Below are 46,004 nucleotides of genomic sequence, written 5' to 3' on the forward strand. Positions count from 1 at the left end.
CTACTTGACAGGGAATGTATCAAAGTAAGCGCTTTTATCTTTTACAATTATTACTATCGTCTTATTTCAAACTAAAGTCAACAAAAGTTACTTATAAGATAATAATATTTATTTTTTACTCATTTTTTGTCCGCTATCTTAACATCTTAAAGTAAAACAAAAAAGCCTTGATGCCAATTGCATCAAGGCTTTAACCGACTTTAACTAAGCGCCATGATATTGAACTAAACTGTAAATATCAACATCAGGCAATTTCTCTCTACCCTTCAAATCAGGTAATTTAATGTAAAATGCTGCACCAACTAACTTACCGCCAAGGTTTTCAATTAATTCCTTAGAGGCTCTTAAGGTCCCAGCAGTAGCCATCAAGTCATCACAAACAACTACTCTTTGCCCTGGCTTAATAGCGTCTTTATGCATTTCCAGGCTGTTTGAACCGTATTCCAAATCATATGAAGCACGTTCAACTTCTCTAGGCAACTTATGAGGCTTTCTTGCTGGAACAAAACCAATGCCTAATTCAGTTGCAACAGGACAACCTACAATAAAGCCACGTGCTTCAGGACCAACAATAACGTCAGCATTCTTTTCCTTAGCATACTCTGCTAATTCATGTGTTGCTGCACGATATAAGTCGCCATCTTGCAAAATAGGTGTAATATCACGGAAGACAATTCCCTTGTTAGGAAAGTCCTTAACACTTGCGATATATTTACTAAAATCAATTGCCATAAGAAGAAAAACCTCCAAAAATCTTTGTGTTTGTATTCAAACACTTTTGACTTGTATATTTTACCAAATTTTTTAGCTAAAAGCATTGAAAACTTGATATTTATCTAATTATTCGCCACATTATTAACATACGTAATTAATTTTTGAGTAGGCATTGTTCTCAATTGATTTACAAACTTAATTTGAGAACTGGTAGCCATTAAATACTTGGAAGCTGTTAACGGCTGTTTTTTAGGATTATTTTCACCTACTAGTTTACCCTCATCTAATTTAACAAAACCCAATTCAAAGAAAACACGCAGAATAAACAAGACGCTATCATAATCTAAACCAATATATGGGGCAACCATTCGATAATCATCTGGACTAAGAGTCGGATGAGCATAAATATATTTCAGTACTTTGCTAAAATAGCTTTTAGCTGGAATTTGTTCAACTGGTAATTGATCAAGTAAAAAGCGTAAATATATCTGATGATAATTTTTCTCTAAGGCAGCGTTTAATTCAACCTGATTATGAGGTACATCAAGCAAAGCAACTGTTTCTCCTGATTGATCATAATCTTTTACTAAACTAATTTTATTATCACTAATTTGTAGACGATTACGTACAATTGGAATATTTTTCTTATCAAACAGCAAGTAACGATCGGCAAAGCCCATCACTAACTTTTCCTGTCTCAAATCTATTACCGGTGTTGGTACTGCTAATTTTGGTGAAGCAAATTCAATTCCTTCAATAATTCCTTGTAATGAAACTTGTTTACGAAAAGTATTTAAAGAGAGTTGTACAAAAACCTTTGATATAAACGGCAACAAATTGTTATTCAAGAAATCCTTATTAAAACCGATTACAGACAAGCTACCGCCATTTTTAGCAGCGGTGAATTTTACATGATTTTTATCTTTACCAATCTTATAAAATTGGGTAATTGTTGGATTAGAAATACTAAAAACAGGTTGTGCATCCCCTGTTCCAAAAGGCCCAACTTGATTAATCTTAGCCAAAGTCTGAGGCGAAAGATCTTTCATTGGTAATTCCATATCATATTTTCGACTTTCCAATCCGCCTTCAACATGGAAGCCTTGTTCAAGCTTTTCTCTTAACGGAGCTATTTTATCCTCCGTCATAGATAAACCACATGCAAAATCATGTCCGCCAAATTTGGTAAATAGATCATCTTTTAGCGGATTAAGCGCATCAAACAAGTTAAAACCATCAATAGATCGACCGGAACCTTTAATTTCGCCTTTCTTATTTTTAGTTAAAACAATTGTTGGCTTATGTGTTTTTTCTACAATTTTGTTAGCTACTAAACCGAGAACTCCTTCATGAAAATCTGGATTGTACAAAACAAGAGTATTTTGCTTCTGCCAGCTATTTTCTCGAATCAGCTGCATGCAGCGATCATAAACTTTAGTAGTTAACTCCTTTCGTTGGTTATTCAAGTCTTCAATTTGATCAGCAATTTTTTGTGCTTCAACATCGTCATCGCTAAGCAAAAGTTCAACTGCCAAATTTGCATTCGCTAGACGACCAACTGCATTTAAACGAGGAGCAATGTTAAAACCAACATCCGTTTCATTAATCGTCCCCATAGTTAAGCCAGCATTTTTAATTAAAGCTCTTAAACCAGGACGTTCAGTTTGATTCAGTACCTCTAAACCACGCTTAACAATTACATGGCCTTCGCCTGTAACTTTAACCATATCACCAATGGTCCCAATCATGGCTAAATCAAGAAGCTCTGGCATAGTATCTTGCATTAAACCACGGCAAATAGTATAAGCAACGCCAGCTCCACAGTAGTCATCAAAAGGATACTTTTGACCAGGATAATTACAGTGAACAATTGCACAAGCATCTGGCTTATTCTCTTGAAAAGTATGGTGATCCGTTACGATAGTGTCAACGCCATGGTCTTTGGCATATTTAACTTCATCAATCCCAGTAACACCATTATCTACAGTAATAATCAGCTTAGTGCCGTCAGCAACGATGTCCTTGTAACGATCAATATTAGGACCATAGCCGTCTTTAAAACGATCTGGTATAAAGTAATGCACATCAGCACCTAAAATGCTAAGAGTCTCTGTCATAATTGTTGTGGCAGTAATTCCATCCGCATCATAGTCACCATAGATAGTAATCTTTTCACCATTATCAATCGCCTGATTAATACGATCGATTGCTTTATCCATATCATGCATCAAAGACGGATCAGCTAAATTTTCTTCTGTTGCATTGAACCAAAAATCTAGCTTTTCATCTGTATTAATACCACGTAAAGCAAAAAGTTGAGCTGCAATTGGACTTAATTGATATTTTTCAACTAAATCTGATGACAATTCTTCAGCTTTATTCTGTTGCCATTTCATTACTGTAAAAACACCCTGCATTTCTTCATAAAAACTAAAAGGCACTCACAATGAGTGTCTTTATTGAAAAATCTATTTATAATTCTAACGCAAATTCATACCTGTTAAAAGATTGCTGATTATTTCAATTTGAAAACGCGCAGATTTTCATCGTTTGCTTTCGTAGTCTTAATTAGATTTCCACGAATCGCCCATCTATTAGCACCACCATCAGCACAAGTAATTAGGGTAACAATATTTTTCTTAGTATTGTTAACTAACCAAACTGCAGAAGGATCAACAATCTTCTTCATATAAATTCGATAGACATAGACCTTCTTCAAGTCAGTTAGATAGATTAATTCGCCTTTTTTAACGTCTTCAAGTGGAGAAAATAGAATTCCTTTAGCGGTCATATAGTGACCAGCGAGCGGATAATTGCCCTTGCCCATTACTTGGTTAGCACGCATTGTTCCACCACCAGTAGACATGGCATCATCAGACATCCCTAACATGACTGGCAGATACATGTTTACATCAGGAATAGCTAAAGCACCAATTGCACCTGAAGTTTTCTTAATTTGAGAACGAGTTGCCTGAGCAATGCCCATTGATTTGACCTTTGTAAAATCGTACATGCCCTTTTTCTTCTGATTTTGCTCAATTTGTTTTCGCGTCAAACCTGACAAAGCTGAAGTCTGATTATGACTAATCATTTGGTTGCCTATTTGTTTATTAAAAATAAGAGCAATTCCAACAATCAGAAGAATTATAGCTAGAACTCTGATTACAATTGTACTAACATTACTTCTCTGCTTTTTCTTAGCCATAATCTATTATCACTTACCTTTTATGTCATCATCATTCATCTTAAGCACTGCCATGAAAGCATCCTGTGGAACTTCTACTTTACCGACGGCCTTCATTCTCTTTTTACCGCGTTTCTGTTTTTCCAACAGCTTGGCACGACGATCAGGGTCCCCAGTATGGATCTTCCAAGTAACATCCTTACGATATGGCTTAATCGTAGCCCGTGAAATAATCTTGGCACCAATCGCACCTTGAATATCAACTTCAAAGTTCTGCCGTGGAATTAATTTTTTAAGCATCGAAGTCATCTGACGAGCACGCTCTTGAGCTTCACTTCTATGAGCAATAAAGCTCAATGCATCAATTGGTTCCTTATTAAGCAAAATATCAATCTTGACCAAATCAGTAGCACGATAGCCTGTTATTTCGTAATCGAGTGAAGCATACCCTTTAGTTGAGGACTTCAAATCATCAAAGAAGTCAAAAATAATTTCAGCTAATGGCATATTGTAAATTACATTTACACGGTATTTATCAAGATAATCCATCGTGACAAATTCGCCACGTTTACGTTGACAGAGTTCCATTACAGGACCAACGAAATCATTTGGCACCATAATTTCTGCTTTAACATAAGGTTCCTGAACTTCCTTGTACTCACCGGCATCTGGTAAATCAGATGGATTATCAATTACTTTCGTTGAACCATCATTCATAATTGCGTGATAGTCAACAGATGGAGCTGTCATAATTAAATCAAGATCAAATTCCTGCTCTAATCGTTCTTGAACAACATCCATGTGAAGCAAGCCTAAGAAACCGCAACGGAAACCAAAACCTAAAGCAGTTGAAGTTTCTGGTTCGAATTCCAAAGCAGCATCATTTAATTGCAACTTTTGCAGAGCTTCTTTTAAATCTTCATAATCACGGTTATCAACTGGATACATACCAGAGTAAACCATTGGTGGAATCTGACGGTAGCCTGGAAGTGGTTCTGCAGTTGGATTATCTGCTTGTGTAATCGTATCACCAACACGCGTTTCACGAACGGACTTAATATTGGCAGTAATATAACCAACATCTCCGGCAATCAGAATATCCTTCTTAATTGGATGAGGACTAGAAACACCGACTTCAGTAACTTCGTATTCCTTGCCAGTATTCATAATTTGAATTCGATCACCAGGCTTAACAGTTCCATCTTCAATTTTGACAGACATAACGACTCCACGATAGTCATCATATTTAGAGTCAAAAATCAGAGCCTTCAAAGGAGCAGTAATATCTCCGGCAGGAGCTGGAATATCTTTAACTACTTTCTCCAACATATCCTTAATGCCTTGACCAGTTTTTCCGGAAACTTCAGCAGCTTCTGAAGCATCCAAACCTAACATTTCTTCAATTTCTTCCTTGGTCTTAGGAATATCAGCAGATGGCAAGTCAATCTTGTTGATTACCGGTAAAATTGCCAAATCATCATCAATTGCTAAATAAGTATTGGCCAAAGTTTGTGCTTGAACACCTTGAGAAGCATCAACTACCATTAAAGCCCCTTCACAGGCTGCTAAAGAACGTGAAACTTCATAAGAAAAGTCTACGTGTCCTGGTGTATCGATTAAATGGAAAATATAATCCTCACCATCTTCAGCATGATATTTAACTTCAACGGAGTTCATCTTAATGGTAATCCCACGTTGACGTTCAAGTGGCATATCATCTAACATTTGATTTTTAAGCTGACGTTGACTAACTGTATCAGTCAACTCCAAAATTCTGTCAGCAATAGTTGATTTACCGTGGTCAATATGCGCCACGATAGCAAAATTTCGAATGTGTTTTTGATAGTCTTTTAATTTTTCTAAATCCATAAATAAATGCACCCTTTTATTTCTATCCTGTTAATTATAGCAAAGGAAGCGAATCTTATAAAATTATTGGACCAAAAAGTAAACAAGCACTTTTTATTTTGTAAATTGATGTAAGCGCTTGCTTATATTAACTAAAAACGTGTATACTGTTTTTTAGAAGATTAAAACTTCTGATGTCATAAGTAAAAAATTAGTTTGTAGAACTAGAGGCACAAAAATGAGTGAAGAAAATAGCTTACAAACAAGAGAATATTCTTTACCTTTCGGTAGAGAACACATGGCTGTTTTTGTATTAAAAGGCGACCGTGTAATTGACTGTGGTATTGGTAAAGTTACTGAATACCATTTTGAAAAGGAACTTAACTCCAACATCAAAGAAAAGATTGCTGAAGAATTACAAGAAAATTCCACTGACAACTTAATTGATGATTATCTGAGTATTTCTGAAAGTGGCTCAATGCAACAAGTTTACTGGCAATATTGGAAACGTGAATACTTAGACGAAAATGAAATGAACATTCACTTTGGTCACTCATGGTTACCAAACACTAATGATCAAACTGTTTTGATCATGAGCGTTGCTGAAAAAACTCGTCATTTGAACTTATACTTTATGGAGCAATTGCTTGAAACCCGTCGTGAAGAAGAAGAACTTCCTGACCAAACTGAAAAAGATTTGCACCATATGAAGCACATTTGCCAAGTTGCTCAAAGCTATGTAGATGGCGATGGTCGTCCATTGATCGACTATTTGAAGATGCGTGCCAGCGACAACCCTGACATTTTAAAGGAAGACAGGATTGTTAAGAGAGTTTTGAAGCACTTCTGGGGCTTCCAAGATGACCTTTATGCTAAACAAAAGGTACACCACACTATGTAATCAATTTAGAGTAAAAGAAATAGCGCATTGCTAATCATGCAGTGCGTTATTTTTGTAGTTTCTTTTGATTAAACGCATAAAAGATTGTAACACAGATAATTACAATACTAATACTGAAGATTACGAAACCTAACTTAAGGTTTAGGTTAAGCAAACGTGAGAAGATCGGAATCATGATAATGTTAAGCAGCGCTACCATCGCATCCCTCAAACTAGATATCTTCCCTTTCATCTCATTAGCAAAACTTACGTGAAGCTGAGTTTGAAAGAGTGATTGGGATGCGCCATTAAAAATGCCAATGATAAACATAAATGCAGTAGCTACGTAGACTGACCTAGTCAAAGTCAGACCAATAAATCCTACTGCTTGAAAAAATAAACCAGACCATGATATACGTGCAAAAGCAAATTTTTCAAAGATTAAATAGATGACAGTAAAATTTAACATTGCTCCTAAAGCAAAAGTTCCATCTAAAACAGTTAAATATACCGAATTCTTTAAGATCGCAGTAGCATATTTTATTTCCATCAAGTTAATAAATGCTACAATTACTGAATCAATTGAGGCAAAAAATACTAGTAAAAACAGCTTTTTGGAAATAAACAATGATTTAAGCAACTTAAACCAATCCGTATAGAGCTGTTTTAATCCTAAATTGTTGCTTGTTTCAGTCTGTCGTTCTCTTCTAAACTTTAGAAAGAACGTGCAAAAAACAGATGTAAAAAACGTAATTGCATCAATTACTAATGCCAATCTGGTCAGATTTAAAGCAATCAGAGGCGTAGCCAAGGCCACACCAAGCAGTTGCCCACTCTGATTAACCGAACTACGCAGTCCGTTCAACGAGAGTAAACGCAACTTGCCTCTTTGAATACTAGCTACAATTTTAAAATTGGCAGCTCTGAAGAACGGCATGATCAGATTTAACAGAATCATCGAAATCATTAGGATGGTCACAATGTCTCCTGCACCTAGAAAGATTACGCTCAGAATCAATATTATTCCGCGCAAGCTATCAGCAATTTCTGAGATAAGCTGCGGTCGTTTGATATCAGCAACATAACCTGCAACCAAATTTAACAAAAATGATGCTAAATTTTGAACGATTAATACTAAACCGAATGCAGATACAGATCCTGTTTTGTCATATAGTACTTTGGAAATGATTAAGGTGAATATTCCATCACCCAAATTAGAGATAAAGGTACCAAAGAGGTATAAATATGCAGATCGGGATGCATATTTTAATTTTGCTAGCATTTTCAATCACTACCATCTAGTTTAAACTTTACATATTTGTTATTGAATTCTTTTGCAAATTTGTGCTTCCTAATATTTCGATTTATAAATTTGATCTTAATTATACTCTTATTTTTATTTAAGTAAATATTCTTTATAGATTCACAACAAAAAGGCGTTGAAACTACAACTTGTAGCTTCAACGCCTCAATTTTTATATTTTTTAAACTCTATTCTCCACTTAATTTATCTTTAAGTCTTTCAAAAAAGCCTTTTTCTTGTGGAGTAATATTGCCACCACCATCGTGAACAAACTTAGTCAAATCTTCCTTCTGCTTATCATTGATATGCTTAGGAATCACAATGTTGATAGTCGTAATCTGATCACCATTACCATTACCACGAAGGTAAGGCACGCCTTGACCACGCAACGTAAATTTCTTATTAGGTTGCGTACCAGCTGGAATAGTCAATTTAACATCACCATGAACAGTCTTAATGGTAATTTCATCACCTAAAGTTGCTTGAGCAAATGAAATTGGCACTTCTGTATAAATATTTTGACCACGACGTTCAAAGTCTTTAGAAGGCTTAATCCGGTAATTAATGTAAAGATCACCATAAGGTCCACCGTTAATCCCGGCTTCACCTTGGCCTTGATAACGAAGTTGTTGACCATTATCAATTCCGGCTGGAATATCTACTTCAATAGTATTCTTTCGTTCAACAGTACCCTTGCCATGACAAGTTTTACATGGATGCTCGATAAGTACACCACGACCATGACACTTATCACAAGTAGTTTGACGACGAATCATTCCCAACATTGATCGTTGAGTAATTGTCATATAACCAGTACCATGACATTTATCACAAGTTACTGGGTGAGTACCCTTCTCGCAGCCATTGCCACCACAAGTTTCACAGGTCTCATCACGAGTATAGCTGACTTGCGTCTTCTTTCCCTTGATTGCATCCATGAAATCAATTGTCAAAGTATAATCCAAATCTTGTCCACGTTGTGGTGCAGTTGGATCAACTCTTTGTTGACGAGTACCTTGACCAAAAATGTCACCAAAGATATCACCAAAGTCGCCAAAACCTGACGTATCAAAACCGGCACCGCCAAAACCTTGACCAGCACCGCCACCAAAACCACCTTGGCCGTTTACACCAGCTGATCCAAATTGATCATACTGAGCACGCTTTTGCTTATCATGAAGAACTTCATAAGCTTCATTTACTTGCTTATACTTTTCTTCGGCACCAGGTGCGTGGTTTAAATCTGGGTGATACTTCTTGGCTAATTTACGATACGCCTTATTTATTTCTTGTTCACTCGCGTTACGATCAACGCCAAGCACTTTATAATAATCTTCTTGTGCCATTCACTGAACTCCTTATAGTTTTCAAAAGAAAAGAACTACTCAATGGGTAGTTCTCTTCTCCTTTTGTTTAATTATAAACCCATTACTTGTTTGGATCTACCTTGTGGAATTCACCATCTTGGGCACCACCGTTATTACCGTTGTTTGGGTTACCACCTTGAGGGCCTTGTGGGCCTGCTTGAGGTCCAGTTTGACCGGCTGCACCTTGTGCTCCACCATTTTGTTGGTAAAGCTTAACAGCTAAGTCTTGAGCAGCCTTGGACAAAGCATCTTTCTTTTCCTTCATTTCATCCAAGTTGTTATCCTTTTGAGCCTTCTTCAAAGCTTCAAGAGCATCTTCAACTGGCTTACGATCACTGTCTGAAAGCTTACCCTTAGTTTCCTTCAAAGTCTTGTCAGTGGTGAAGATTAATTGATCAACTTCGTTTCTAAGGTCTGCTTCTTCCTTACGCTTCTTATCTTCGTCAGCGTGTTCTTCAGCATCCTTTTGCATACGTTTGATTTCTTCATCTGACAAACCGGATGAACTCTTAATGGTAATCTTTTGTTCCTTACCAGTACCCATATCCTTAGCAGATACATTTACGATACCGTTCTTATCAATATCGAAGGTAACTTGAATTTGAGGAACACCACGTGGTGCAGGTGGAATATCAGTTAATTCAAATCGACCAAGAGTCTTGTCATCTGCAGCCATTGGACGTTCACCTTGCAATACGTGAACATCTACGGCTGGTTGGTTATCTGCAGCAGTTGAGAAGATTTGACTCTTTGAGGTTGGAATAGTAGTGTTTCTATCAATTAACTTAGTAAAGACACCACCCATGGTTTCAATACCAAGTGACAATGGAGTAACATCAAGTAAAACGATATCCTTAACGTCACCTGAAATAACACCACCTTGAATAGCAGCACCTAAGGCAACAGCTTCATCTGGGTTGATTGAGTGGTCTGGTTCCTTACCAGCCCATTCCTTTACTGCCTTTTGAACAGCAGGAATACGAGTTGAACCACCGTTTAAGATAACTTTATCAATATCGTTAACAGTAAGACCAGCATCCTTTAAAGCATTATCAAATGGAACCTTAGTCTTGTCAACTAAGTCACTAGTCAATTCATCAAACTTAGCACGAGTTAAGTCAGCTTCAAGGTGAAGTGGACCACTTTCGCCAGCAGAAATGAATGGAAGTGAAATATGAGTAGTAGATACGCCTGATAAGTCTTTCTTAGCCTTTTCAGCAGCATCCTTTAATCTTTGCATTGCCATCTTGTCTTTAGACAAGTCAACGCCATTTTCATCCTTGAAGTTCTTAATAAGCCAATCCATGATCCGCTTATCGAAGTCATCACCACCAAGGTGAGTATCACCGTTAGTTGACAATACTTGGAAGACACCGTCACCTAATTGAAGTACGGAAACATCGAAAGTACCACCACCAAGGTCGTAAACCAATACTTTTTCATCTTGGTCTTTGTTCAAACCAAAGGCTAAAGCTGAAGCAGTAGGTTCGTTGATGATTCTCTTAACGTTTAAGCCGGCAATCTTACCAGCATCCTTAGTAGCTTGACGTTGAGCGTCGTTGAAGTAAGCAGGAACAGTAATAACTGCATCTGTAACTTTTTCACCTAAGTAGTCTTCTGAGAATTTCTTAATGTATTGTAAAATGAATGCTGAAATTTCTTGAGGTGTGTAACTCTTGTCACCAACTTTAACCTTGTAATCAGCTTCACCCATGTGACGCTTAATTGAAACGATAGTGTTTGGGTTGGTAATAGCTTGACGCTTTGCAACTTCACCAACTTGAATTTCGCCATCTTTAAAGGCAACTACAGATGGAGTAGTACGGTTACCTTCTGGGTTAGTAATAATCTTTGGTTCTTTACCTTCAAGAACTGCAACTGCTGAGTTAGTAGTTCCGAGGTCAATACCAATAACTTTTGACATGTATAAACTTCCTCTCTTATTGAGCAACTACAACCATAGCTGGTCTTAGTGTCCGATCTTTATATTGATATCCTTTTTGTAAAACCTGAACAACGTGATCTTTTTGATCATCATTCTCAGCTGCCACTGTTTGAACAGCTTGATGCAATGTCGGATCAAATTTAACGCCTTCAGCCTCAATCTCAACAATACCGTGATCTTTCAGAGCCTTATTCAGTGAATCAAGGGTCATTTGAACACCTTTCTTCAACTGTTTAGACACATCATCATCGGCTTTAACGCTTAAAGCTCTTTCCAAATTGTCCATTGCAGGCAAAATGTCTTTTGCTAAGCTTTGAGATTCGTATTTGATAAGTTGCGCTCTTTCTTTAGAATAACGATTTTGCATATTTTGGATTTCTGCTTCGCTACGCAAATATTTATCTTCAAGATCTTTATTCTTCTCTTTTAAGTCAGCTAATTCTTTAGCTAACTTTTGATCTTGATCATCTTTTTTATTTTCTTTACCCTTCACTGTCTCTTTCTTGACAGTTTTTTCAGGTTTAGAAGTGTTTTCTTTTTTATCTAAATCTTTTTCGCTAGGAAACTCTTCTTTACTCACGGCTAGCCTCCTCTATTGAAATTTACCGTAATAATCAAGCAACTTCTTAGCTAATTCATTTCTGAAATATTCAAGAAGTCCAATCATTTGTGAATACGGCATATTTGTTGGCCCAAGTAAAGCGATTGTTCCTTTACCATGGGAGCCGACGCTATATTCAGCAGTCAGCAAACTATAATTCTTTAATAAATCATTAGGCAATTCTGATCCTAATTTAACTTTGACTGGATACTTTTCAGTCTTTGGATCGGCCCTTGCATCCATCAAATTAGAAAACAGATTGTCACGATCAATCAACTCATACAGAGAACGAATATCGTTCACATTATGCTCAGACGTATTGTTTAACAAATTAATTTGTCCATCAACATACATCTGCTCACTAGCAGCATCTTTTAAGACATCCTCCACCAAACTTAAAAGCTCAGTAACATGTTCACTGCCTAGCTCTGTCTTGGCTAACTCATCTAATAATGATATATTGATCTCTTTTAAACTCTTGCCAACCAATTGATCATTGATCATGCGAACTGCTTTTTCAATTTCTTCACCATGAATATTATGTGGCAAAGCATAGATTTGATTTTGGACATTACCATTACTAGTTACTAAGATTGCCATTATTTGTCTTTCAGATAAAGGAACAATCCTAAAACCAGTAACTTTAACATCTTGACTTTCAGGTCCCTCTGCAAAAGCAGTATAGTTAGTCAAATCAGACAAGATGCGTGCTGCTTCTTGTACGATTTCGTTTACTTGATGGAAAGGTCGATTCAATTGACTGCCAATCGTGGTATAAACGGACTCTGGTAATTGCAACGGCTCAACTAAGTTATCTAGATAATAACGATATCCGTCACTTGAAGGAATTCTACCACTAGAAGAGTGCGTCTTTTCAATTAAGCCTTGATCCTCTAGTACAGCCATTTCATTACGAATTGTTGCACTCGATACCTTAATTGGCAACTGTTTCATTACCGTTTTTGAGCCAACGGGCTCATGCGTTTTTGTAAAGTCCGTAATTATTGTTTTTAAAATAAGCTCTTGACGTTCGGTCAACATATTATCGCCCTCACTTTTAGCACTCATATCTCTTAGGTGCTAACAGATTCTATTATACTAAAAATTAGCAATAATGCAACCCGAGTGCTAACTTATTTTAAACTTTTTGTAGTTTTATTCTCTGCTTAGCAACTTGCTGAATAAAGTATTGATCATGCTCTATTAATAGCATGGCAGGCTGCTTTTCTTTTAGAAGCTTAATTAATTGATCTTGATTAAAAACGTCTAAGTAGTTTGCAGGTTCATCCCATAAATACAAATTTGCTGGTTCAACTAAAGACTTTGCTAGTGCTACCCGTTTCTGCTGACCCATACTCATTTCTTCAATTTTTGTTGCAAAGCTTTCTCTTGGAAAACCCATTTTTTTCAAGTTATTGAGCAGTTCTTCATACGAAATCTTTTGCTTCTCGGCAAACTCTTTCAAGGTACCACTATATTCTGTAAAGTCTTGTGGCAGGTACGAAATCCTCAAACCATTAGCTAACTCTGACTTACCTTTATAAGAAATATCAGTAGTTTGACCTAGCAGAAATTTTAAAAACGTTGACTTACCAGATCCATTTTTACCTTCAAGTGAAACTACGCCATGATTCTCAACCTGAAGATTTAAATCTTTAAACAATTCTTTACCCTGAATACTCAAAGATAAATGCCGGGTTTCAAGCAAAGTTTGATGATAATTTGGATCAAAATTCATCGTCAAATCTGGTACATCCTCGATGTTAGTCATCAATCCTTTTTTGGCTTCGATATTTTTATTAAGTCTGTGCTCAATATTTTTAGCACGTCTCATATCATTGGCGGCTATTTTTGTTACATCAAATCGTAAAGAATGAAAAGCTCGGTGATTAATTTTTCCCTTAAATTTTCGAGCACTATTTTTGGTGCTTTCAGACCTTTCCGCAAACATTAGGTTCTTCTGCAGTGAATCATTCAACCTGCGAACCTCATTCTTTAGTTTTTCATTCTTTTCACGGTTAAACTCATCACGCTTGTTCTTTGTACCCTCATAACTAGCGTAGTTACCTTGATACAAATGAATCTCAGTATTTTCAATTGCCAAAATATGATCAGTCACTTCATTCAAGAAATCACGATCATGACTAACTACGATATAGCCTTTATCATGCTTTTTCAGATAATCTGCAACTTGCTTTCGGCTATCTTCATCCAAATGGTTCGTTGGCTCATCAATCAGTGGAAATACATCCCTATCAGTAAATGATAAAGCTAACAATACTTTAGTTTGCTCACCACCACTTAAAGTTTCAAACGGTTGCCAAAGCAGATCTGGATCGGTATTCATCAAATTCAGTTCTCGTTCAAGCTCCCATTCTTCAAAGTTAGCTTGCTCTTGTAACTCATATAAAGTAATATTCTCAGGATTCTTAATCTGAAGAGGAAAATATGAAAAAGTCAGTTTACTCTGAATTTTTCCTAAACCCGTTAACTTACCTCTTAACAAATTTAAGAAAGTAGTTTTGCCCCTTCCGTTTCTACCAACTAGTCCTAATTTCCATGTACTGTCTAAGTTCAAATTTAAATTGTTGAAAATATTAAAACTTGCATCGTCATATTTAAAGGAAAGATTAGTAATCTTAATGTTGCTCATCAAATCACCTCACGCAAAAAGAGAGCCCACACTTTTGTCCCAGCATAGACTCTCCTCTTATTTTCTTATAAATATGAAAAAAAAGGATAAACCGTCCACGTCTAATCTTGACAAAAGTGCATAGTAACTCCCTCATAAAAAAGAGAAATTATTAAACTATGCTTCATTTTGCAAGATTAAAGACGCAACGGACATCCTTCTTTCTAAACGTAAATTTCAATTGATGTTTTAAATATATCATCTAATTTGCTAGTTTGCAACTTCTTGATCAAAATAAGCCTTAATTTCAGTCTTATCTTTCATTAATTGATCTTTTAATTCATCAAGACTATCAAACTTGACCTCACCACGTGTATATTTATACCATTTTATTTTCATAGGCTTACCATATACATCTTGATTAAAATCAAACAAATTTGACTCAATATAAATTTTATCTGGTTGGCCAATCGTGACATTATAACCAACACTTGTCATTGACTCATACCACTTACCATCAATTTCAGTTTTAGTAGCATAAACCCCAATCTTAGGAATCACTTTATGTTCTGCCCATATGAGGTTAGCTGTTGGAAAACCAAGCTTATGACCATTACGTTTACCATGTCCAATGGTTCCACTCATCACATAATGATGACCCATCAACTCATAAGCTAATTCCATCTTGCCATCTTTGATTGCTTGCCGTATTTCAGTAGACCCGATTTTTTTACCTTCAAAAATTTGCTTAGGCATCATCACAATGTCAAATCTACCTTTTGCAAAATCAGGTAAATGTTCCATATTAGCAATCTCTTTAGGGCCATAAGTATAATCAAAACCTGCGACAACTGTGTCAGCATTTAGTTTGACAATTACATTATCAACAAAATCTTGTGCCCCAATAGAACTAAATTTTTTAGTAAAAGGCATCACTGCTAAATAATCGACACCTAACTCTGTCATTTTATCGGCTTTTTCTTCAAGGGTTTCTAAATATTTAAAATTCTTCTTATCCTCATAAATTTCTTTAGGATGTCGATCAAAAGTCATAACTACCAAAGGTAAATTCTTCTGTTCCGCTATTTCTTTAGCACGTCGAACTAATCTTTGATGACCTAAATGAACACCATCAAAGAAACCTAAAGCCAGCACAATTTTAGATGACAAAATATTTTCTTTAACTGGGTAAGTTAAATGAACGATTTTCACAACTAATTCCTTCGTTTCAATTATTCATTTTGAAGCAACATCAAACTTGGGCAATAAAGCTTCCCTTTATTCTCATAAATTGCCTTAACTTTTTTATTGTACCTTAATGCGACCTTTTTAGCATCTGTTTCTAAGGAAATCCATGCTCCATTTTTAACTTTTAGCCATTTTCCTTCAGATAAATCAATTGTTTCATAATCTTTGAAAAAAGCATCAATAGGTTGAATCAACTTTTCAGCTTCTTCAGGATGTTCTTCGATCTCGTTAAGTTTTACTGCTTGTGAAAGATCGAAACCAGAACTTGCTGTTCGTCTTAGATAAGTCATAACAGCAGGAACATTTATTTTTTCACCAAGGTCGTTCACTAAAGATCTCACATAAGTGCCTTTACTGCATTTGATTTTGAAGTCAAAGCGCTCTTGACCATTTTCTGGATCAAATTGTGGCTCATTAACTAAATCATATGCATAAATATCTACTACACGTTTTGGCCGCTCCACAGAAATTCCCTCACGTGCATACTCATATAGATGCTTACCATTAACTTTAACAGCCGAATAGATAGGTGGTACCTGTTCAATTTTTCCTTTAAACGTAGACATACTAGCTTGAATTTCTTGAGCGGAAAAAGGTTGATTTAGTTTTTGCTCTCTTAAAATTGTTCCAGAAGTATCATATGAATCTGTAGCATAACCCAACAGACCTGATCCCTGATACTCTTTAGGGCGCTTATGCATCATTTCAATCAATTTAGTTGCTTGGCCTATTGCAATTGGTAAAACTCCAGTAACTTCTGGATCTAAAGTACCTGCATGACCCATTTTTTTAATATGAAGTGCTTTTCGTAAATGATAAACTACATCAGCACTAGTCATGCCTTTATCCTTATCAATAACTAAAATTCCATTTAACATAAATAATCCTATCTGTATTTCAACAAAAAAAGCGCCTTACGGCGCTTCTTTTACTTACTTGCCCGTTCTGCATCTTGTTTCTTAACTTCTGCAATTAAACGGTCAATCTTGCTACCATATTTAACTGAATTATCACGCTTAAAAATAAGTTCAGGAACTTTATAAACAGTCAAAGTTTGTCCAAGCAAATGACGCATCATGCCTTTTGCTTTTTCAAGACCTTCTTCAACTTCTTTTTCCTTCTCTGCGTCTTCAGTCAATAAACTATAGTAGACAGTTGCATATGACAGATCATTCGTACATTCTACAGCAGTGATTGTAACTTCACTTAAACGAGGATCGCGAATGTTCTTTTGCAAAATTTTGGTTAATTCACGAAGGATTTCTCCTTCTACACGACCAATTCTATGCTTCATGTTTTCCTCCTAAAAATTATTACTTAGGTTCAACTTGTTGCATTTCATAAACTTCGAATTCGTCGCCGACTTTAATATCGTTGTAATCCTTAATAGTTAAACCACAATCGTTACCTTGCTTAACTTCCTTGACATCATCCTTAAATCTCTTCAATGATGCAATTTCGCCATCGTACTTAACAATACCGTCACGGATAACTCTAATCTTAGAATCATTCTTAACGACACCCTTGTCTACGAATGAACCGGCAATAGTACCAACCTTTGAAACCTTCCAAGTTTCACGAACAGTAAGGTTACCGATAACCTTTTCTTCATAAGTTGGTTCAAGCATACCCTTCATAGCTGCAGTTACGTCATCAATAGCTTTGTAGATGATACTGTAAAGACGAATATCTACGCCTTCAGTTTCAGCTTGACTCTTAGCAGTTGCAGTTGGGCGAACATTGAAACCGATAATAAATGCATTTGAAGCACCAGCTAAGGTAACATCTGATTCATTAATGGCACCTACACCAGAGTGAATAATATTTACACGAACGCCCTCAACTTCGATCTTTTCAAGTGATTGTTGTAAGGCTTCAACAGAACCTTGAACATCAGCTTTAAGAACAATGTCAACTTCCTTCATGTTTTCCTTCTTCATAGTATCGAAGAGGTTATCAAGAGTTACATGTTGAACATTCTCACGAGACTTTTGCAAAGCTTGTTGAGCTCTAGCTTCACCAACACTTCTAGCTGTCTTTTCATCCTTAAATTCAACCAACTTATCTGCTGATTCTGGGACATCATTCAAACCAGTAATTTCAACAGGTTCTGATGGTGTAGCTTTCTTAACTTGACGACCACGATCGTTAGTCATAGTACGTACACGACCGAATGTATCACCAACAACAATTGGATCACCAATATTCAAAGTACCTTGTTGGATCAAAACGTCGGCAACAGGTCCACGTCCACGTGATAAGCGAGCTTCAATTACAGTACCAATAGCCATTTCAGTTGGGTTGGCTTTAAGTTCCATCACATCGGCTTGAAGCAAAATCATTTGTAACAAATCATCCACATTTTGTCCAGTCTTAGCTGAAATATTAACGTAAATGGTGTCACCACCGTAATCTTCTGGAATTAAGTTGTACTTCATTAATTCTTCGGTTACGTGTTGTGGGTTAGCACCCGGCTTATCAATCTTGTTAATAGCTACAATAATTGGCACCTTGGCACTCTTGGCATGATCAATAGCTTCAACAGTCTGAGGCATTACACCATCGTCTGCAGCAACAACTAAGACAACAATATCAGTGATCTCAGCACCACGAGCACGCATGTTTGAAAAGGCTGCGTGTCCTGGAGTATCTAAGAAAGTAATTAAGCGATTATCCAAACGAACTTGGTAGGCACCGATCTTCTGAGTAATACCACCAGCTTCATGAGCTGAAACATGAGTATGACGAAGACGATCAAGCAAAGTAGTTTTACCGTGGTCAACGTGTCCCATAATAGTAACAACTGGTGGACGTTTAACTTGGTTCTTAGACTTCTTTGATGCTTCCATTCTCTTGTTGTAAAGAGTATCAATATCAGAGATATCTTCATGAACCTTTTGCTTAGCATCAATATTGTATTCTGCAGCCAAAAGTTCAATTGTGTCTTTATCCAAAGATTGGTTTTGATTAGTCATTACACCAAGCATGAATAATTTCTTCACAATTTCAGCTGGTTCTCTATGAAGAAGCTTACCAAGATCTTGAGCATTCATACCTTCTTCATAAACTAACACATCTGGTAATGGACGTTCCTTACGCTTGGTTGGTTGCTTCTTTGGCTTTTGTTCTTGTTGACGCTTCTTATTCTTACGACGTTTTCTTTCAGAACGATCAGAATGTTCATTATGACCATTAAAGAATTGGTTCTTACCCTTACGACCAGGTTTACCCATGTTTCTGCCGCGACCATTTCCACGTTTCTCATCTTTTGGAGCTTCAGGAATAGTTACCTTAGCAGCAACTCGTTCATTAGCTGAAGGTTGGCTCTTCTTTAAACGAGCTGGAGATGGTTTGAGAATCTTAGGACCAATAACTTTCTTTTCCACTGGTTCTGATTTTTTCTTAGTACTTTCTTTAGTTGGTTTCTTCTTATTCTTCACTGCTTGTTCTTGTTTTGGATGTTTCAATTGTTCGTGATATTCTTTTTTAGCTTTTTGAGCCTCACGATTTAATTGGCCCTCTTCAGCACGTTGCTTTTGCTTGAATTGCTGCAACAAAGCAGCTGCCTTTGGCTTACCCGAATTATTTTTATGATTGCGTTCATTCTTCTTTTCACGATTGCGATCATTACGACGTTTATTATTGCGTTTTCTTGCCTTCTTTGGGGCAGCATTATCTTCTTGTTTCTTTTCATTCTTACGAATTGAAGAAACTGAGATCTTAATCTTACTATTCTTTTTAGCGGGAGCGGAGTTTTGGAAACTGCTCTTTAACTTTGTAACCTGTGAATCATCTATTGATGACATATGATTTTTCACATCAAAGCCCAAATCCTTTGCTTTTTGGACTACAACTTTATTATCGACGCCAACTTCTTTTGCGACTTCATAAATTCTTTTCTTTGCCATCCAATCACACTCCTTCATTTATTCTTTTAACTAACGCTTTGGTAAAACCAGCATCAGTTAATCCTAAAACTTTTCGCTTTTTGCCAATTGCTTGAGACAATTCAGCAGCAGAAAACGAGTTTATTATCGGAATACTATTTTTTCTGGCTACACGATCAACTTTTTCAGCAGTATTATCATGAATATCACTGGCCATGATGATCGCTTTAATTTTTCGTCTATTAAGGTTATTAATTACAGTTTCTGCACCAGTTGTTAATTTACCAGCGCGCTCTGCTAAACCTAACAAATTAATTGCTTTTTGTCTATTCTGCAATCTTATTTATCACCAAATAATTCTTTTCTTGCTTTTTGATGATCAACATAAGTATAAAGCTCATCGTAAAAACTGTCTGGAACCTTTGCACCTAAGCTACGGTCCAACACATGTTTTTCTTTAGCAGCTTCAATCTTTGTTGGATCTAATGAAACATATGCACCTCGTCCTGCTTTTTTACCAGTAGGATCAACAGATACATTCTTTTCCTTATCAATCACAATACGTACCAATTCCTTTTTTGGCTGCATTGTATCGGTCAATAAATCCTTCCGCATTGGGATTTTTCTTTTTTTCAAAAAATCACCTATTCTTCAGTATTATCATCAGCGCTTGTATTTTCATCAATATCTGATGATGTCTTATCAGAAGCTTCTTCACTATCAGAATTCTTAGTATTTTCAGCTTCATTATTGGCATTGTTATCTGTTTCTGTAGTATTATCTGTTGACTTTTCATCGACAAATTCTACTTCAGATTCTGGACGAATATCAATCTTATATCCTGTCAAACGTGCTGCTAAACGCACATTTTGACCTTTTTTACCAATAGCAAGAGACAATTGATAATCTGGAACAATTACTAAAGCACTCTTTTCGTCTTCATCTTCACCAAATTGAACAGCAATTACTTCTGCTGGATTTAATGCATTAGCAATAAAGTCTGATGGATCATCTTCATATTTAACAATATCAATATTTTCTCCACCAAGTTCATTAACAACGTTTTGAACACGCGTACCCTTTTGACCAACACAAGTACCAACTGGATCAATATTTGGATCATTGGACTTAACTGCCATCTTGGTACGATCTCCAGCCTCACGAGCAATTGATACAATTTCAACAGTTCCGTCATAAATTTCAGGAACTTCTTGTTCAAATAATCTCTTAACCATATCAGGTGCAGTTCTTGAAACAGTAATTTGCGCACCTTTTGAATCAGAACCGACATGGGTTACTAAGACACGGATTTGATCTTGTGGATTGTAAACTTCATTTGACATCTGATCACGATGAGGCATTACTGCTTCAACGTTGCCAATTTTAACATAAACAAAACGATTGTCGCGTCTTTCAACTGTACCAGTTACCAATTCATCTTCATATTGAGAATATTCATCGATAATATGGTTTCTCTCAGCTTCACGTAAGCGTTGCATGATAACTTGCTTAGCTGTTTGAGCAGCAATTCGGCCAAAATTCTTTGGTGTTACTTCAAAACGAATTTCATCGCCAACTTCATATGCACGATTAATTGCTAAAGCATCTTTCAAACTAACTTCCAGGCGATCATCTTGAACTTCATCAACAACCGTCTTTACTGCCATGACCTTAAAGTTGCCTTTTCTTTCATCAAAATCAACTTCAACGTTTTGTGCTTGATTATAATTCTTTTTATATGCAGCTACCAAAGCGGCCTTAATTGCATCAATAATAACATCTTGTTTAATGCCCTTGGTCTTTTCCAAAGTGGCAAACGCTTCTAGCATTTCTTTAGACATAAGTTTTTGATCAGCCTTTCTAAAATTCAATTGCAAAACGAACATTTGCAATTAACTTACGGGGAACAGTTAATGTTTTTCGTCTTGTCTTATCCTTTATTTCCAATACAATCTCATCATCATTATAGGACTTGAGCGTACCTTCATACACCTTTTTATCCTCAACTTTTTGATAAAGACCAATATGAATATAATCATTCAAGGCTCTCTTCCAGTCAGCAGCAGTTTTAATTGGTCGCTCTGCACCTGGCGATGATAGCTCCAAAACATATGGCTCAGGAAAAGGATCTGGATTGAGTGAATCTAGTTTTTCTGAAACTAATTCACTCAAGGCTGCGATTTCATCAATATCAATTCCATCTGGTTCACGATCTACGTATATACGCAAATATTTTTTACCCTTTTCTGTTACATACTCCATATCAACCAACATGTCGCCATGTTCATCGATAATCGATTCGACAACTGGACGAACAAGATCTATAACTTTAGACAAAAATTTTCCTCCGTAATAAAAAGAGTGAGCATTACTGCTCACTCGAATTTACCTATTCGAACTTCTTTATTAGTATAACATGATTCATCAAAAAATGTAAAATCAGAATAACTAGAAAAGCGATAGTTGATTTTCATCTGGCATACCGTCTAAAACTCCATTATCTTCAAAGTAATTCATAATCGTTTGTGAAACTTTTCCACGTTTAGAGAGATCTTCTTTAGATAAGAATTTCTTTTCAGCACGAGCTGCTACAATTTGCTTAGCAGCGTTATCACCTAGACCCGGTACAGCATTAAACGGTGCTAAAATAGTATGTTTATCTAAAATCTTAAAGTCTGTTGCTTCTGACTTATCAATATCAACCATCTTAATCTTTATGCCTCTTTCAAGACATTCATTTGCAATTTCCAAAACAGTCAATAAGCTCTTATCTTTAGCAGAAGCATCCATTCCTTTATCCTGAATTTCCTTCATAGCAGCTTTAACTGTATTCTTACCATGACTCATTGCGACCAAATCAAACAAGTCAGCACGAACAGAAAAGTATGCAGTGTAATAAATTTCAGGATAATAAACCTTAAACCAAGCAATTCTTAAGGCCATTAGAATATAGGCTGTAGCGTGGGCTTTAGGGAACATGTACTTGATTTTTAGGCAAGACGGAATATACCAATCAGGAATATTTTTATTTTTCTTAAGTACTGCCATGTTTTCATCACTAATCCCACGACCGTGACGCACTGATTCCATAGTTGAAAAGGCAATTTCCGGCTTAACTCCCCAGTGAATTAAGTCCATCATAATGTTATCACGACAACCAATAACATCTTTCAGTTTGCAAGTTCCTTGGTTAACTAAATCTTCTGCATTTCCCAACCATACATCGGTACCATGAGACAATCCTGAAATCTGTAAAAGTTCAGAAAAAGTGGTTGGCTTAGTTTCCTCTAACATTCCACGAACAAATCTCGTCCCAAATTCAGGAACTCCTAAGGTTCCTGTTTGTGAACCAATCTGTTCTGGTGTAACACCAAGAGCTTTTGTACTAGAAAAAAGTGACATAACACCAGGATCGTCAGGTGGAATAGTCAAAGGATCAATTCCGGACAAATCCTGTAAGTGACGAATCATAGTAGGATCATCGTGTCCCAAAATATCGAACTTCAGAATGTTATCGTGAATGGAATGGAAGTCGTAGTGAGTAATCAGCCATGCAGCATTTACATCATCAGCTGGATATGAAACCGGAGTAAAATCATAAATATCCATATCATCAGGAACAACAACAATACCAGCTGGGTGTTGACCGGTTGTTCTTTTAACTCCTCGAATACCACTAGCCAAACGATCAAGTTCAGCATTACGAAGCTTCAAATCACGTTCTTCATCAAAGTGCTTTGCATAACCATAAGCAGTCTTATCGGCAACCGTGGCAATTGTCCCCGCACGATATGAATTATCCGGCCCGAACATAACTCGAATGAAGTTATGGGCAACTGGCTGATAATCTCCAGAGAAGTTTAAATCGATATCAGGCACCTTATCCCCATGGAAACCTAAGAATGTCGCAAATGGAATATCCTGACCATCTTTAACTAAAGGCGTACCGCATTTAGGACAATTTTTGTCTGGGAGGTCAAAACCTGAACCATACTCACCGTTCTCAAAGAATTGAGAATATTTACATTTAGGACAACGATAATGCGGTGCCAAAGGATTAACTTCTGTAATTCCTGACATTGTGGCAACTAAACTTGAACCAACAGAACCACGGGAACCTACCAAATATCCATCTTTGTTTGATTTAGCTACCAACCGTTGTGAAATCAGATAAATAACTGCATAAACATTAGAAATAATTGAGTTCAGTTCTAGATCAATTCGATCTTTTACAATCTTTGGCAAAGGATTTCCATAAAGTTCATACGCTTTGTCATAAGTTAATTTCTTCAGTTCTTCATCGGCATGCGCAATATGAGGTGGATATAAACCATCTTTAATTGGCTGAATCTCAGAAATTTCATCCGCAATTTTGTTGGAATTATCAATAACAATTTCTTTTGCCACATCCTCACCTAAGAAACTAAAGGCATTCAACATTTCTTGAGTAGAATAGAAATGTAAATCTGGTTGTGGCTTGTTTCGATTAGGGTTAGAACGCTGAGCTGAAATTAAAATAGTCCGGTAAATTGCATCATGAGGTTCTACATAGTGTGCATCCCCCGTTGCAACAACTGGTTTCTTCAGTTCCTTGCCTAATTTATAAATATTGCTAATGATTTCCTCTAGTTGTTCCTCATCCTTAATCAAACCGTCTTCAATTAATTGAGAATAATTCTTAGGTGGCTGAACTTCCAAAAAGTCATAAAACTTAGCCTTTTCACGTGCTTCATCATAGCCCTTTTGCATCATAGCCACGAAAACATCACCCTGCCAACAACCAGATCCATAAAGCAAGCCTTCATGCAAACGGGCTAGATCTGATTTTGGCGTACGTGGAATTCGATAAAAGTCCTTCGTACTTGCAATAGAAACCAACTTGTATAGATTCTTCAAACCTTTTTGGTCTTTAGCAAGAACAGTCATATGTGAAGGGCGAGCACGTTTATAAACTTCACCATGAGCTGCATAACCATTTAAGTTATTCAAATTGTCTTCGTTGTACTTTTTCTTAAATGCATCAAGCAACTTATACATTAAATAGCCAGTAGCTTCCGCATCCTGATTAGCACGGTGGTGATGTTCCAAAGATACATTATACTTTTTAGCCAATGAATCCAGAGTATGTCGATTCTGCTCAGGATGCAATAAACGTGAAACTTCTAGAGTATCAACGACTGGTTGAGTAATTTCTTTTAATCCAGCTCTTCTTAATGCAGCATTTACAAATCCTACATCGAATTGAACATTATGTCCACAGAGCGGACGATCACCATAAAAGTCTTGGAATTGTTTTATTACCACCGCTTCATCATCAGCCGCACTTACCATTTCATCTGTAATAGAGGTCAAATTGATAGTCTGTTCACTCAAAGGATGGTGTGGATTGATAAACTTATCAAATCGTTCCAACACTTCACCATTTTTCATCTTTACAGCACCAATTTCAATAATTGTGTCATATACAGATGAAAGACCGGTAGTTTCAACGTCAAAAATAACAAATTCACGATCCTCATAAGTCATTGGAGCGGGATTTAGTACCAAAAGCGCATGATCATCAATCATGTTTGCTTCAAGTCCATAAAGGATCTTCATCCCTGTTGCCTTACCAGTACTATATGCTTCAGGGAAAGATTGAACATCACCATGGTCTGTAATTGCAATTGCCTTCTGCCCAAACTTCTTAGCTGTTTTAATAAAATCACTTGGTGCATTAGTTGCATCTAATTGGCTCATATTAGTATGCAAATGCAATTCAACTCGTTTTTGTTCACCTTTATAGTCTTCAGTGCGACCAACATGCTCAACCGTTTCAAAACTGCTAATATTGAATACCACATCGTGTTGATATTGGTCTTCAGCAGCTCCACCTTGCATCTTAGCCCAAGTACCAGGTTTAATAGCTGACATTTGCTCAATTTGTTCCTTATCAGAAACAAATTTTTTAAAGGCAATAGAGTCACTGTAATCGGTAATTTCCCCAGTAAAGATCACTGAACCAGTCTTCAATTCACGACTTTCAATATTAAAAATATTTCCTTCAATTACGACATTTCGAGTCCCATCTTCTAGTTCTTTAATTTGCGTAATTGGAGCATTCTCATCTAACTTGCGCTTACCATAACTAGTTCTCTTTGTTGGATATTGCCGTGGCTGAGGCTTAGGTTTTTCAGGAGTTTGTTCAAACTGTTGTTGCATATTTTTTTCATGCTCTTGATGCAACTCCTGTAAGCTTTCCATATTATTTTGCAAACTGGCTTGATCTACCTGTGTAATAAACTTCAAATTGAAAAAGCCATATTTACGCATTTCTTCAGCTAAATTATCTAAAGCTTCTTGTTCAATCATTCCATCAATTACATTATTATCAACAGGAATGACCCAACGACCATCTTCTTTTGTTGGTTTTTGAGCCGCTAAAAATTCACGTGCAATAGTCTGCAAAACATTCGAATTTTCAACAGCATAGTGCCAATATTTTGGTAAGTATTTATCTGATCCATCAGCTGTTCTTACAAAAAATCGTACATTTACAAAAGAAGAAAAAGTTTCTTCTATAGCTTTTCTTAATGCTACATAAGTATCGTATTGTAATGGAGTATCAAAAAAAACGTGGATATCCCACCTGTGTTCCTTAGCGTAAACATCCACGTTTTCAATCTTTCCTTTTTGAAGAAGGTCATTATCTTCAAAACTATCAGGAAAGTGAACCTGTTTGAGCAATTTTAAGAAAAGATCGTTTTTATTTGTCACAAAAATTATCCTAACTCTTGATTTACAAATTTATCTAATTCATCAATTGACATTTCGGTTGCCTTTTCGTCTGTTGGTCTCTTAACTTCAACGATTCCATCAGCAGCCTTCTTGCCAACCGTAATTCTAATTGGTGCACCAACTAAGTCAGCATCGGCAAACTTAACACCTGCACGTTCCTTACGGTCGTCATATAAAACATCATACTTGTCACTGAATTTCTTTTCAAGTTTTTCAGCTAATTCAGTTTGATCATCTTTGTTCATCTTCATTTGAACAATGTGAATTGAAAATGGTGCAATTTCTTTTGGCCAAGCAACACCATGTTCGGTTAAATGTTGTTCAACTGCAGCTGAAAGCATTCTAGTAACACCGATACCATAGGAACCCATGATAACTGGCTTAGCTTTACCATTTTGGTCTAAGAAATCAGCACCCATAGTCTTAGTGTAGTAAGTACCAAGCTTGAAAATGTGACCAACTTCAATTGAAGTCGTAAATTTAAGTGGCAAATGATCAACTGGATCTGGTTCTCCTTCATTTGCAGTTCTCAAATCTGCAAATTCATCAACCTTGAAATCACGATCTAAGTTTGCATTTTCAAATTGATAATCAGTTTCACCAGCACCTACAACTACGTTATAGAGGTTCTTAACAGTCTCATCGGCAATGATCTTATCAGCCCAGTCTGCATTTACAGGACCCACGCCGCCTTTTTCACTACCAGTAATTTTCTTTAAGTCAGCGGTATTGGCTTCATGAACATCATCAGCATCAAGAACGTGGCCTAATTTAACTTCGTTGATTTGTTTATCGCCACGAATTAAAACTAATACCTTTTTACCATCAGCAATATAAAGGATACTCTTTACAATTCTAGTTGCAGGTACATTAAGGAATTTAGCTAACTTCTCAATAGTGTCACAATCTGGAGTTGCAACCTTAGTAAGTTCCTTAGCTTCTTCTGGTTCCTGTTTAAATGTATCAATACTCTTAGCCATTTCCAAGTTAGCAGCATAAGTACCAGTTTCATTCATTGCAATAGTATCTTCCCCAACTGCGGCTGGTGCTTGGAATTCAGTTGAGTTTTTACCACCCATTGTTCCGGAGTCAGCAATTACTGGGTGCACAGAAACGCCTGCACGCTTAAAAATACGTTTATAAGCGTTCTTTTGATCATCGAATTGTTCGTCTAATTGATCACGAGTTGCCGCAAAACTGTAACCATCTAACATTACAAATTCACGACCTCTAAGAAGCCCAAAACGAGGACGATTTTCATCCCGGAATTTAGTTTGAATTTGATATAAAGCAAGAGGCATTTGCTTGTAACTCTTTAAATTCTTAGCGATAATTTCAGTAAATGTTTCTTCATGCGTAGGTCCAAGCAAACTTTCACGACCATGACGGTCCTTCAGTTTGAACATTTCTGGACCATATTTCTTATAACGACCAGATTCTTGCCACAAAGTGGCTGGCAATAAGTGAGGCATAATCATTTCAGGAACATTAATTCTGTCCATTTCTTGTTCAATGATTGCTTCTGCCTTACGTAAAACACGATAACCTAATGGAAGATATGCATATACACCAGCAGTAACCTGACGAATATAACCTCCTCTAATCATCAACTTGTGACTTTCGGCCACAGCATCTGATGGAGCTTCCTTTAAAGTTGGCATGAAAAATTTTGATTGACGCATTATTTCTCCTAAAGTAAAAATAAAACTTAAAACTATTTAATGAAGTAACGATAAATATCGTTACCTGTAACTGCAATAATTAAAACTAATAATAAACCAAAACCGATTAACTCGACAATTGCTTCATGTTCTTCTGAAATCGGCTTCCCACGAACTAACTCAATTAAGTTTAATAAAAGTTTACCACCATCTAAACCAGGAATTGGAATTAAATTGACGATTCCTAGGTTAATCGAAATCATTCCCAAGAAAGCCAAAATATAAGTAAATCCCATTTGAGAAACCTGTGAGGTTTGAGAATAAATTCCGACTGGACCTGACAACTTATTTAAACTAAAGTGTTCAAATAAATTACCTACTGCATTAAATATTAAACCAGTAGTTGAAACAGCGGTGTTCCAACCCCTTTTCAATTTAACAATGGCATTTTCATCGCTTTTAGCTTCAATACCAATTTGGTAGAAAGTCTGCTTTTGAATTTTACGAGCTTTTGGCTTGATAGAAACAGTCCGAGTAGAACCATTTTTTTCTAATTCAAACAACATTTTCTTACCCTTACTTTGATCAATCAATTCTGATACTTGATCAAAAGTATTAACCTTTTTACCATTAATAGCGATAATCTTATCTCCAGCTTCAATTTTGGCATTTCTTGCTGGAGAATTTGCCATAGTCGAATTAATAGTTGTAGTTGCAGGGCCAGGAACAGTAAATGTCCAAATTAAGAACACAACAAAACCTAGTACGATATTCATAAAAGGTCCTGCAAAATTAGTTGCTAATTTTTGCCAAACATTAGCCTGATTAAATTGAGTATCACGTGGTGCGATAATTAATTCAGTACCATTTTTTTCAATAATTGTTGCATCATGATTAACATGATAAGTTACTGGATCATTTTCATCGCCGTTTTCATAACCCTCAATTACTAACTTGTCGACTAAATCTGCTTTAGTAACTTGTACGGGCACACCTTCTATTGGCATATCTGATTCAGAAGCGTCTATCCGAACGACTTCTTTTTGATCATTTAATTGCAAAACAACCATCATCCCAGGATCCAGCGTACTTTCATCATCTGATCCTGCCAAACGAACATAACCACCCAGAGGCAACCACCGGATGGTATAAGTCGTAGGATTCCGTCTGATTTGAAAGAGCTTAGGCCCCATACCAATTGAAAACTCACGAACAAGGATACCCGACTTTTTAGCTACTATAAAATGTCCAAATTCATGAACAAATACAAGTAAACCAAAGACGACTAAAAAGATTAGTATACCTTTCAATAAAAAACTCTCCTAATGAACAATGCCTAAAATAGCGGCTACTACAGGCAGTACGAACAGCATACTATCAAAACGATCTAAGATGCCACCATGTCCAGGTAAAATTTTACCGGAATCTTTTACACCATAGAAACGCTTATATGCTGACTCTACCAAGTCACCCATTTGTCCTACAATTGAAAGGAAGAATGACAAAATTACCATAGTCAGTTCAGAGGTACCAAAAGTAATGTTAAAATAACTCAAAACTGCTACATAAATTGCACTACAAATTAGAGCACAAATAACTGCTCCAATTGAGCCTTCCCAAGTCTTGTTAGGACTAATTACTGGCCATAATTTATGCTTACCGATTTTACGACCGATCATGTAGGCACCAATATCTGTTGACCAAACGACTACAAAGACATAACCCAAAAGAGCTAATCCATTTTGGGGATATGCTCTAATTGCAGCCATATAGTGAAAACCAATTCCGATGTAAAGAGCAGCTAAAGTGTAAACACCCACATCATCGAAAGTAGTCTTATTCTTTGAAAGAACACTCCAAGTTAGGAATACCATAATAATGCCGTAAAATACGCCTAACTTAGTAATATTTGATGGAAATACCTTAAAGAAAGAATCTGGTACCGTCCAAGTTAAAGTTGCAAGTAAAGCTAGTATAAAATCAAATGAAACAAGAATCTGTTTCTTCATCAAAAAGATTTCACTAATACCAACTGCAGCAAAAAGTACAGTCAGCCAGTCCATATAAAGACCGCCTACGAGCACAATTGGAATAAAAAAGATTAAGGCAACAATTGCCGTAATTACACGTGTTTTCATATTAACTATCCGATTCGTCTACCTTACCAAAGCGCCGATTTCGGTGCTTATAATCATCTACAAACTTTCTTAAATCATCTTCATTAAAATCTGGCCAGTTTTTATCACTAAAAGCTAATTCAGAATATGCTAATTGCCATAATAAAAAATTAGAAATTCTTTGCTCTCCAGAAGTTCTAATTAATAAATCTGGATCTTGATATTTACCAAAATTTCCAGTCATTAAATGATCGGAAATCATTTTTTCAGTAATATCTTCACTTTTTAGTTCCCCAGTTTCAATCATGCCGCCTAACTCTTTCATAGCTGAGGTAATCTCTCTTCGAGAACCATAATTAAAGGCAAAGTTAAGAATCAAGCCAGTATTTTGGGCAGTCTCCGCCATTGCACGTTCGACAATTTGATACGTTTTCTCAGGTAATTCATCTAAATAACCCATAATATTGACTTTTACGTTATTTTGCATCAAAGTTGGCATATATTTATCGAAGAAACGCACGGGAAGATTCATTAAATAAGCGACTTCTTCCTTAGGACGAGCCCAATTTTCAGTAGAAAAAGCATATAATGTTAGAACTTTTATCCCTAACTTGTCTGCCGCTAAAGTAATGCGTTCTACATTATCCATTCCTTCGCGGTGACCTACAAAACGTGGCTTATGCCTTTTCTTAGCCCAACGTCCATTACCATCCATAATAATGGCAAGATGATTTAATTCGTTATCCTTCTTGCTCATTTTTATCCTTGAGTAATTTCTTTACGCTTATCATCAGCAAGTTGATCTATCTTTTTAGCTGCATCATCAGTAACTTTTTGAACTTGCTTCTCTAAATTTCTTTGTTCATCTTCGGTGATATCGCCATTCTTTTCGTCTCTCTTTAAAGAATTCATAGCATCACGACGAACATTTCTAACAGCAATCTTTGCTTCTTCAGCATACTTACCAACTTCTTTAGCAATTTCTTCTCTTCTTTCACCAGTAAGTTGAGGAATTACCAAACGAATTACCTTACCATCATTTGCTGGCGTTAAACCAAGGTTAGAAGCTAAAAGTGCATGCTCAATATTATCCAAGCTGCTTTGATCATAAGGGGTGATCAATAAAACACGTGGTTCTGGGATGGTAATACTAGACATTTGTGTCAAAGGTGTAGGTGCACCATAGTATTCAACTTCTACGTTATCAAGAAGTGCAGCATTAGCAACACCTGCACGAATGGAAGCTAACTTCTTTTGATAAACCTTAATAGATTTATCCATATTTTCTTGTGCTTTTTTAATAGTCTCGTTATTCATTATTTGTTACCTCTAATAACAGTACCAATATTTTCTCCCATAACAACTTTCTTAATGTTACCTGGAGTATTAACGTTAAATACAATTAATGGGATTTCAGTATCCATTGAAAGTGAGCTGGCTGTTCTATCCATTACTTTCAAATTCTTAGAAATCAAATCAAGTTGGGTTAATTCTGTAAACTTGGTTGCTGATGGATCAGTCTTAGGATCAGCTGAGTAAACTCCATCTACACCATTTTTAGCCATTAAAATAACATCTGCACCGATTTCAGCAGCACGTAAAGCAGCGGTAGTATCAGTTGAGAAGTAAGGGTTACCGGTACCACCACCAAAAATAACTACACGCCCCTTTTCAAGATGACGTAAAGCTCTTCTTCTAATATATGGTTCCGCAATTTGTCTCATTTCAATTGAGGTTTGCATTCTAGTTGGAACACCAACTTTTTCAAGACCATCTTGCAAAGCCAAACCATTCATAATAGTGGCAAGCATACCCATGTAATCAGCTTGAGCGCGTTCCATCCCCAATTTAGCACCAGTTTCACCACGCCACATGTTACCGCCACCACAGACGATACCAATTTCAACACCTAAGTCATGAACTGACTTAATCTCATTGGCTAAGTGACCAATAACAGTTGGGTTAATACCAGTGCCCTTGTCACCAGCTAAAGCTTCACCTGAAATTTTTAAAATGATACGTTTATATTTAACTTGACTCATAATGACCTCCTCTAATAGCTTTAATTATTCTACCATATATAAGCCTGCAATGTCTTTTAACTCATGAAAGACAAAAGAAATTTATAAAAAAAGAGGAGCACCAATCGTACTCCTCCTTTCTAATTTGCAGTTAAAACTACTTCATTTGTTCACGAACTTCAGCGGCAAAGTCTTCTTGCTTCTTTTCAATACCTTCGCCTACTTCAAAACGCTTGAAGGCAACTAACTTAGCGCCCTTTTCCTTCAAGAATTCGCCAACAGTCTTACTATCATCCATGATGTAGTCTTGTGATAATACTGCAAATTGCTTATCAACTTGAGTATTGTCATCAATAAAGCGTTGCATCTTACCAGGAATAATTCTGTCCCAGATCTTTTCTGGCTTACCTTCTTCTTTAAGTTCAGCCTTAATGTCTTCTTTAGCCTTAGCTAAAACATCATCAGTTAATTGCTTTTCTGAACCGTAAACAAGGTGAGGTAATGGCTTCTTATGAACCAATTCACGACTTTCGTTATCTTGGTCAATCTTGTGGTTCATTAATGCCAATTGTTCCTTAATGAATTCATCGTCTAATTCATTTGGTGAGATAACCTTAGGCTTCATAGCAGCAATATGCATTGCTAAGTGCTTAGCAGTGGCAGCATCAGCACCTTCTAAGACAGTAATAACACCGATTTGACCACCATTGTGTTGGTAAGCACCAAATTCTTGATCATCAGTCTTTTCTTCCAAAGCGAAACGACGTAAAACAATCTTTTCACCGATAGTAGCAGTAGCATTAACAAATGCTTGATCTAAAGTTGAACCATCCTCCATCTTTAATTCTTCAGCTGCCTTCATATCAGCTGGCTTACCTTCTGCGATAGTCTTAGTAACATCTTTTACCAAGTTAACAAATTTATCGTTTTGTGAAACGAAGTCAGTTTCTGAGTTAACTTCAGTAATAGCTGCAACATTACCGTTAACATAAACGCCAGTTAAACCTTCAGCTGCAACACGGTCAGCCTTCTTAGCAGCCTTAGCCATACCCTTATCACGAAGATATTGGATGGCTTTATCCATGTCACCGTCAACTTCTACCAATGCCTTCTTAGCGTCCATAACGCCAGCACCAGTACGTTCACGTAATTCCTTAACTTGCTTTGCAGTAATTTTTGCCATTAATATGTCCTCCTACAGAACTAATAGTAAAAACTAGTCTTCTGGATTTTCTTTAGCGCCAGTGACTTCTTCTGAACCATCAGCGTTTTCCTTGAAGTCAACTTCAACAGATTCGTCATCTTGACCTTGCTTACCTTCAACGATAGCATCTGCCATAGCACCTGAGATCAAGCGAATAGCACGAATAGCATCATCATTTGAAGGAATAACAACATCAATTGGGTCTGGATCGGTGTTAGTATCAACCATAGCTACAACTGGGATACCCAAAATGTTAGCTTCGTGAACAGCGATCTTTTCCTTCTTAGGGTCTACTACGAACAATACGTCAGGGATTCTTGGCATGTCTTCAATACCACCTAAGAATCTTTCAAGCTTGTCCATTTCCTTAGTTAAAAGAGCAACTTCCTTCTTTGGTAATACATCGAAAGTGCCATCTTGTGACATTTCCTTCAATTGCTTTAATCTTCTAACACGACTTTGAATAGTAGTCCAGTTAGTCAAAGTACCACCTAACCAACGTTGGTTAACGTAGTATTGACCTGCACGAGTTGCTTCTTCAGCAATTGAGTCTTGAGCTTGCTTCTTAGTACCTACAAACAAGAATACGCCACCGTCTTGTGCAACAGCCTTCATAAAGTTGTAAGCATCATCTAACATCTTGATAGTCTTTTGCAAATCAATGATGTAGATACCATTTCTTTGAGTAAAAATGTAAGGAGCCATCTTTGGGTTCCATCTTCTAGTTTGGTGACCGAAGTGGACACCAGCTTCAAGCAATTGCTTCATTGTAACAACGTCTGCCATATTTTATTCCTCCTATGGTTTTAATCCTCTCAAGCGTTCATTTCATCATCTAACCACTACCTAGGGCACCACGATGATGATCGCTCTTGATGTGTTTTTAACTTATATGCCTACACAGCATACTTGACTATTCTACAAAAAATTTTTTTGACTTGCAAGATTAAAATTGAATATTATGCTCTCGTAAAAATTTTTCTTTCCAAGCACGACTATGATGTTTAAACCAGTATTCTCTTTTTAAAGCTAAACGTTTATCATCAAATTGTTCATGATAAATCATTTTTACCGGTCGTCTTGTTTTAGTATATTTTGCACCTTTACCAGAATTATGCATTTTCAATCGATGTGCTAAGTCATTAGTGAAACCACCATAAAAGCTGCCATCGTTACAAAGTAAAACATAAAAGTAATATTTGCCGCGAGCATCATGTTTTTCTTTATCTTCTTTTGTTTCGCGTACAATTCTTTGTATCAATGGTCTAAATTCACCATTTGGGTCATGTACTTCAATTGCATCCCGCAACTCTGCTCCGTCGGTACCTGTATGTTTTACCGCTTCAATAATAATTAAATTTGCATTATCACCACGATGAGAAACAAAAGGCTGAATCATTTTAACGCTTAAATCATGCTTTATACAGTAGTAACAAATTTCACCCAAACGTTCTGGGCGATGCACCATGTACATCCTCCCTTTCATCTTCAATAATCCGCTGGCAACTTCAATAATCTGCTCTAAATTAATTAAAAGTTCATGACGAGCGATGGCTTTCTTACGATCTGGATTTACCTCATGGCCTTCGGGCGCTTTAAAATATGGCGGATTGACTGTTACAACATCATAGCTATCTTTACGCAAAAAACTAGGAGCATTTAATACATTATCTTTATAGACTGAAATTCTATTTTCCATCTTATTTAACTCAACAGAACGTTTGGCTTGAGAATACACTTCATCTTGAATTTCTATTGCATCATAATGTGCTCTATTAAAGTAGGCCATATAGATTGTAGCTGCACAGTTCCCCGCGCAAAGATCAGCTACTTTGTCACGATCACGAATTGTTTCTTTTGCCCAGTATGCCAAAAGAAGAGTATCCATGGAAAAACTAAAGGCAGTCTTATCTTGGATAATCCGCAAATCATCACTGTACATATAATCAATTCGTTCATTATCTTTTAAATCCACCATAAAAAATATTTGCCTTTCTCATCTATCTATTTTTATAATAGCTTACAACAAATTGGAGGACAAAATGTTTTATAAAATTATTCGTCCTATTGCCCGCTTCATTGTTTGGGTATTAAATGGACATTTGCATATCCATCATAAAGATCGTTTACCTAATGGAAATTACATCTTAGTTGCTCCACACCGCACCTGGTGGGAACCAATCTTATTTGCTCTTGGTGCCAGTCCAATGGAATTCATGTTTATGGCAAAAATTGAATTATTCAAGAATCCAATTCTGCGTTTCATTTTAAAGCATGCTCACGCTTTCCCTGTTGACCGAAAAAATCCTGGACCTTCTGTTTTAAAAATTCCTGTCAAAGGTTTACGAAAAGGAGAACTTTCCTTAATTATTTTTCCATCTGGAACAAGACATTCAGCTGAATTAAAAGGCGGTGCTCTAGTAATTTCTAAGATGGCACAAAAGCCTATGGTACCAGTTGTTTATCAAGGACCATTATCTTTTAAAGATTTACTAAAAAGAAGACCACTTAAAGTAAACTTTGGCAATCCCATCACTATTGATCGTAAAACCAAATTGACTCATGAAAACGAAGAAATTATCTATCAAAAATTAGAAGATGCATGGAAAAAACTGGATGATGAGTTGGATCCTAGCTTTCATTACATCGCAAAATAGATAAAATACTTAATCTACTACGCTAGATTAAGTATTTTTTATTGCAGATTTCCTTTTAGTGTTAAAATAAATAATTAGGTTTGATAATTATTGGAGGAAAGATAATTGTTAGAAAAAACATTTTATAAAATGATGCTCAAAAAATCCTTCCCTTTTCCCGTTAAAGTAACTTACTGGGATGGCAAAAGTGAAGTCTACGGAAATGGCGATCCTGAAATCGAAATCGTTTTTAACGAAAAAATTCCTATGGGCGACATTACTAGAAATGCTTCACTTGCACTTGGTGAAGCATACATGGACAAAAAGATCGAAATCCACGGAGACATTCAAAAACTAATCTTAGGTGCTTACGAAAGTGCCGACAGCTTCATGCGTTCTTCCAAGTTTCGCAAGTTTTTGCCTAAACAAAAGCATACTGAAAAGCAAAGTGAAGAAGATGTACAAAGTCACTATGATATTGGTAATGACTTCTACAAGTTATGGCTTGATCCAACTTTAACTTATTCATGTGCTTACTTTGAAGATGGCAATGAAAATGATCTCGAACAAGCACAAATTGCTAAGGTCCACCATATTTTAAATAAATTACACCCTCAGAAAGGCAAAACTTTGCTCGATATTGGCTGTGGTTGGGGAACTTTAATGCTCACTGCTGCCAAAGAGTATGGTTTAAAAGTTACTGGTGTTACTCTGAGTGAAGAACAATTTAAATTAGTACAAAAACGTATTTACGATGAAAACTTACAAGATGTAGCCGAAGTTAAATTAGAAGACTACCGTGAGCTTGGAGATCAACACTGGGACTATATTACTTCAGTTGGTATGTTCGAACACGTTGGATCAGAAAACTTGCCTGAATATTTCCAAGATGTGTACAAGTACTTAAATAAAGATGGAGTTGCATTAATCCACGGTATTACTCGTCAACAAGGCGGTGCTACTAACGCTTGGATTAATAAATACATTTTCCCAGGTGGTTATATTCCAGGTTTGCAAGAAATTGTTGGTGACATCGTCGACAATGGTTTACAAATCACAGATATGGAAACACTACGTCGCCACTATCAAAGAACTTTAGAAATTTGGGACAAGAACTTTAATGCTGCTCGTGACCAAATCCAAGAAAAAATGGGTGAACGTTTCACTCGTATGTGGGATATGTACTTAAATGCCTGTGCAGCCTCATTTGAATCAGGCAATATCGATGTTATCCAATATCTTTTAACTAAGGGTCCATCTGGCAAAAACTTACCAATGACTAGAAAATACATGCTTGATAAATAAACTTAAGTAAAAAAATAAGCGCTGAATTTCAGCGCTTATTTTTTTACCCTTTTTACCAAATAGTAATCCTTTCCTTGGGATCAAGCCACATGCCATCTTCAGGCTTAACATCAAATGCCTCATAAAATTCATTTTGACATTGAACCGGAATGTTTACTCTCGTTGGTTGCGGGGCATGTACATCAGTTTGCACTTCTGTCTTGATTGCCTCTGGACGTTGCTTTTCCATCCAGCTTCTAGCATAGTTTTCAAATAAATCTTTTAAATCTGCTCCGTCGTTTTTAGCAGTTTGGATAGCACATGCTAAACCTGCCAAATCAGCAATATTTTCAGAAACTACTTGTTTACCATTGACCTTTGCAGGACCATATTGCAAACCGTCAAAGATATTAACCATTTGACCAACTCGGTTATTGAATTCCGCAAAGTCTTTCTTAGTCCACCAGTTCTTCATATTACCGTGCTCATCAAACTTGGCCCCGTCATTATCAAAAGCGTGTGAGACTTCATGACCAATGGTTGCACCAATACCGCCATAATTTGCACCACGAGATTGCTTTATGTCATAGAATGGTGCTTGCAAAATACCAGCTGGGAAAGTCAAATCATTTCTTTGAGGATCATAGCAAGCATTGTTTAGATTCCCTGGCATTAACCATACTGACCGATCAACTGGCTTAGTCAATTTATCCAGCATATATTGCGTACGCACCGTATCCATCGCAGCTTCATTTTCATATAAGCTCTTTTCAGGATCAACTTGCAAAAGATCAAAGAGTTTTTCAATCTTTTCAGGATAACCAATCTTTAAGACCAAAGCCTTCAACTTAATTATTGCCTTTTTCTTGGTATCTTCAGACAACCAATCGTTTTGATTAATTCTTTCTTCGTATACCTTAAGCATGTTATGAATCATATCTTCAACATCATGCTTTGCCTTTTCACCAAAATATTTTCTACCATAGAAAATACCCACAACTTCATCAAAGGCACTATTGGCTAAACGGTAAGCTTGTTTGATTTGTGATGGCATTTCTGGCGTACCAGTAATTGCCTTATTAAATGGAAATGCAGCTTTACGGAATTCTTGTGACAAGTATTTAGCCACACTATTAATATATTTGACCAGCATCCAGCCTTTGATCTCGTCAAAATTATTTTCATTAATCAATTCTTCAGCATGATCAAGAAAACGTGGTTCCATTACGATGACACGATCAGTTTTCTTGGTTAAAAGCGCACTTAAAAATCGATCCATATCAAATGCTTTAAACTTAGCAATAAAATCAGCATAGGATACAGGATTATAAATAGCGGCATAATCAGCCCACTCTTCAGTAGATTTAACTACTTTTGCGACCTTGGCATCAAAAGCTAATGCATTTTCAACATATTCTCTCGCTTCAGTTTTACCAAGTCCGGCCATCATCAATAAATTAATACTTTGTTTTTGCAAAATATCTAATAATTTTTTAGCATCTGGAGTTTTATAAGTAGTCGTGTCTGGCAAGAATGTGCTTGGACCACCAAAATACAGCACGTTAACGTCCGTATTTTTCATATCGGCATCAACATCAAAGCTGAACGGTAAAGCATATGATCCCATGAAAAGCTTCTTTGCCTTTCCCTCAAAATCAGCAAAGTTGCTCAAATCCAATAACTCCTCCAAATCTTTTTGAATTGAATGTGCTTTTTCTGCATCCCTCTTTTCAAAGTTCTTGGCAATTTTATACAAAGCAATTGCTTTATCAAAATCCTTAATCTTTGGCATCTCTTCTTTACCAGATGCAATATCGGCAAAGTCTTCCATCATACGTTTTTCGATCTTGATATCCAATTCTGAGTTAACACCAGTTGATGTCCGATCTGCTGGAATTTCAGCTTTGGATAACCACTCTGAGTTAACAGCTAAGTATAGATTATCTTGTGGTTTAGCATTAACATCTGGTTCAGCGACATCTCCTGCACCACCACGAACAGCTAAATATCTTCTCATTTCGTCCTCCTTTACCTGATCATTAATATTTCATCTTTTACTCAATTATAGCAAAAAGAATGCTGGCAATATGGCCAACATTCCTTAGCTTAATCTTTGTTTTTATTATTTTGTAAAGTATACAACTTATAATAATAACCTTTTTGCGCTAACAATTCTTCATGCGTACCTCTTTCAACGATGCGTCCTTTATCTAATACAATGATTTGATCAGCATCAGCAATCGTTGAAAGTCTATGGGCAATAGCCAAGGTAGTTCGACCTTTACGCAATCTCTTTAACCCCTTTTGAATTAAATCTTCTGTTTCTGTATCTACATTAGCTGTAGCCTCATCTAACACCAAAATCTTGGGATCAGTGACCAAAGTTCGAGCAAAAGAAATCAGCTGTCTTTCCCCTTGGCTTAGTTCACTACCGCCTTCAATCACTTTAGCATGATATTTGCCTGGCATTTTTTCAATAAAACGATCCGCTTGAACAGCTTGAGCAGCCTTTTTAATCTGCTCATCGGTAATATTCTTATTATATAACCGGATATTCGAAGCAATATCTCCATAGAACATAAAAGGTTCCTGTAAAACCAAACCTAACTTTTTACGCAATTCCTTTTTAGAATATTTTTTAATATCAACACCATCAATTAAGATTTCGCCCTGATAATATTCATAAAAGCGCATCATCACATTAATAATTGAACTTTTACCTGAACCAGTATGTCCTACGATACCAAGTGTTTCACCAGGATTTACTGTAAAAGTAATATCATGCAAAATTTCATTCTTACCATCATATGAAAAACTAACATGTTTAAATTCAATCTTACCTTTGCTAATAGTCAAACCTGGTTGCACTTTTTGAGCTGGTTCATATTCCGTATCATCAAGAATTCTAAAAATACGCTTACCAGCAACAATCCCATCTTGAAAGAGTGTCATTTGATCCATCATTGTAGAAATTGGATTGAAAAACTGAGAAATATATTGTGAAAAAGCATACACTACCCCTGCTGGTACAAATGTTGCTTGCAAAGGGAAGCCAAAATATATTAAAGAAACGGCTAAAGCTAAGGAATAGAGCAAACTAGTTAGTGGCGACAGAAGCAACGAATTAATTCGAATCATATTGAAACGAGTATTCATTAAGCCACCATTCTCATTTTCAAATTCCTTAGTCATTCGTTTCTCTTGCTTAAACTGTTGAATTAAAGAAACCCCTTCAATTGATTCATTCAAATTAGTATTAATTCTACTCAAGCGTTCACGATAGTTACGATACAAGCGTGAACTATATTGCGAATAAAGCCAAATAATAAACAGCATAATTGGCAGAAAAATCAACATTAACCAGCCAGCCGTTCTATTAGTCGCAAACATTGCTACCAAGGCTGAAACAATTGAAAAGAAACTAATGACTACACTCGATAAAACAGTCAAGAATTGGCTCAAAGTCATCGTATCATTTGTTACTCTTGAAACGATTGAACCAGCAGGCGTTTGATCAAAGTAACGCATGCCTAAAGTATGCAGTTTACGGTAAAGCGCACGTCGAACACTTTCTAAGGATTTTTCTGATCCTAAAGCAAAAAAGTATTGATATGTAAATTGAATAATAGCCTTCAGTAAAGAACCTAAAGCATATAAAAAGCCAGCAAATAGAACTATCTGAACTGTTGCACTCTTTTTAATCAAAAAATGATCAAGAAAGTATTGTAAACCAAACGGTAAGAGCATATTAATAATGCTTACAAAAAGAGCACCAACTAAGGCAATTATCATCTCAAATTTGAATTGTTTAACAAAACCCATCAATCTTTTAAAGATCCCAACTTGCTCTTTAATTGGTATCGCCTTTGCCCAAACTGATTGATTGCTTTCATCGTTATTCATTGCTGTCACCCACCTCGTCTTCTAATTCTTGCTTACGCCACATTTCTGCATACCAACCATTTTGAGCTAATAATTGATCATGTGTACCACGCTCAACGATTTTACCGTCTTTTAAAACCAAAATTAAATCAGCATTCATCACTGAAGTTAAACGGTGAGCGGCAATTAAAGTTGTCTTATCTTTTCTTTCTTTACGCAACGCCTGTAAGATTTCAGTCTCTGTCTTAGCGTCAACTGCTGATAATGCATCATCTAAGATCAAAATTTGACTCTGCTTTAGAAGAGCACGAGCAATTGACATTCTCTGCTTTTGTCCACCAGATAGAGACACACCGTTTTCACCAACTAATGTGCTGTATTCTCGCGGCATTTGTAAAATATCATTATGCAAATCACTCTTCTTGGCCGCTGCAATAATTTGATTATCTTGTGCATTAACATCTGAAAAAGCAATATTCTTTTGAATACTCGTTGAAAACAAGTAATTATTTTGTGGTACATAAGCAATTTGCCTTAACAAAACATTTAAAGGTATATTCCGAATATCATGTCCATTAAGGGTTATCTTACCTTCATAATTATCAAATTCTCTCAAGAGTAGCTGAATTATGGTAGTTTTACCTGCACCGACTCTACCAACTAAGCCTAGAGTCTGTCCGGTTTTAAGAGCAAAGTGAATATCCCGTAAAACTGGAATATCTTTTTCATCTGGATAAGCAAATAATTTAACATCATATTGCAAATCACCGTGAATGTCTGTCGGTGTCAACCTCTCATCTGCGTGAGCATCAGTAATCAACGGTTTCTCATCTAACAGCTTTTGTACACGGTCATAACTGGCACTTCCACGTTCCAAGATATTGAATAAATAGCCAATTGCAAACATAGGCCAAACCATGTTTCCAATATAAGCAATAAAAGAAACTAGCTGACCAACAGATAAGATTTTATCGGATACCAATAAACCACCATAAATAATAGTAATTGTATAAGTTAAGCCAATAATAATAGTTCCCAATGGATCAAATAATGAATCCCAAATAAAGACTTTTTTATTAATTTTAATTGTATCATCAACCATCTTATCAAAAGCATTGGTATCTTGCTCACTTTGACCAAATGTCTTAATAACCTTGATACCAGAAATTGACTCTTGAGTTTTATTATTTAAACGAGAAAAAGCCGCTTGAGACTTATCAAAAGCATTGTGTAAATTGTCTCCTAAATGTTTAGCACTCCAAGCAAGAAACGGCAATGGCAACAATGCAACAATCGTTAAACGCCAATCGACAAACACAATCATTGCAATCATAGTCGACAGCCCCATAATCAGTGAATCAACCAACGTCAAGACACCATCTCCAGCGACATTTTGAATTGCAGAAACATCATTAGTGGCATGGGCCATCAGGTCACCAGTTCTGTGTCTTTGATAAAAAGTACGATCCATGATCATAAAATGATCAAATAATTTTGACCTCATTTGCCGTTCTAGTTCGGCAGCTCCACCCCAGATTTGTTTACGCCAAAAATAGCGCAAAATATAAAGAACAAAAGCTGCTGCTAAAACAGCAATAATCAGCATCCCATATTGACCCCAAGAAATATGTCCTTTATCTAATTGATCAGCCATTAAGCCTAATACTCTTGGCGGAACCAAATTTGCTAAAGAAGTCAAAGCTAAAAAAGTAATACCAACAATATACCGCTTTTTCTCCTGCTTAAAAAACCAACCCAACTTACTAAAAATATTCATTTCCTCACCTCATTCTTAAAAAAGAGCACAAAAAAAGACGGAGGAAAATCCTTCGCCTTTGCATACAAGATAATTTACTTAATTATCTTTGTTGATGCTTCATCATGTTCATTACTTGATGTACCTTCTTATTTGAAGGTTTTTGTCCCATTTGAGACATCATAGCAACAATCATGTCTTCACTAATAGGAGGATTATCCCTGAAATATTTCTTCATGTATGCTCTTGCACCATAAAAACCTGCAGTTGCACCAACTAAAAGGGCAACAATGATTAAAAAAATTGCTAAACCTAAATTCATATTATATCCTCCATCTAACTAACAATATTATTTTACATAATTTTTCATATTTTTTAAAGGCTTAATTAATCTTTTCTAAGTCCTTTTCTTCTTTGAGCGCGTTTAGCTCTTTCAGAAGTAACTTCTTTACCATTCTTATCGATAATTACCATATCCTCGACATCTTGCCTAAAAGCAGCTCTGAAGTTTGCGATAAATTTTTTATGAAGTTCCTTACGCTCTTGTTCCTCTGCAGGTGTTAAGCCTTCTCTTTCCTTCTTGTGGTAAAGTTCATTAATACGATCAGTTACCTTTTTTTCTTCTTCTTTGCTCATAATATCTTTATTCATAATATCCACCTCACATTGACAATCATTAGTCTACCTTATTTTTAAACTAAAAAAAAGGTATAATTCTTAGAACGCTTGTTTGAGATTATTTGATTTTTCTGTTAAAATTACTTATAAGAATAAATAACTAAAATTAACGGAGAAAATGAAAATGCCTAAGAAAAACAGTGAAACTAAACAATTAGAAATTTTACGCTATATTTATGATACTGTCGACCATCGAGGCTTTCCACCAACCGTTCGTGAGATTTGTTCCGCCGTTGGCTTATCTTCAACCTCCACTGTTCATGGTCATTTGGCACGTCTCGAACGCAAAGGTTTATTGATTAAAGACGCAACTAAGCCTCGTGCCCTAGAAATTACTGCCGAAGGTAAGGAAAAATTAGGTATTAAACCTAAGGAAATTCCTGTGGTCGGTGTGGTTACTGCTGGTCAACCAATTTTAGCAGTAGAAGATATCGATGAATACTTTCCACTCCCACCAGACCTTGAAAACGATGCTGGTGAACTATTTATGCTTAAAGTTCACGGTGAAAGTATGATAAATGCTGGCATCTTAAACGGAGATAATGTAATTGTCAGAAAGCAAACCTCTGCTAACAACGGTGAAATTGTTGTAGCCATGACCGAAGAAAATGAAGCAACGGTTAAACGTTTCTACAAAGAAAACGGTCATTATCGTCTACAACCGGAGAACGATACAATGGATCCTATCATTTTACCTAAAGTAAGTATTTTAGGTAAAGTTGTTGGCCTTTACCGTAACGATATAGATTAATAGATATTGTAAATTCAATAAGTCAGGCTCTTTATTAGCTTGACTTATTATTTTTTGCCTAAATTTTCTATAAGCTTAACTTCAAATAGCGGTAGCCACTTCTCTAAGTAACCTGCACGAGTCGGATGAATTGCATCTGCCATATAAAGTGAATCCTGTTTCTTAAAAGCAGAATTGTTATATAAATCAAGTACGTCAATATTCCATTTTTTAGCTATCTCAAGTGTTTCTTCGACCATTTTTTGATATAAGGAATTGTCAAAAAATGGATTTGTATAAATCAAAATTGGGCAGTGCCACTTATTTTGAGCGGAACTAATAATAAACTCAATGGCTCCTAGAATTGTTTGTGTATCATAATTACTATTCGTGCTTATCTTACCTAGTTTTTGATTAGTATTGGCATCATTAGTAGAAAGTTGCAACACCATCATATCTGGTCTAGTCTCATCCAACTCTTCCTTAAAACGAGCTACATAAGAATCACCATGATAACTAGTATCCTGATCCACCAAAGTAGTGCCATTTTCTGCGTCTTTAATGGCAGCTACCCCATCTTTCTTCCAAAGATAGTCAACAAAGGATTCACCCAAAGCGCCAAAACCAAAGGTTACTGAAGATCCTAAAAACAAAATTTTTTTATTTCTTAAAGGACTTTTAACGGTCTGGACTCTATTTAAACTATATTTGCGACTGTTCCCCGGTAAATAAGCGAGGTCGGAATAATAACGCTGATTTAAGGGATGCTCATCCAAATCCATTCGTAACTCTTTTAATGCAATATCTGATAAATCATTATTTTGTTTAATTGGAATCAAAAATGTTTCGTTACTCATATTTTTCTTCTTTCAAGATAAAGGGCTTAATTACTTCCCAATCCTTTTTTATATCTTTAGCTAATTTTCGATTATAGAATACAGCTGCTGGGTGATATTCTGGGAAAATAGTATATTTTTCTTCAGACCAAATATAACCATCTTTCTGTTTATTCAATTTTAAAATTGAAGTATTCTTGATCACTTTTCCATGTTCAGCAGAAATTTTATGTCCAGGTCCAATTAATCTCTCTAAACCAGTATTTCCCAATGCCACAATCAACTTAGGCTGGGCATATGCAATTTCATAATCCAAAAAAGGTGCATGTGCTAATATTTCTTTTTTAGTAGGTTTACGATTAGGATATTTAGTAACCTCCTTGTTTTCTCTTTTACTAAAAACCTTCTTAATACTATAAGGACGACTTCGAACAGCACTAGTGATATAAACCTGATCTCGAGTTAAGCCAATCTGTTTCAAAGATTTATCCAGTTCTTTGCCAGCGTCACCACTGAATGGAATATTGTTTACAATCTCGTTACGACCTGGCGCTTCACCTACAATCATTAATAATGGGTATCGCGGACCACTTCCCGAATTAATGCCCTCAAGTTTCATACCCTTTGAACGTTGCCTAACTTCATTAATCAATTTTTTTGGATAATCCATTATTGTTCACTTCCTAATTTATTAATTACACTAATTATAATTAATAAGCAAATGTATTTCATGTAATAGAAATTTAATGTATAATGAATTCAATTTAAGATAGCAAAAACCGCCGGTGTTGATACAATCCCACTAAAGTGGAC

The 46,004-nt window shown here is 36.2% G+C and carries 39 protein-coding genes; 4 read left to right on the forward strand and 35 right to left on the reverse strand.

Features of this window, described 5'->3' with window-relative positions:
* Window positions 1-204: 204 nt before the first annotated feature.
* The 4 genes from FC57_RS05565 to lepA all read right to left on the reverse strand — a co-directional run bounded on the left by FC57_RS05565 (window position 205) and on the right by lepA (window position 5,767).
* Window positions 205-732 carry an adenine phosphoribosyltransferase gene (locus FC57_RS05565; RefSeq protein ID WP_007126298.1) on the reverse strand — a complete coding sequence of 176 codons (528 nt, stop codon included), beginning with the start codon at window positions 730-732 and terminating at the stop codon, window positions 205-207.
* Window positions 733-836: 104 nt separating this feature from the next.
* The gene (recJ, locus tag FC57_RS05570; protein WP_040529865.1) at window positions 837-3,110 is read right to left on the reverse strand and encodes a single-stranded-DNA-specific exonuclease RecJ; all 2,274 of its coding nucleotides are present in this window, start codon (window positions 3,108-3,110) and stop codon (window positions 837-839) included.
* 119 nt (window positions 3,111-3,229) lie between these two features.
* Window positions 3,230-3,919, reverse strand: a complete 690-nt coding sequence (locus FC57_RS05575) for a class A sortase (RefSeq protein WP_007126300.1) — start codon at window positions 3,917-3,919, stop codon at window positions 3,230-3,232.
* Between the two features lie 9 nt (window positions 3,920-3,928).
* Complete coding sequence (gene lepA / locus FC57_RS05580) at window positions 3,929-5,767, reverse strand: translation elongation factor 4 (RefSeq protein ID WP_007126301.1); 1,839 nt, start codon at window positions 5,765-5,767, stop codon at window positions 3,929-3,931.
* Window positions 5,768-5,984: 217 nt separating this feature from the next.
* Between lepA and FC57_RS05585 the strand changes: the two genes are divergently transcribed.
* Complete coding sequence (locus FC57_RS05585) at window positions 5,985-6,647, forward strand: hypothetical protein (RefSeq protein ID WP_007126302.1); 663 nt, start codon at window positions 5,985-5,987, stop codon at window positions 6,645-6,647.
* 46 nt (window positions 6,648-6,693) lie between these two features.
* Here FC57_RS05585 and FC57_RS05590 read toward each other — a convergent pair whose 3' ends face one another.
* From FC57_RS05590 to FC57_RS05710, 24 genes are all read right to left on the reverse strand, one after another.
* Window positions 6,694-7,908 carry an MFS transporter gene (locus tag FC57_RS05590; RefSeq protein ID WP_007126303.1) on the reverse strand — a complete coding sequence of 405 codons (1,215 nt, stop codon included), beginning with the start codon at window positions 7,906-7,908 and terminating at the stop codon, window positions 6,694-6,696.
* Between the two features lie 209 nt (window positions 7,909-8,117).
* A complete protein-coding gene (gene dnaJ / locus FC57_RS05600; RefSeq protein ID WP_007126304.1) occupies window positions 8,118-9,275 on the reverse strand; it encodes a molecular chaperone DnaJ in 1,158 nt (385 codons plus the stop codon).
* Window positions 9,276-9,357: 82 nt separating this feature from the next.
* Window positions 9,358-11,220, reverse strand: coding sequence for a molecular chaperone DnaK (gene dnaK / locus FC57_RS05605; protein WP_007126305.1), 1,863 nt, complete (start codon window positions 11,218-11,220; stop codon window positions 9,358-9,360).
* Window positions 11,221-11,236: 16 nt separating this feature from the next.
* Window positions 11,237-11,821, reverse strand: a complete 585-nt coding sequence (gene grpE / locus FC57_RS05610; RefSeq protein WP_007126306.1) for a nucleotide exchange factor GrpE — start codon at window positions 11,819-11,821, stop codon at window positions 11,237-11,239.
* A gap of 12 nt (window positions 11,822-11,833) precedes the next feature.
* A complete protein-coding gene (gene hrcA, locus FC57_RS05615; RefSeq protein WP_040529716.1) occupies window positions 11,834-12,883 on the reverse strand; it encodes a heat-inducible transcriptional repressor HrcA in 1,050 nt (349 codons plus the stop codon).
* 97 nt (window positions 12,884-12,980) lie between these two features.
* Window positions 12,981-14,495: a ribosomal protection-like ABC-F family protein gene (gene abc-f, locus FC57_RS05620; protein ID WP_007126308.1), complete on the reverse strand. Its 1,515-nt coding sequence runs from the start codon at window positions 14,493-14,495 to the stop codon at window positions 12,981-12,983.
* A 249-nt stretch (window positions 14,496-14,744) separates the two neighbouring features.
* The gene (gene ribF, locus FC57_RS05625; RefSeq protein WP_007126309.1) at window positions 14,745-15,686 is read right to left on the reverse strand and encodes a riboflavin biosynthesis protein RibF; all 942 of its coding nucleotides are present in this window, start codon (window positions 15,684-15,686) and stop codon (window positions 14,745-14,747) included.
* A gap of 20 nt (window positions 15,687-15,706) precedes the next feature.
* A complete protein-coding gene (gene truB / locus FC57_RS05630; protein WP_007126310.1) occupies window positions 15,707-16,600 on the reverse strand; it encodes a tRNA pseudouridine(55) synthase TruB in 894 nt (297 codons plus the stop codon).
* 50 nt (window positions 16,601-16,650) lie between these two features.
* Entirely contained in the window at window positions 16,651-17,016 is a 366-nt protein-coding gene (locus FC57_RS05635; RefSeq protein ID WP_007126311.1) for a ribosome-binding factor A, read from the reverse strand.
* A 19-nt stretch (window positions 17,017-17,035) separates the two neighbouring features.
* On the reverse strand, window positions 17,036-19,630 hold the full coding sequence (infB, locus tag FC57_RS05640) for a translation initiation factor IF-2 (RefSeq protein WP_040529717.1): 2,595 nt from the start codon (window positions 19,628-19,630) through the stop codon (window positions 17,036-17,038).
* A 4-nt stretch (window positions 19,631-19,634) separates the two neighbouring features.
* Window positions 19,635-19,946: a L7Ae/L30e/S12e/Gadd45 family ribosomal protein gene (locus tag FC57_RS05645; protein WP_007126313.1), complete on the reverse strand. Its 312-nt coding sequence runs from the start codon at window positions 19,944-19,946 to the stop codon at window positions 19,635-19,637.
* 2 nt (window positions 19,947-19,948) lie between these two features.
* Entirely contained in the window at window positions 19,949-20,245 is a 297-nt protein-coding gene (gene rnpM / locus FC57_RS05650) for an RNase P modulator RnpM (RefSeq protein ID WP_148449498.1), read from the reverse strand.
* A gap of 8 nt (window positions 20,246-20,253) precedes the next feature.
* Entirely contained in the window at window positions 20,254-21,450 is a 1,197-nt protein-coding gene (gene nusA, locus FC57_RS05655) for a transcription termination factor NusA (RefSeq protein WP_040529868.1), read from the reverse strand.
* A gap of 19 nt (window positions 21,451-21,469) precedes the next feature.
* Window positions 21,470-21,946 (reverse strand): ribosome maturation factor RimP, encoded by a 477-nt coding sequence (gene rimP / locus FC57_RS05660; RefSeq protein ID WP_040529718.1) that lies wholly within the window; start codon window positions 21,944-21,946, stop codon window positions 21,470-21,472.
* Between the two features lie 111 nt (window positions 21,947-22,057).
* A complete protein-coding gene (locus FC57_RS05665) occupies window positions 22,058-26,365 on the reverse strand; it encodes a PolC-type DNA polymerase III (RefSeq protein WP_007126317.1) in 4,308 nt (1,435 codons plus the stop codon).
* Window positions 26,366-26,370: 5 nt separating this feature from the next.
* Window positions 26,371-28,068: a proline--tRNA ligase gene (locus FC57_RS05670; RefSeq protein ID WP_007126318.1), complete on the reverse strand. Its 1,698-nt coding sequence runs from the start codon at window positions 28,066-28,068 to the stop codon at window positions 26,371-26,373.
* Between the two features lie 32 nt (window positions 28,069-28,100).
* Entirely contained in the window at window positions 28,101-29,357 is a 1,257-nt protein-coding gene (rseP, locus tag FC57_RS05675) for an RIP metalloprotease RseP (RefSeq protein ID WP_007126319.1), read from the reverse strand.
* Window positions 29,358-29,369: 12 nt separating this feature from the next.
* Window positions 29,370-30,185: a phosphatidate cytidylyltransferase gene (locus FC57_RS05680; RefSeq protein ID WP_007126320.1), complete on the reverse strand. Its 816-nt coding sequence runs from the start codon at window positions 30,183-30,185 to the stop codon at window positions 29,370-29,372.
* A 1-nt stretch (window position 30,186) separates the two neighbouring features.
* Window positions 30,187-30,921, reverse strand: coding sequence for an isoprenyl transferase (locus FC57_RS05685; protein ID WP_007126321.1), 735 nt, complete (start codon window positions 30,919-30,921; stop codon window positions 30,187-30,189).
* Between the two features lie 2 nt (window positions 30,922-30,923).
* Window positions 30,924-31,481, reverse strand: coding sequence for a ribosome recycling factor (frr, locus tag FC57_RS05690; RefSeq protein WP_007126322.1), 558 nt, complete (start codon window positions 31,479-31,481; stop codon window positions 30,924-30,926).
* Window positions 31,481-32,206, reverse strand: coding sequence for a UMP kinase (gene pyrH, locus FC57_RS05695; protein WP_007126323.1), 726 nt, complete (start codon window positions 32,204-32,206; stop codon window positions 31,481-31,483). The genes frr and pyrH overlap by 1 nt, the downstream gene beginning before the upstream one ends.
* A gap of 136 nt (window positions 32,207-32,342) precedes the next feature.
* Entirely contained in the window at window positions 32,343-33,368 is a 1,026-nt protein-coding gene (gene tsf / locus FC57_RS05700) for a translation elongation factor Ts (protein ID WP_007126324.1), read from the reverse strand.
* 33 nt (window positions 33,369-33,401) lie between these two features.
* Window positions 33,402-34,175 (reverse strand): 30S ribosomal protein S2, encoded by a 774-nt coding sequence (gene rpsB, locus FC57_RS05705; protein WP_007126325.1) that lies wholly within the window; start codon window positions 34,173-34,175, stop codon window positions 33,402-33,404.
* 160 nt (window positions 34,176-34,335) lie between these two features.
* Window positions 34,336-35,367, reverse strand: a complete 1,032-nt coding sequence (locus tag FC57_RS05710) for a GIY-YIG nuclease family protein (RefSeq protein ID WP_007126326.1) — start codon at window positions 35,365-35,367, stop codon at window positions 34,336-34,338.
* A gap of 64 nt (window positions 35,368-35,431) precedes the next feature.
* On the opposite strand from FC57_RS05710, the gene FC57_RS05715 reads away from it, so the two are divergent.
* Together FC57_RS05715 and FC57_RS05720 are read left to right on the forward strand one after the other, a co-directional pair.
* Window positions 35,432-36,046 carry a lysophospholipid acyltransferase family protein gene (locus tag FC57_RS05715; protein WP_007126327.1) on the forward strand — a complete coding sequence of 205 codons (615 nt, stop codon included), beginning with the start codon at window positions 35,432-35,434 and terminating at the stop codon, window positions 36,044-36,046.
* Window positions 36,047-36,151: 105 nt separating this feature from the next.
* On the forward strand, window positions 36,152-37,330 hold the full coding sequence (locus FC57_RS05720) for an SAM-dependent methyltransferase (RefSeq protein WP_040529720.1): 1,179 nt from the start codon (window positions 36,152-36,154) through the stop codon (window positions 37,328-37,330).
* A gap of 52 nt (window positions 37,331-37,382) precedes the next feature.
* On the opposite strand, the gene FC57_RS05725 is transcribed toward FC57_RS05720, so the two are convergent.
* The 5 genes from FC57_RS05725 to FC57_RS05745 form a co-directional block, all read right to left on the reverse strand.
* The gene (locus FC57_RS05725) at window positions 37,383-39,326 is read right to left on the reverse strand and encodes a M13 family metallopeptidase (protein ID WP_007126329.1); all 1,944 of its coding nucleotides are present in this window, start codon (window positions 39,324-39,326) and stop codon (window positions 37,383-37,385) included.
* An 89-nt stretch (window positions 39,327-39,415) separates the two neighbouring features.
* Complete coding sequence (locus tag FC57_RS05730; protein ID WP_007126330.1) at window positions 39,416-41,212, reverse strand: ABC transporter ATP-binding protein; 1,797 nt, start codon at window positions 41,210-41,212, stop codon at window positions 39,416-39,418.
* Entirely contained in the window at window positions 41,205-42,968 is a 1,764-nt protein-coding gene (locus FC57_RS05735; protein WP_007126331.1) for an ABC transporter ATP-binding protein, read from the reverse strand. The genes FC57_RS05730 and FC57_RS05735 overlap by 8 nt, the downstream gene beginning before the upstream one ends.
* Window positions 42,969-43,050: 82 nt before the next feature.
* Window positions 43,051-43,269: a YneF family protein gene (locus FC57_RS05740; protein WP_007126332.1), complete on the reverse strand. Its 219-nt coding sequence runs from the start codon at window positions 43,267-43,269 to the stop codon at window positions 43,051-43,053.
* Between the two features lie 65 nt (window positions 43,270-43,334).
* Window positions 43,335-43,598 carry a DUF896 domain-containing protein gene (locus tag FC57_RS05745; RefSeq protein ID WP_007126333.1) on the reverse strand — a complete coding sequence of 88 codons (264 nt, stop codon included), beginning with the start codon at window positions 43,596-43,598 and terminating at the stop codon, window positions 43,335-43,337.
* Between the two features lie 151 nt (window positions 43,599-43,749).
* Here FC57_RS05745 and lexA point away from each other — a divergent pair, with 151 nt between their 5' ends.
* A complete protein-coding gene (lexA, locus tag FC57_RS05750; protein WP_040529722.1) occupies window positions 43,750-44,376 on the forward strand; it encodes a transcriptional repressor LexA in 627 nt (208 codons plus the stop codon).
* Between the two features lie 47 nt (window positions 44,377-44,423).
* On the opposite strand, the gene FC57_RS05755 is transcribed toward lexA, so the two are convergent.
* Together FC57_RS05755 and FC57_RS05760 are read right to left on the reverse strand one after the other, a co-directional pair.
* Entirely contained in the window at window positions 44,424-45,212 is a 789-nt protein-coding gene (locus FC57_RS05755) for an SGNH/GDSL hydrolase family protein (protein WP_007126335.1), read from the reverse strand.
* Window positions 45,205-45,861: a uracil-DNA glycosylase gene (locus FC57_RS05760; protein WP_007126336.1), complete on the reverse strand. Its 657-nt coding sequence runs from the start codon at window positions 45,859-45,861 to the stop codon at window positions 45,205-45,207. Before FC57_RS05760 ends, FC57_RS05755 begins: the two co-directional genes overlap by 8 nt.
* Window positions 45,862-46,004: the final 143 nt, after the last annotated feature.

Source organism: Lactobacillus ultunensis DSM 16047 (assembly GCF_001436305.1).
GTDB lineage: Bacteria > Bacillota > Bacilli > Lactobacillales > Lactobacillaceae > Lactobacillus > Lactobacillus ultunensis.

Bases quoted from the DNA above. Each gene is read 5' to 3' on its own strand.
- FC57_RS05565 (WP_007126298.1), bottom strand. From the start codon at position 732: ATGGCAATTGATTTTAGTAAATATATCGCAAGTGTTAAGGACTTTCCT.
- recJ (WP_040529865.1), bottom strand. From the start codon at position 3,110: ATGAAATGGCAACAGAATAAAGCTGAAGAATTGTCATCAGATTTAGTT.
- FC57_RS05575 (WP_007126300.1), bottom strand. From the start codon at position 3,919: ATGGCTAAGAAAAAGCAGAGAAGTAATGTTAGTACAATTGTAATCAGA.
- lepA (WP_007126301.1), bottom strand. From the start codon at position 5,767: ATGGATTTAGAAAAATTAAAAGACTATCAAAAACACATTCGAAATTTT.
- FC57_RS05585 (WP_007126302.1), top strand. From the start codon at position 5,985: ATGAGTGAAGAAAATAGCTTACAAACAAGAGAATATTCTTTACCTTTC.
- FC57_RS05590 (WP_007126303.1), bottom strand. From the start codon at position 7,908: ATGCTAGCAAAATTAAAATATGCATCCCGATCTGCATATTTATACCTC.
- dnaJ (WP_007126304.1), bottom strand. From the start codon at position 9,275: ATGGCACAAGAAGATTATTATAAAGTGCTTGGCGTTGATCGTAACGCG.
- dnaK (WP_007126305.1), bottom strand. From the start codon at position 11,220: ATGTCAAAAGTTATTGGTATTGACCTCGGAACTACTAACTCAGCAGTT.
- hrcA (WP_040529716.1), bottom strand. From the start codon at position 12,883: ATGTTGACCGAACGTCAAGAGCTTATTTTAAAAACAATAATTACGGAC.
- abc-f (WP_007126308.1), bottom strand. From the start codon at position 14,495: ATGAGCAACATTAAGATTACTAATCTTTCCTTTAAATATGACGATGCA.
- truB (WP_007126310.1), bottom strand. From the start codon at position 16,600: ATGTTAAATGGAATTTTAGTTATTGATAAGGATAAAGGCATGACTAGT.
- FC57_RS05635 (WP_007126311.1), bottom strand. From the start codon at position 17,016: ATGAAGCATAGAATTGGTCGTGTAGAAGGAGAAATCCTTCGTGAATTA.
- infB (WP_040529717.1), bottom strand. From the start codon at position 19,630: ATGGCAAAGAAAAGAATTTATGAAGTCGCAAAAGAAGTTGGCGTCGAT.
- nusA (WP_040529868.1), bottom strand. From the start codon at position 21,450: ATGTCTAAAGAAATGCTAGAAGCGTTTGCCACTTTGGAAAAGACCAAG.
- FC57_RS05670 (WP_007126318.1), bottom strand. From the start codon at position 28,068: ATGCGTCAATCAAAATTTTTCATGCCAACTTTAAAGGAAGCTCCATCA.
- FC57_RS05680 (WP_007126320.1), bottom strand. From the start codon at position 30,185: ATGAAAACACGTGTAATTACGGCAATTGTTGCCTTAATCTTTTTTATT.
- FC57_RS05685 (WP_007126321.1), bottom strand. From the start codon at position 30,921: ATGAGCAAGAAGGATAACGAATTAAATCATCTTGCCATTATTATGGAT.
- frr (WP_007126322.1), bottom strand. From the start codon at position 31,481: ATGAATAACGAGACTATTAAAAAAGCACAAGAAAATATGGATAAATCT.
- pyrH (WP_007126323.1), bottom strand. From the start codon at position 32,206: ATGAGTCAAGTTAAATATAAACGTATCATTTTAAAAATTTCAGGTGAA.
- tsf (WP_007126324.1), bottom strand. From the start codon at position 33,368: ATGGCAAAAATTACTGCAAAGCAAGTTAAGGAATTACGTGAACGTACT.
- rpsB (WP_007126325.1), bottom strand. From the start codon at position 34,175: ATGGCAGACGTTGTTACAATGAAGCAATTGCTTGAAGCTGGTGTCCAC.
- FC57_RS05710 (WP_007126326.1), bottom strand. From the start codon at position 35,367: ATGGTGGATTTAAAAGATAATGAACGAATTGATTATATGTACAGTGAT.
- FC57_RS05715 (WP_007126327.1), top strand. From the start codon at position 35,432: ATGTTTTATAAAATTATTCGTCCTATTGCCCGCTTCATTGTTTGGGTA.
- FC57_RS05725 (WP_007126329.1), bottom strand. From the start codon at position 39,326: ATGAGAAGATATTTAGCTGTTCGTGGTGGTGCAGGAGATGTCGCTGAA.
- FC57_RS05730 (WP_007126330.1), bottom strand. From the start codon at position 41,212: ATGAATAACGATGAAAGCAATCAATCAGTTTGGGCAAAGGCGATACCA.
- FC57_RS05735 (WP_007126331.1), bottom strand. From the start codon at position 42,968: ATGAATATTTTTAGTAAGTTGGGTTGGTTTTTTAAGCAGGAGAAAAAG.
- FC57_RS05740 (WP_007126332.1), bottom strand. From the start codon at position 43,269: ATGAATTTAGGTTTAGCAATTTTTTTAATCATTGTTGCCCTTTTAGTT.
- FC57_RS05745 (WP_007126333.1), bottom strand. From the start codon at position 43,598: ATGAATAAAGATATTATGAGCAAAGAAGAAGAAAAAAAGGTAACTGAT.
- lexA (WP_040529722.1), top strand. From the start codon at position 43,750: ATGCCTAAGAAAAACAGTGAAACTAAACAATTAGAAATTTTACGCTAT.
- FC57_RS05755 (WP_007126335.1), bottom strand. From the start codon at position 45,212: ATGAGTAACGAAACATTTTTGATTCCAATTAAACAAAATAATGATTTA.
- FC57_RS05760 (WP_007126336.1), bottom strand. From the start codon at position 45,861: ATGGATTATCCAAAAAAATTGATTAATGAAGTTAGGCAACGTTCAAAG.